Genomic DNA, 57,671 nt, shown 5'->3' with positions numbered 1-57,671 from the left:
GATAAAATAAACTCACTTTCACACCAGGATGTATATAGAACGAAGTCAAATCTAATGTCTGATAAAGATATCCCACTATTCGAAGAGATTTTCAGTAAGATAATTGAAAAATATCGATTTAAATATTAATTATAATGAGTAAGAAACAACAAGATAAATTAGGAAAAACCCTCTGGGGTATAGCAAATAAGTTACGTGGCGCGATGAATGCAGATGCTTTTCGAGACTATATGCTCTCTTTTCTGTTTTTACGATACTTATCTCACAACTATGAAGAGTCGGCAAAAAAAGAACTTGGTAAAGATTATCCAAAAAGTTCGTCAAAAGATACACGTCCAGACTTTGTAGTACCACCACCATTGGAAATTTGGTACGAGGATAATGAAGAGGATATTATTGAGTTTGAAAAGCAAATGCAAAGAAAAGTACATTATGTAATCAAACCCAAGTATTTGTGGAGCAATATTACTGAATTAGCGCGTACGCATCATCCTGATTTACTGAAAACCATAGAGAAAGGTTTTCGTCATATCGAGGAAGAATCATTTGAGAGTACGTTTCACGGACTGTTTTCTGAAATAAATTTGAATTCGGAAAAGCTAGGAAAATCGGAAAAAGAAAGAAATGATAAATTGTGTACTATCATTCAAAAAATTGCCGAAGGTATAGCCGAATTTTCCACCGACATCGATACGTTAGGTGATGCTTACGAATATTTGATTGGCAAGTTTGCAGCTGGTTCTGGTAAAAAAGCAGGGGAATTTTATACACCGCAAGAAGTTTCTTCTGTTCTCTCTCAAATTGTAACATTGGATGCTCAAAAACCAGACCATACAAGCGGTCCAAAAGACAAATTAAACAATGTGCTGGATTTTGCCTGTGGATCGGGTAGTTTATTATTAAATGTACGCAGACGTATTAAAGACAACGGTGGAAGAATCGGTAAAATTTATGGACAAGAGAATAATATCACTACCTACAATCTGGCGCGTATGAATATGCTCTTACACGGTATGAAAGATACCGAGTTTGAGATATTCCACGGTGACACCTTAAAAAACCAATGGGATATTTTAAATGAAATGAATCCTTCCAAGAAAGTAGAGTTTGATGCTATTGTGGCAAATCCACCTTTCAGTTTACGTTGGGAGCCTACCGAAACTTTAGGAGAAGATTTTAGGTTCAAGAGCTATGGTTTAGCACCAAAGAGCGCAGCTGATTTCGCTTTTTTACTTCACGGCTTCCATTTTTTAAGCCAGAATGGAACAATGGCAATCATCTTACCACACGGTGTATTATTCCGTAGTGGTGCAGAGGAGCGAATTCGTACCAAATTACTTAAAGATGGAAATGTTGATACCGTGATTGGGTTGCCTGCTAACCTATTCTATTCAACAGGAATTCCAGTATGTATTTTGGTCATAAAGAAATGCAAACGTGAAAGTGATGTATTATTCATAAACGCATCAGCAGAGGGCAACTACAAAAAATCAAAAAATCAAAATGAACTTCGTAAATCTGATATTAAAAATATCATTGAGACCTACAAATCACGACCAAAAAAAATAGAGCGTTATGCCCGTAGAGTTTCAATGGATGAAATTGAAGATAATGGCTACAACCTTAATATCTCGCGATACGTTAGCACAGCAGAAGCTGAAGAGCAAATAAACCTTGAAGAGGTTCACAAAGAATTAATGGATATAGAGGAGAGAATAGCCTTAAGTACAAAAGAACACAACAAATTTTTGAAAGAGCTAGGGCTTAAAGAAATATAGGATAACGTTCATCTTGAGAGATACAATAAAATCATTTGTCAAAAAAAATTCTCTAGAATTCCACCGTTATAATTCCTGGCAACATTGTTATGAGGCTTTTGGGAAGGATAATTTAGATACAGATACACTAGCACTTCATTTAGGTTTTTACCTAGCAAGTTGGGGTATGTATAGGGGCTCTAGCCAACTGCTTCAAAATGATTACAAGGTTCACTTAGAACCTGTAAATATTCTTAATAGCTATAAGCATTTGAGATGTAACCAAAATTATGAAATTACATTATTTAATTTACCTAAGATATTAGAATTAATTAAGGAGCTATCGATTTACTACGATAAAAAACACAATATTACCCCGACAGACACCCTTATAAGCAAAATAATTTTAGGAACGTTAGGATGCCTACCAGCTTATGATCGATTTTTTATCGATGGGGTCAAGCAATTAGAGCTAAAATCTACTACCCTAAAAGAAAAAAGTCTTAGAGAACTCTTTAAGTTTATTGAGTCCAATGAAGAGGAACTTAAAAACCTTAAAACTATATACCCACAATACACTCAGATGAAATTTATTGATATGTATTTCTGGCAGCTTGGATTTGATATTAGTAAGAGGAAAATAATTTAGAAACTTTTTATTGCCAAATAAACTATCAAACATATTATTATGAGCCGAATAGAATTCCTAATCGGCTCATAAAACCAAATTAGTATAGTAATTACAAACCGTTCCACCCCATTCCTCTGCATTTCGCAAAAGGCTTTATTCCGAGAAGAGAGGTTCACTACACCATCTTGAACCCTATCGCAGAAAAAACGATAGCGTTCGCCTGGCAAAAAGATTACCACAACCTCTTTCTACACAAAGTTTAAAATTCTGCCCGAGACGAACTGCATAACCGTTCGCTCACCCATTCGACTACGCTCAGGGCAGGCTTCACTTTTATAAGTTCTTACTCAGTCATAATTTTATTATTGGTTACCGAAAAGGTAACGGCGATGGCGCTATGGGAAGTAAGTGATTAAGATTGAATTGAACGCTAACCTGTATCATTTTGCCATAAATAAATTCGGTAATTATATAGTTACATAGAATTCAATATAAAAAGAAAAGGAAAACGCTCAAGATATAATAAGTATGTGTGTAAATGCCATTATGTCAACTAATTGAACCCAATTGACATCTTAAATTATTAGCTTAGCTTTTTGACGTAACGTATTTATAATCTGAATAAAAAAATCCGCAACGTTTCAAATTACTTTTTAATAATACAATAAAAGTGGAGAACATATTTCTTAAAAAAAGAGTTATTTATTAGGATTATCGTATACAAGCTTTTTAGATTTAGGAAAGAAGTTCGAAATCCCGAAATGAAATGAAGGTTGAAGAGCAAGAGGACAACACGCGTTGCGGTGTTGTGTGTCTAAATTCCATAGTAAATAACTGATAAACAGTGATTTAATTTAGTTTCGTTCTCCCTTTCGACCTTGGGTAAATGACAATGATAGGATAGTCCGCTTGGGAAGCCCCATAAACAGGTATGACCACTATCCTAGTGGCAACAGAAAAATGAAGTTTCTATACTAAACTAAGAATTGGTCCATTTCAGGAACGACCGGAAAAGAAGTAATTGACCAAAAAAAATGGAGCCGTTCAGTAACGGCTCCATTTTAATATATATTTTAGAATTTATTTTTCTTTCATCAGCTTTTCCAGATAAGTAATTTTTTCCTGTTCGGCCTTTAATAGGCGTTCGTATAGTTTTTTATTTTCTTCGTAAACCTCTACTAACTTTTCAATGGGATTGAAATTAGGCTGAAAACAAAGTAGGGAAGAGTTATCGTGATTCGTAACAGTATTGCCGATAATATTAAAGATGGCTTCATCGGAAAAACTCTCTATTCCTTCTTTGGTGACTCCGAGCACTTTTGCAATTTGATTTAATTTATCGTCCTCGACCTTCTCGGACTGCTCTATCTTTGATACGGCCTGTTGACTGATTCCCAGTTCCTCCGCCAAGGTTTCCTGCTTCATCCCCCGAAGTTCCCTGATGCGTCCAATCTTTCTACCGATATGGTTCGGTTTCACTGCTTTTTCCATATATCAAATATATGATTTTTCATACAATCCGTAACGGGTAAAAAACAATTAACATGCGGTAAAGTACAAACGGTGCTGGTTCGGTACTTGACAGCTTTGCTGTTTATTTATCTAAAACAGCATATCATGGAAACGGTGACACCCAAAAAATTCCCAAAGGGGGATAAAATCCTCGCACTGCTAAAGAAAGCGGTCCCCTTGCATTCGGTATACGTTATCGGTATCCTGACCGAGCGGAGCGAACGGAAGGTCTACCTGCCACCGTCATCCGAGGTGCCACGGAAATCGGTCACCTATACCCTCTTGGTCATCGGCCATAAGGCCCCGGCAAGAAACCTACAGGACTTTATGGACGGACTGAACGCTAAATTGAAAGGAAGTTGTAAGGTGTACGTCATTTTCCATACCCTTTCCAATCTCCTTAAAAGATTGAACATAGGGGACAATTTTTTGAACCGTATCGTTTCCGGGGCACCTTGTATGTTCGAGAAGGACGACATGGTATCCGAATCGGGCAAAATGAGCTTATACTTCCATGAAACACTATATGAGCAGTTCCGCAAAGCATGGCGAGATCGTATGGAACGGGCGGAGTATCTCCTTTCGACCGTCGGCATCATCGCTGTCAACTACGATGCCGTTTCCCAGATGGCGATAATGCATTTTGCGATGGAGCAGGTATGCCTTGGCCTTTTGAACATCTTTTGGGAATATTCCCCGAACCATTATACCCTGTCCTATCTGTTCCATTTATGTGGTCTCTTTACCGATTTGCCCCAAAGGGTATTTTCCCGGACAACGTTCGGGCTACAGCGCCAATTTTATATGCTCTGCAATGCGCACCATATCATGCGCTTCAAGGGCAAGATCGATTTTTCGTCCACCGACGTGGACAAGGCCCTTAACCGTTGTGAACGGTTCTACGATGAAGCCGTCAACTTGGGAGAGATACAGCTGGGGCATCTAAAGGAAGTCCATTGCAAGTTTTCCATTTAGGATTGTTCAGCGTCCCATATCCGGGACAGCCCTCGGTACGCATGCGTACCAAAAATTGACCAACAGCGTCCCGAGACCAGGCCAAAATTTGGTACCTTCTTATAAACTTAAAAGAAAAACAAAATAAACGGCCAAGCCCTTTTTACGAATTTTAAGTTTTATTTTTTTGAGGGAAAACAAACGTTCCGCTGGTGAAGGAAAAAATACGGGTACCACCGGTGAAAAATTCTCTACACTGAGCGGAGGGTTAAGATCAGGTTCGTTGGGAAGGGTCTTAAAATAAAACAGGAAGAAATCAGGCCAATTTCTGGCCAGTACGATAATCTGCTAAAATACAACCGTATAGGTAAATACTATGGGATGCCTCTCTAGTAGCTTATTTAAATTTTGATCGTAAAATTGCCATATCCTTACTCACTTTCATATCCAAAATCTTGGCATAATGCTGAGTCGTCTTAAGGTTGGTATGTCCCAGCATTTTACTTACAGATTCTATGGGAACTCCGTTCGTAAGGGTCACCGTGGTTGCAAAGGTATGTCTAGCAAGATGAAAGGTCAGGTTCTTGGAAATGCCAGCCAAGTTTGCAATCTCTTTGATATACGCATTCATTTTTTGATTACTTAGGACAGGTAACACCAAATCTTTTTCTTTCAGCAGCTCATTATCTTTATATTTCTCAATGATTGTTTTAGCAATGGGTAATATCGGGATATTACTTCTGGTATCGGTTTTGGAGCGTTTTGTTTTTACCCATTCCTCACCGTCTGCACCAACGCTAATATCACCTCTATTCAGTTTTTTAACATCGGCATACGCCAGACCGGTAAAGCAACAGAAAATAAAAATATCCCGAACTTGGTCTAAACGTTCCATTTTCAGATGGAGATCTATGATTTTTTGAATTTCTTCTTCCGTCAAAAACTCGCGCTCAACAATCTTAAGTTTACCTTTCCAATGTAAGAAGGGATCTTTATCGATCCAATCGTTTGCGTGTGCAATGCGAATTATCTTTTTGAAATTGGTGATATACTTGATGGCAGAGTTATGTGCGCACTTACGAGTTGTTTTAAGATAGTATTCAAGCCCTGTGATGAATTTATGGTCAACATCTTGAACAGGAATATCATTTTTATTGTATTTCTGCTTTACAAAAGCTGCTACGTGTTTTTTACAAGTGCGATAACGCTCGGCGGTTCCGGTGGCGAAATCTTTCCCGATGAGACTTTCCACTTTATCGTTGTGCTCCTGAAATATTTCTAAGAGCATTTTTTGAGTTTTATCTTTTCCTAAAAGTGCATCCCGAAGACTTGATGCTGAATAAGCTATATTTTCTCGTTCAAAATTCTGCTGAATGGAATAAATCTTATTCTTTACAACACTCAAATACTTATTGATTTCTTGAGCTTCGGGGGAATTACCAAGTGCAAGTTGGGTTCGGGAGTTCCACCAGCCTAACTTAATTTTGCGATGGACGCTGAATTCGCACCGACGTCCGTCAAGCGTTATTCTCAGGAAGATAGTGGTCTTTCCTGATGCGTTTACTTTACTTTTTTTAATAAAAAATAAGAGTGAAAGTGGGAGTGACATAATTTTTAGTGCATCGATGTCCACCAATATAATAAAAAATATTAACTTTAAAATTAAGTTAAGTTACTTAATTACAGTTGTTTATGTCTCTCTGGTGGACCTTTTAAAAAAGATACTACCTCCACCGAATTAGCCCCTTTTAGATTGCTATTATTTGATATAAAATGAAATCAACTAAAATGAAAAACCCTGTAAATCATTGATTTACAGGGTTTTTGGTGCCTATTGTAGGTCTTTCAGCGGAGAAAGAGGGATTCGAACCCCCGGAGGTGTGACCCTCAACAGTTTTCAAGACTGCCGCATTCGACCACTCTGCCATTTCTCCTGAGTGCCTCATCAGCTATTTGCTGAATGCGGGTGCAAATATAACAAGCTTTTTTAATTTATAACAACTAATTTTCCATCTTTTTTGAAGTAATTTTTATTGCTTTAGCAATCAGCAGGTTTCGGTTATTTAATTTCAGTATTCTCATTCTCCCTCAATATATCCACATCACAATTAAACCATTCCACATCTCTCTAGTCTATATTTATGAATCTCTTATAATTAATTAATATCAAAACCGCTATATTGGCGGGAGTTATTTAAAAACTAAATATTATTATGAAAAAAATTTTGCTTTTCGCCATTCCAGCCCTGCTTACGGCATGTGGTGCCCAAAATAAAAATATCGAAAATGCAGATCCTATGGAATATGCCAATACCATTACTGCAGATGAATTAAAAGAACACTTATATACTTTCGCCAGTGATGAGTATGAAGGAAGAAACACCGGGGAACCAGGTCAGAAAAAAGCGGCTGAATATATTGTAAATGAATATAAAAGTTTAGGTATTAAAGCACCTAAAGGTATGAACAATTACTTCCAAGTAATTCCTACCGAGTATTTCAAAGGAAAACTAAAAGCTTCTGAAAATGTACTGGGCTTTATAGAAGGAAGCGAAAAGCCTGAAGAGGTGATCGTAATTTCTTCGCATTATGATCACGTTGGGATAGGTAAAGAAGGTGATATTTACAATGGTGCAGATGACGGTGGTTCTGGCCCTATGGCTCTTCTGGAAATTGCAGAAGCATTCACCAAGGCTAAAAAAGCCGGTTATACTCCAAAAAGATCTATTCTGTTATTTCATATTACAGGAGAGGAAAAAGGTTTGTTAGGTTCTAAATATTATACTGAAAATCCTATTATTCCCCTGGAAAATACTGTTGCTAACCTCAATATGGATATGATTGGTCGTATAGATCCTGCACATGAAGGTAACGACAACTATGTTTACTTAATTGGAAGTGACATGTTGAGTACAGAACTTCATGAATTAAGCGAAGAAGTGAATAATAAGTATATGAATATGGATCTCGATTATAAATATAATGATGAAAATGATCCTAACAGATTTTATTATAGAAGTGACCATTATAACTTCGCAAAAAATAATATTCCTGTAATATTTTATTTCAACGGGGTGCATGCAGATTACCATAAGCCTACCGACACTGCTGAAAAAATCAGCTATTCAGCTTTGGAAAAAAGAGCTAAGCTTGCTTTTTTAACTGCCTGGGAAATCGCTAACCGTGATACCAGACTTGTAGTTGATAAAGCTGAAGATAATTCTGCAAAGTAAACTATACAATCTTTTAATAATTAAGAGCCTCGTTTTAAACGGGGCTTTTTTAGTTATTATTTCAGAGTATGTAGGTCAAGATTTATAGATAAAGAGAGATTTTTCAATCCCGGTGCTTCTTCGAAATGAACAAATCCAGTTTTGAAAGAAAGTTGAAATTTCATATTTCTACCTTAAAATTGACAGTCTTCAGAATTGTGCGGTTATCATTCAACTAAAAACAGAGTTCAATTTTACTTGTCATCTCGACCAAAGGGAGGTATCTCCTGGTAAATCGTATTACCCAATAGGTTTCTCCTCGGCTATGCTCCTTTTGAAATAACATAAATCATTCAAAATGATAATTTTCAATTATTCATTATCAATTATAAACTAATTTTTGTCTTCCAGCAAGGGCACAAATCTAAAAGCTCCAAACTCGTTTTTATCAAATTCCTTGGCAGATTTTCTAATGAATAAAGTCATCGTTTGCACATCGGTTCCTACGGGAATTACCAGCCTGCCCCCTACTTTTAACTGACTCAAAAGGTCTCTTGGAACTTCTGGCGCTCCCGCTGTGACTATAATTTTATCGTAAGGCGCATACTCGGGAATTCCCTTATAACCATCACCAAAACTCAGGTATTTAGGTCTGTAACCAAGTTTTGAAAGAAAACTTTTCGTTTTTTTATAGAGCTCACGCTGGCGCTCAATACTATATACTTTAGCACCTAGCAGACAGAGAACCGCGGTTTGATATCCGCTTCCGGTACCAACTTCCAAAACTTTTTCCCCTTTTTTAATCTCTAAAAGTTCAGACTGAAAAGCCACTGTATAGGGTTGGGAAATTGTTTGATCTGCTGCGATAGGAAAAGCTTTATCCTGATAGGCATGATCTTCAAAACTACTGTCCATAAAAAGATGTCGCGGGATATTTCCTATAGCGCCAAGCACCTTCTCATCGGTAATCCCCTTTTTTTTCACGGTTTTTACCAACTGCTGTCTTTTCCCCTGATGTCTGTAAGTATCCTTCAACTTTTCTGTGCTTTAATCAGGCATAAAATTAGGCAAAGCATGTGATTTATCCCAAGCAAATGCCGTCCGGGATTTGGCCTAATTTTATAAAGTATTTAATATCAAAATGCTATTTTTGTGAAAAATGCAAAAATATGCTGAAAGCAGGAGTCCTGGGTGCAGGTCATTTGGGAAAAATTCATCTAAAACTTTTAAAGCAGTCTGAAGAATATGAGCTTATCGGTTTTTACGACGCAGATAAAAAGAATGCTGAAAAAGTAGCTAAAGAATTTGGCTATAAGATGTATGAAAATCTGGATGAATTAATTGCTGAGGCAGATATGATAGATGTGGTCACTCCTACTCTGGCGCATTTTGACGTCGCAAAAAAGGTCATTTCTGCAGGCAAACATCTTTTTATTGAGAAACCTATCACCAATACTTACGAGGAGGCTGAAGAACTCATTAAACTTACTAAAGAACATGGTGTAAAAGGTCAGGTAGGTCATGTAGAAAGATTTAACCCGGCGTTTCAGGCGGTTGCAGATCGTATTGAAAACCCTATGTTCATCGAAGCACATAGACTTGCAGAATTTAACCCCCGTGGCACCGATGTTCCCGTTGTATTAGACCTGATGATCCACGATATAGATGCTGTACTGAGTGTGGTGAAATCAAAAGTGGTTAAGATCAATGCCAGCGGAGTTTCAGTAATTAGTGACACTCCAGATATTGCCAATGCGAGGATTGAATTTGAGAATGGTTGTGTTGCCAATTTAACAGCAAGCCGAATCTCTATGAAGAACATGAGAAAATCAAGGTTCTTTCAGCGTGACGCCTATATTTCAGTAGATTTTCTGGAGAAAAAATGCGAGGTGGTGAAGATGAAAGATGCGCCTGAAAATCCTGATGAGTATGCTATGGTGCTTCAAAATGCTGAAGGAATTAAAAAACAAATCTATTTTGACAATCCTGATGTTTCTGCAAATAATGCCATTCTAGAGGAATTGGAAAGTTTTGCCGATGCTATCAATAATGATAAAGAACCTGTAGTAACGATGCAGCAGGCTGCGAATGCCCTCAAAGTTGCGAACCGGGTAATTGCTAATTTTAATGTATAATTCGAATTCTAAGGCTTTCATTAAATAGTTTGTCAAGCTGAACTTGTTTCAGCTTCTAAGAGATCCTGAAACAAGTTCAGGATGACGGCTCAGGAAAGTCTTCCTAAAAAAAATACAAAATGAAGAATATTTCAGTTATAGGTGCCGGGACCATGGGGAACGGTATAGCTCATACATTCGCTCAAAGCGGATTCAAAGTTCAATTGATCGATATTTCAGAAGAAAGTCTGAAAAAAGGGATCGATACCATTTCTAAGAATCTTGATCGTATGGTGTCTAAAGAAAAGATCAGCGAAGATCAGAAAAAATCTACCTTGGATAATATCTCTACCCATACCGATATTTCTGAAGCAGTTGGAAATGCAGATCTTGTGGTAGAAGCGGCTACTGAAAACACAGAATTAAAACTGAAGATCTTTAGACACCTGGATCAGCAAACATCAGCAGATACAATCTTAGCTTCAAACACCTCCTCTATTTCTATTACCCAGATTGCTTCTGTAGTTTCAAATCCAGAGCGAGTGATCGGGATGCATTTCATGAATCCTGTACCAATCATGAAATTGGTGGAGATTATTCGTGGTTATAACACCACAGATGAAGTGACCAATAAAATTATGGAGCTTTCAGAAAAGCTGAATAAAGTTCCGGTAGAAGTGAACGATTACCCGGGGTTTGTTGCCAACAGGATTTTAATGCCGATGATCAACGAGGCTATAGAAACACTTTACAATGGCGTGGCAGGGGTTTATGAAATAGATACCGTTATGAAACTGGGAATGGCCCATCCAATGGGACCTCTTCAACTTGCAGATTTTATTGGGCTGGACGTTTGTCATTCCATTCTTGAAGTCATGTACAACGGATTTAAAAATCCGAAGTATGCGCCTTGCCCGCTATTAACAAATATGGTTAGAGCCGGAAAGATTGGCGTTAAGTCTGGAGAAGGTTTTTATGACTATTCTGAAAGTAGAAAAGCAGAGAAGGTTTCTGCTCAGTTTAGTAGTAAATAGTATTGAGTAGTTAATATTGAGATTTCTCTCTTCGGCCGAAACGACTGAGAAATCTCATCCTTTTGAGATCCATAAAAATTTGACAAAAATACTTCCATTTAAAGCCGTAAGACCTACCCGTGAATATGCAGGCCTGGTTGCTTCACGTTCGTATGAAGATTATGGCGATGATGAATTAAAGGCACAATTAGAATATAATCCTTATTCATTCTTACATATCATAAATCCCGGATACAAATTTCAGCATGAAATTGGCGGAGAAAAACGCTTTGGGATGGTTAAGAACCGATATCTGGAATTTAAGGAAGATCATATTTTTAAACAGGACGATGAGCCCTGTTATTATATCTATAAAATCCAGACAAGGGAAGCTTCCTGTTGCGGGATTATTGCCGCTGCAAGTGCAGAAGATTATGGAAGGGATGTGATTCGCCGTCATGAAGATACTATTGCGCACCGGGAGGAGCTTTTCAAGGATTACCTGAAGGTGGTAGGTTTTAATACAGAACCTGTATTGCTTACCTATCCAGATGATACTACCATCAATGAATTACTGAATGAAAGAATGAAATCCAGACCGGAATATGAGTTTGCGACTTCAAATAAAGAAACTCATTCCCTGTGGCTTATTGATGACAATGAAAATATTAAAAAGATAAAAGCCCGGTTTGAAACGATGGAAAAGATCTATATCGCAGATGGCCATCATAGAAGTGCTTCTTCGTGGTTGCTGGCCAAGGAAAGCAAAGAGAGTAATCCCAGGCATACCGGTAAAGAAGCATATAACTTTTTTATGAGTTATCTAATTTCTGAAAGTAACTTGAGAATATTTGAGTTTAGCAGGCTTATTAAAGACCTGAACGGGCATTCTAAAGAAGAATTTTTAATCCTGCTAGATGAATGGTTTCGAATTGAAAACCGTGGTTTCGAAATTTACAGACCTTCCAAAAAGCATCATTTCAATATGTACCTGGATGGGGAGTTCTATTCTCTTTACCTGAGAAAGACCAACTATAAATTTACCAATTCCCTGAGCGAACTGGATTCATATATTTTGTATGAAAAGATCTTAAAACCAGTCCTTGGTATCGAAGATCTCAGGAATGATAATCGCATCTCGTACATTCATGGCCGTAATGATCTTATTGAATTGAAAACCCGGGTAGATAATGGAGAATTTGAAGTTGGCTTTGGAATGTTACCTGCAGAAATTGAAGAAATAAAACAAATTGCAGATGAAAATTTAACTATGCCGCCAAAAAGTACTTATATTGAACCTAAATTGCGAAGCGGTCTTACTATTTATGAATTCTGAACTTTGCAATTCTAACCACCGTTACCCTACTGTTATTTTTAATCCTTAATTTAAAATCAAAATAAAGGATGAGTATTTCTAAGAATATTGAAAAATATATCAATGAGCTGCCTGAAAGTGTAAAGCTCGTTGCCATTTCTAAAACCAAACCTAACGAAGATCTTATGGAGGCTTATAATGCCGGCCAAAGAATTTTTGGGGAGAACAAGATCCAGGAAATGACCGATAAATGGGAAGAACTTCCCAAGGATATTCAATGGCATATGGTTGGCCATACCCAAAGAAACAAGGTGAAGTACATGGCGCCTTATGTAAATCTTATACACGCGGTAGATAGCTTAAAGCTTCTGAAGGAGATCAACAAAAGAGCCAGGCAAAACGAGCGGACTATAGACTGCCTGCTTCAGATAAAGATCGCTGAGGAAGATTCTAAATTTGGGTTAGATTCTGAAGAAGCAAATGAAATTCTGAAATCGGAAGCTTATTCAAAAATGGAACATGTAAACATCATCGGGCTTATGGGGATGGCAACCTTTACAGATGATGAAGAACAGGTAAAATCAGAATTTAACTATCTGAAGTCAGTTTTTGATAAATTCAAAGAACAATATCCAGAACTTAAAGAGCTTTCTATGGGCATGAGCGGTGATTATCAAGTTGCTGTCGCCTGCGGAACAACCATGGTGCGAATTGGAAGTAGTATATTTGGCGCAAGAAATTATAATTAACGAAGTAAAGCGAATTTGTACGCAATATTAGACATAGAGACTACGGGTGGCAAATACAATGAAGAAGGGATCACCGAAATTGCAATTTATAAGTTTGATGGTCAGAAAGTTGTAGACCAGTTTATAAGTCTTGTAAATCCTGAACAACCTATCCAGCCGTTCGTTGTGAATTTAACCGGGATCAACAACGATATGCTTAAAAATGCACCTAAATTTTACGAGGTGGCAAAACGCATTGTAGAGATCACCGAAGACTGCATCCTTGTAGCCCATAACGCCAAATTTGATTATCGAATTCTGCGTACGGAATTCCGCCGACTAGGTTTTGAATATGAAAGAAAGAGCCTTTGCACGGTAGAACTTTCCAAAAAATTAATTCCAGGACTGCCCTCTTATAGTTTAGGAAAACTGGTGAGGTCACTGGGAATTCCATTAAGTGATCGTCATCGTGCTGCCGGAGATGCGCAGGCAACCATCAAACTATTTAAAATGTTGCTGGCCAAAGATGTTGAAAAAGACATCATGAAAGAGCATGTAAGAAAAGAACCCAAACGTAATCTCGATACCAAGCTCGTTTTTATACTCGAGGAACTACCTTCTGAAACTGGAGTCTATTATTTTCATGATGAGAATAGCGAAATCATCTATGTAGGAAAATCCAGGAATATTAGGAAAAGGGTTAATCAACATTTTACCAATGACAATCCTAAATCCAGGGAAATGCAGAAGAAGGTTGCTTCGGTTTCTTATGAGCTTACGGGCAACGAACTCATTGCGTTGTTAAAAGAAAATCAGGAAATAAAAGAACTAAAACCTCGTTATAATCGAGCTCTGAAAAGAGATATCTTTAGCCATGCACTTTATCAGTTCACCGATGATGATGGATATATCAATCTTAAAATTGGTCGTGCCAACAAAACGAAGAAAAACATTACCACGTTTAGCTCGTTAAGATCAGCTAAAAATTCTCTCGAAAAGTGGGTTACCGAATTTGAACTCTGCGAACGCCTGGCCGGTTTACATGGCGGAACCGGGAATTGTTTTGCCTATACTATAAAAAGTTGCCACGGTGCCTGTATTGGAGAAGAGCCGCCTATATCATATAATGAAAGAGTGAATAAATTAATAGATCGTCACTCTTACAACAATCAAAATATGTTGCTTATCGGGCGCGGGCGTGAAGTAGACGAAAAAAGTGCTTTGCTAATTGAAGATGGAGATTTTAAAGGTACCGGCTATTTTAATCTTAACCACCAAATTAACAACCTGGATATAATACGTTCTATTATCACTCCCATGGATAATAACAGGGACGCCCAGCATATTATTCAGAGTTTTTTACGCAAAAAACATCACTTTAAAATTATTCAATTATCTATTCATGAATAAGCTTACCTGCACCATCTTTCTCCTATTTTCTTTTTTATTAAACGCGCAGAAACCAGTTTTTTACACAAAGGCAATTATTCCTTCTAATAGCGATCTCGAGACCACTTTTTACACCAAAGATTCCCTGGCCAATGCGGCCTATCTTTTTGAAGAAGGATTTAGTGAAATTGACGAAAAACGAAATTATGACCTTGTAACCAGGTATACGGCTAAAATTAAGATTTATAATAAAGAAGGACTCGATGAAGCCAATATCACAATTCCATTAAGAAAAAGTGAGCGTGATAAGGAACGGGTGCTCAATTTAAAAGCTTCCACCTATAATCTGGAAAATGGCAAAAAGGTAAAGCAAAACCTGAATCCTGATAATGTATATACAGAGGAATTTGAAAATTATAATCTGAAAAAGTTCACATTCCCAGATGTTAAACCGGGATCTGTTTTGGTTTATTCTTACGAATTGGTTTCTCCTTTCATATTTGATTTTACAACTTGGGAATTTCAGGCCTATATTCCTAAGGCATATTCAAAATTCACAGCCAAAATTCCTGCTAATTATGAATATTATACTACCAAACGAGGTTCTTTAAAATTAAAAACCAATGATGCCAGGGTTATTAAAGAATGTTTTCAGTTTGGTTCCAGTACTACCCCTGCAGATTGTGTTGAGACGGTATTTGAAATGGAGGATATCCCCGCTTTTAAACCAGAAAAATTTTTAACTGCTGAAAGGAATTATATAAGCAGGATCGAGTATGAACTAAAACAAATCACACGCCTTGATGGATATGTAGAAAAATACACAAAAGACTGGGAAGATGTAGATAAGGAACTGGAATTAGACAGAAATATAGGACGACAGTTAAAAAAAGATCGCCTGGTAGACGACTTGTTACCTGAAGCGATTAGTTCTTTACCTAATAATATTGAAAAGGCACAGCAGATCTACAAGTACGTTCAGGATGAATTCAACTGGAATGAAGAATATAATCTTTACAAAGACATGAACATAAGGGATGTTCTTGATGAGAAAACAGGAAGTGTTCTGGAAATTAATAGCGTTTTACATAACCTTTTTACTTCTGAAGGCTTTGAGGTTTTACCTGTCATGTCTGCCACGAGGAATAAAGGATTTCCTTCGAAGGTTCATCCGGTACTGAGTGATTTCAATTATTTCTTTATTCAGCTAAACCTGAATGGCGACAAATACGTATTGGATGCTACCGAGAAAAATCTCGATTTTGGTCGTTTACCGTACAGAGCTTTAAACGGATATGCCAGGCTCATCGATTTTGATAAGGGCAGTTCCTGGATAGATATTGAACCGAAAGACTACTCAAGATTTATATATAAAGATTCTATAAACATCAAACCAGATGGAAGTTCTGATGGTTTCTCCCTCCAGATCGCCGATGGTTACCATGCCCTGAGCTACAGAAACAATATTGACGATCTTGATAATAATGAAGTCTTCAATAAATTGTCTAACCCCATAGAATCAACACATTTAGACAACACCAGCATTTTTAACAAGCATGATCACTCTAAAAATCTAGAGATAAAATATTCATTAAATAATGGCAGTCAGAAAATAAATGATAAGATCTACTTCAATCCATTTAGTTTTAAATTTTTTGATGAAAATCCATTTAAGCAGGAAAATCGTTCCTACCCAATAGACTTTGGATATAAAGACGCATATGTTTACTCTGCAATAATTGAAATTCCCGAAGGATTTAAAGTTACCGAATTACCTGAAACAAGAAATCTAAAAATTCAGGGGAATGCTGCTAACCTGATGCTTTCAGCAGGACAAACCGGGGACAGAACCATCAGTGTACAATGCAGGTTGACTTTCAAACACGCTGTTTATCCACCAGAATATTATGAAGCACTAAAACAGTTTTTTGATAAAATCATTGAAGTTCAAACACAATCTTTAATAGTACTCGAAGAAAATAGTTAAATTTGATAATCCCATTTATTTCAATTTGAAGGAGAACGACAAACCAATCCCGACCTGGAAACACAAACTTCATGAAGTAATTTATGAAGCAGATACGCCTGCTGGTAAATTCTTTGATATCGCTATTCTGGTGGTTATCATTATTAGTGTGGCCCTGGTAATGATGGAAAGTGTTTCCTGGATGTTGCTAAAATATTCCTGGGAATTTTATGTAGCTGAATGGATTATTACCGGAATATTTACTGTGGAATATATTCTAAGGCTCATTGCGATTAACAAACCTAAACGATATATTTTTAGTTTTTATGGAATTGTTGACCTTCTTTCTACTTTACCAAGCTATATAGGTTTCATTTTTGGGGGTGCCAACCTACTTTTTGCAATCAGGGCTTTAAGACTTCTCAGGGTTTTCCGAATTTTGAAAGTCACAAGATATATTGGGGAATCACGAAAATTGATTTCTGCACTAAAAAATAGCAAAGCCAAAATTCTGGTTTTTCTCTTCGCTGTTCTAATTATCTGTGTTATTGCCGGCACCCTAATGCATCTTGTTGAAGGTAGCGGTGCGGGATTTGATAATATCCCTCTAAGCATCTACTGGTGCATCGTAACACTCACTACCGTTGGTTTTGGCGATATTGCACCTGTTACCCCTTTGGGACGCCTTATAGCCTCTCTAATCATGATTACGGGTTATGGAATTATCGCAGTACCTACCGGAATTGTAAGTGCAGAATTTAGCAAGGCTGTAGATAAACCTATTAATAATACTCAGGCCTGCCCAAATTGCAATGAAGGAAGACATCTTGATGATGCCGAATTCTGTCATAACTGCGGATACAAATTAAATGTCTAATTATCTTATTAATATAATTGGACCCACCGCCATTGGAAAAACATCGCTTTCCATAAAAGTAGCCAGGCATTTTATTACTGAAATTATTTCAGCCGATTCCAGACAGTTTTTTAAGGAAATGAAGATTGGTACGGCAGTTCCGGATAAAGATGAACTAGCAGCCGCCACCCATCATTTTATTCAGCATATCTCTATAGCAGATGCGTACTCTGTAGGAGATTTTGAAAAAGACGCCATTCTGAAGCTAAAAGAGCTTTTTAACAAGCATAAAGTAGCGGTAATGGTTGGTGGCAGCGGACTCTATATAAAAGCAATTACTGAAGGTCTTGACGATTTTCCAAAGGTGGATCCTGAAATTAGAAGAAACCTCAACCAACATCTGGAAGAAGATGGAATTGACTGGTTGCAGAAAAAACTTTATGTCCTGGATCCAGAGTATTATAAAACTGCCGATGTCATGAATCCGCATCGTCTTATCAGAGCTTTAGAAATTTGTATCGAAACAGGAAAACCTTTCTCTTCGTTTCTAAACCAGAAAAAACCTGAACGTAACTTTAAAAATATCACTATAGGCTTGATGGCAGATAGGGAAATGATCTATGATCGCATTAATAAGCGGGTAGATCTAATGATCCGGAATGGGTTGATCGAAGAAGCCAGGGAACTTTATCCACAAAAAGAATTAAACGCATTGAATACGGTTGGTTATAAAGAATTATTCAGCTTTTTTGATGGAAAGACAGATCTGGAAACGGCAATTTCAGAAATTAAAAAGAATACCCGCAGATTTGCCAAAAGACAACTCACCTGGTTTAGAAAAGATCCTGAAATTAAATGGTTTGAGTTTGATGAAAATTCAAAAAATATCTTTGATTATATTGAATCAAAGATTAATACTTAAAGATAAATCTTTTAGTCAGCGTTTCTTCGTTGGTCACAATTTTCAGAATATATACACCTTCCTGTAAAGGCCTAATATTCATGGCGTATTCTAAAATAGTACTCTCAAAATCTTTCGCTGCGATAAATCTACCGCGATTATCAAAAACTTCTATTCTTGAAATGCTAATATCTGCAGGTGTTGCAATTTTGAAATTTCCGTTGTTTGGATTAGGGTAAATAAAGATATATTCCGATCCTTCTAGAATAGGATCCTCACAAACACCCGTAGTATCAATCACCGTAATTGTCGCGGTTGCCGAAGAGGTATTTCCACTGCTATCTTCAGCCAGAACCTGCACTATATTAGAACCTAATTCTTTACAGGAAAAAGTAGATTTACTCAGCGTATAAGAAACCTCGGAATCACAATTATCAAAAGACCCGCTGTCTATATCCTCAAAATCAATGGATGCGGTAGCCTGATTATTAAGCTCTATACTAATATCGTTTAATTGGAGTACCGGTGCGATTTTATCTTGAATGATCACCTGGATATCGCAAAAGCCTTCTTCCCCATCCTTCTCATAACTCAATCTCACGGCGTTCACCCCTATATCGTCACAGGTAAATTCCTCTTTTGAAATACTGAAAGTGACTCCGGCTGTATTTCCACTATAAAGTTCACTGGCCTGTATACCCACCACCGCATTTTCATCCAGCCCTATGGTTAGAGTCTCTAAACATTCAAAGTTAAAACCATTTTTAGGCAAAATATTTACAATTACGGTAGCAGGTTCAGACTCAAATACTCCATCGCTTGCAGTATAAGTAAAACTGGCAGTCCCCACAAATCCAGGTTCTGGCACATAGGTAAAAGAACCATCAGGATCAAAAACAAACTCGCCCTGACCAGGAGTACCGCTGGTCACTCTGGAAGTGAGCGAATCTCCATTTACATCAAAATCATTTTCAAGGATTCCTGGTGCTGATACAATCAGCTCTTCACCTTGTAAGATAGTATATTCATCATCTACAGCAACAGGACGAACATTTCCCTGTGTTTCTTCTATCACATTAATAGTCACGGTGGCCACTCCTTCACCCTCACCGTCAGTAGCATAATAGGTGAATGTATCCTGCCCCTCAAAATCAGGATTAGGAATATAGACAAAAGATCCATCCTGATTTAAAGTCAGGGTTCCGTTTGAAGGTTCCTGTTCTACAATTGCACTCAGCGAATCACCGTTAGGATCTGAATCGTTTGCTAAAACCCCTGGAGCATCGACACTAAGCGTAGTGTTTATAAGGGTAATATACATGTCGTCCAGCACCACTGGTGGCTGATATTCTTCGGTATGAGTAAGGTTAATGGTAAAAGAGCAAACTGTTTCATTCCCATTATTATCGGTCACTTTTAGTGTTACCGGAACTTCGTCTTCTTCAATATAAGTAGTACCAGGTTCTGGGGTTTGTTCAAATTCAAGTTCTGAAGATGGGGTGCAATTATCACTAATATCGAAAATACTCGAATAATCTGGCAGCTTATATTCTCCCGGAAATTGGTAAAAAACCTGAAGTGTCTCCTGCGGACAATTAATCACAGGTTTTACCTGTTCGTTAATATCCACATTCACGGTGCACGAACCATTTACTGGTCCCGTATAGGTTACTATAACGGGAATCTGACCGGTTATATCTTCACAACCAAAAGTTCCCCTGCTTAATGTAAAAGCATAGTTGTTCAGTTCTGAAGCGTCCCCGGTAATATTCAATAAGTCTTCAGGTTCTATGGTTCTTATATCATCTGCACCCAGCCTAAAACTAATGGAATTTTTACATTCAAAAGGTTTTTCTGGGATATCTTCAAAATTTACCATGAAACTACAACTGGTCTCATTGTTAGAACTATCTGTAACCGTAATTGTTACTTGGGTGCTTTCGGTTTCAATAGATCCTACATTTGGAAATTGATCAATTTTAGCGATAAAACAATTATCATCATATATTGCCTGCAGTGCATAATTTGGAAGACTAAACTCCCCATTTTCATCTGGAGTAACAAACTGATCTCCGGGACAGATAATTGTGGGCGCCATATTATCCTGAGCGATTAATCGAACTTCACAGGTATCTATTTGATCTTCAAATTTTGCAGTAATTGTTAATATTGTGGAACCGTTTATTTCAAATCCTGGTGCAATACTTTGGCTAATTTCAGCACCTTCAATATTTGTTTCTATTATTGATTCAATATCAGGAGTGAGATAACTGCAATTAGTATCTACTTCAATAGTTTGCTCTCCCGGACAGTTAAGAATTTGAAGTTCGGTTTCTTTATAAAATTCTATATTGAAACTACATCCACTTTGATTTTCATTTTCGTCTGTTACTGTAAATTCAACAATGGTATCGTTATTAATTACGGTACCCGGTGTTGGTTCCTGACTATATTCAAAAATAGTAGAGCAGTTATCTGAAATTTGTAATTCTGAATAATAGTCTTCCACCACATATTCCTTTGTATCAGTATAAGGAACGCTAATCGTGGGCGGACAATTAACGCTCGGCGGTGTTTGATCTTCAAGGTTTACGGGAAAATTACATGCTCCAACTTCTTCCGCTCCATCAAAAACAGTAATAGTTATATTAAGAATATTTCCATTTCTAACCGAGCTTTGCTCCAAAACCGGTTCATTTTTAAAAGCTTGAAAATTAGTGACTCTTTCCCGATAATCGGGATCCTCAAATTCGCAGTTTTCATCAAGTTCTATAACCGTTCTTTGCTCTGGATCTGGACAGGTAAAAGTAGGTTCCTGCTCTTCCTGAAGAGTTAACTGAAAATCACAGTTAGTAGCATTCTGTTCAGCATCTTCAACTGTTAAAATTATTGTCTGGCTGCTAAATATAATCTCACCTTCTGCAGGATTTTGAGTAATTAACAAATTTCCAGTAGTAGTACAATTATCGCTAGCTTGGATCTGGTTAGTGAAATCTGGGACTTCATAACCTTCTTCGGGATCGTAAGTTTCGGTTATATCTTGCGGACAATCGACAATTTCAGGATCTTCGGTATCTTCTACAGTTATCGTAAAACTACAGGTAACAGGATCGTTGACCCTATCATCTGCCTGAAAAATAATAGTGGTTACTCCTACCGGAAATTCATCTCCTGAATTCAAATCTGTTTCATCTATTCTTTCTACGGAAACATCTCTATTTTCATCGGTAGCAGTTGGAGTGGCAAAAGTGACCACCGCACCACATTCACCGGGATCATTATTTTCCACAATATTTGAAGGGCAATTCTCAAAAACAGGGGGAATATCTTCTTCTTGGTCGATAATAACCTGAAAGATACAAGCTTCTGATTCATTACCACTGTCGTCTATTGCGATAATTGAAACTTCTGTGGTTTCTGTTATTGATGTATTTTCTGGTGGATCCTGAATAAATTCAAGATCATCATCACAATTATCTGTAAACTCAGGTAAGTTGGTATAATCTTGTAATATAAAAGCACCATTGCTTATACTTTCTTCTTGATCTTCTGTACAAGAAACTAGGACGGGCACTTCCGTATCATAACCTGGAGAACGTTGATATGCTTCCAAATCAAAATCAATGCTAATATCAGGGATTCTTTGACCAAAAAAACTAGTAATCCTTCCCTCAAAAATAGTATTGTTTACATATAAAGTTCCGCAATTTGAAATAGCAAGGTCTACTGGAAAATCAATTCGTGATGAAATTTTTGATCGAAAAGTATTATTGGGATTATAAACATTAATATTGAATATATTGTTTTCAATTCCCTCTTTAATAATTTCAAAAACTTCATAAAATTCATCAACATCATCGGTGGCTTCCAAAACTCTTGCTAAATTTATATCATCACCGAAATCTGCAACAAAAATATTATCAAACTTATCAATAACAATACTTCCCGGTGATCCAATTTCATTTCCATTAATTTCTCCAATTTGAGTAGGATTAAAACTATCATCAAATTCTAAAATCTTAATACTTGCGTTGTTGTTTTGCCCCAGTTCTGCCATATACAGATTACCCTGGCTATCAACAGCTAATCTGTAAGGGGAATTTAAGAGAGTTCCCTGAACATTGTCAAATTCATTTATTAGATTGTTCTTATAACTTCCTACTGCATCCTTTCTAAAAATTTTTATCGAACTTGGTCTTGGAGGATCAGCATTTCCGATATAATGATCTGCCACATAAAGATTATCTTCTTTATCAAAAGTTAGTCCAGTGGGGCCTTTAAAGCGATTTGCTCCAGATGAACCATAATCGCCATTACCTAATTCCTCATTAGGTAGATAAACTCCTTGTGGAGAATAGACTCTAATAAACCTCCTATTACTTTCATTGGTTGCAACAAAAAATTTTCCTTCGCTATTAATAGCAAAATCTAAGGGATTACTTAAACGATTATTTTGGTTTGGAATAAAATCAATTAAGCCATCATTATCTCCAACTCTTTTAATTCCGTTACCAAAAGTCAAAACAAATCGTTCTCCTTCTGGATTTGTATCTACAGAAATTATTAATCTATCAAGTTTAGCTTGAGGATTAAATGCATCTGCTATAGTTACTGTAAAGAAATCTAAATTTCTAGAATTAGGGGCATCATGTGTGTAGTTGGGTTCCTGCCCAAAACCATTTAGAAAAAAAAAGAGAAACAGGAATAAAAAAGCGCAGGTCTTCTTAAGAGAAGAAGTCCTCAAATTACATATTTCGGCTGCACTTATCAAATTTGGGCATTTTATGGAATGCCGTAAAGATAGGTATTGTAAGAAAACCGATCTTAATATTATGCTAAGATTACGGTTTTTGACTCTCAAAGAGTCTGGAAAGTAAGTTTAACCGGGAAAATTATACGAGATAGGCTACCGCATCATGGAGAGAACCATGATGCAGTAAATCCCGGAAACTGAAAAATTTACTATGCTCCGCTTTCTTCCTTGTTCTTCACTACAAGTCTGAAACCTTCACCGTGGATATTCAAGATCTCCACATTTTCGTCTTTTTTCAGGTATTTTCTAAGTTTAGCGATATACACGTCCATACTTCTGGAAGTGAAATAATTATCATCTCTCCAGATCTTGGTAAGCGCCAATTCTCTTGGCATTAGATCATTCTCGTGTAATGCCAGTAATCTCAATAATTCATTCTCTTTAGGAGATAGTTTTTGCGGCTCCTCATCTCTAAAAGTAAGAAACCTCAGTTTTGAATTCAGGTGGAAATCACCAATCTCAAATTCAAATTGTTTAGAGTCTGCCACGCTATCTGTAGCTTTACGCTGCATGATCGCCTTGATCTTCATTAAAAGAACTTCACTATCAAAAGGTTTATTAAGGTAATCATCTGCACCCACCTTGTATCCTTTCAATACGTCTTCTTTCATCGCTTTCGCTGTAAGGAAGATGATCGGGATTTCTTCGTTCTTTTCACGAATTTCTTTGGCTAATGTAAATCCATCCTTATAAGGCATCATTACATCAAGAATACAAAGATCAAAATCGTCTTTTTTAAACTTTTCAAATCCTTCCATTCCGTTCTTGGCGTGTGTTACCTCGTAATCATTCATTGCCAGGTAATCTTTTAGGACCGTTCCAAAGTTTGGATCATCCTCTACTAATAAAATTTTCTTGTTTTCAGTTTCCATATGTTTAAGATATTAGTGGTAGTTTAATTATAAAAGTACTTCCTTTTGCCTTTTCGCTAGTAACAGTGATTTCAGCATGATGGTCTTCTACTATCTGGCGTGCATACGCCAAACCTAGTCCATGACCTTTTACATTATGAATATCGCCTGTATGCTCACGATAAAATTTTTCAAATATTTTTTTCTGAACCAGTTTAGTCATTCCAACTCCCTGATCCCTTATTTCACAAATAATATAATTCTTTACATTCGTGGTGTAAATATCAATTTTAGGAGCCTCTTCAGAATATTTTACAGCATTATCAAGAATATTTACGATCACATTGGTAAAATGATCCTGATTCGCCAATACTGAAGAGCGCAATGCTCCAAAATGTGTTTGCACATACCCGCCACGATCTTCCACAATTAATTCAACATGCGAAACAGCATCATTAATAATATCATGTAACTGATGTCTTTCCTTCTTAAGATCCAGTTCATTTTTTTCCAATTTAGAGATTCTTAAAACGTTCTCTACCTGGGCGTGCATTCTTTTATTTTCATCCCTTATCATCTGCAGATAACGAGAAACTTTAGACCTGTCTTCTATGACCTTTGGGTTCTTAATCGCATCCAGTGCCAGATTAATGGTTGCAATGGGAGTTTTAAACTCATGCGTCATATTATTAATAAAGTCTGTTTTTATCTGTGATATCTGTCTTTGTTTGATTAGTTGCGAAAGTGCACTTGAATATGCGATCACAATGATCAAAGTAAAAATGATAGACAGTGAAGCCATTAAAATTACAGATGACAAAACTTCCTCTTTCTTATCTGTAAAATTAACCAGCAACTGGTAACCACTATTTCCTGCGTTATTCATAAACAAAGGAACAGCATAGGTAGCCGGATGGTTCAGGCTAAAATTATCAGAATATACATTTGTGGCTATAGAATTATGATATACCCCAAACTCAAAAGCTGACTCAAGATTTCTTTCTTCCAGCTCCTTACCTATCAGTTCATTTATAACCTCTTCAGAAACCCTTTTATGAAGCGGTAGTCGCACTACTAATTCTGAAATGGCAGAACGCAGAATATCTTTTTCTACCTCTTCCATTCTTGAAAGCCTCTCAATATGCTCTATTCGTTGTCTCGCACTTAAATTATCACCGTCCAGTTGATTGTTCCTAACAATATCTGTAACCCGCTTATTAATCATTTTAGTAAACTGAATACTATCCTGGGCGAATTGCAAGAATCCCGAAGAAACTTTATAATCTTCTTCTAAAATTGTTTCAGAATTGAAATAGGTTTCATTCCTGTTTTCATCTCTACTGGTATAAAAATATTCGGTTAATGTTCTGTCGCTAAGTTTACTATTTAGACTATCAGTATTCTTGAATTGAAAATAATAATTTTCAAATTCCTGATTCTCAATTTCCTGAGAAACACTTAATAAAACCTGCTTTGCATTATAAGAAAATTGCTCCTCTCTATCGTCAATAGTGCTCTTAATCCAATATCCCTGCACGAAAATAATGCCGATTAACGACAAGCTCATTAGCGCAACGAGAAGGACAAAAAGCTTCTTATTCATGCGGTCAAAAGTAAGATTTTAACATTTAGAGCTTAAAGTGTTTAACCAAATGTTAACAAAACTTCTAGCAATTTTTGCCTGCTTTTAAGATTTCATCATGAATATGCTCAACCTGTAGTTTTGTTTCAGCTAATTCTTCATTATTTATTAGGAAGTCGGCCATTTGAGATTTTCTTTCATCGCTCCATTGATTGTCCATACGCTCCTCAATTTCCTTTACAGAACTATCATCACGTTTTTGAAGTCTTTGAATTCTTATCTCTTTTGGAGCAGTTACCAGAATATTAAAATCGCACTTCTCGTAACCTCCTGTTTCAAATAAAATCGCGGCTTCATAGATTACATATTCTGAAGATTGCGTTTCAAGCCAATTCTTAAAATCTGCTTCCACGGCGGGATGTATAATATTATTCAGTTTTGAAAGTTGTTCTTTATCGTTGAAGACTTTCGAAGCGATAAATTTTCGATCAGGATGATCACCCCTGTAGGCACTCTCTCCAAAAAAGGCGATGATTTTCTTACGAATTTCAGAAGAGGTATTCATTAATCTTTTCCCTGCTTCGTCAGCGATATATACGGGAATATTCAATTCTTTAAAAAAACCGGCAACCGTAGTTTTACCGCTACCTATTCCTCCTGTAAGACCTACTATTTTCATCGCTTGATAACAAATTGGATCCTACGTTCATTTAATCTAATGCTATTAATAAACCCGGGTTTTTCAACAATCTGCGCGATCATATAATCATCTCCTTTCTTAATATCCTGATAATTGCAAATAACTCTAAAGTCTGCGGCGCTGACATTTTCAAACTGTTTCAAATTTACCTGATAATAAACAATTACGGTTTTTGGAAAATAGGCAAGATTTAAATTATTGGGTACGTTTTCCACTTCAATGGCAATCTCTACGCTACCTTCAGTAAACTTCTCTACCTCCTGGGTGAATTTCACACTGTTTTCGTAAAAGCTTAACTGGCCGTAGCCAGAAGTATCAATCCCTATGTTGCCATCAAGATTCGTATTAACCTTATTAAGCCTGATAGATTGCGTTGGCACACTCACCAAACTATCAATTATTTTTTCCGGACCGCTCACTTTAACGGAATCGGGGGTTAACTTTACCGCCTTATCAGCAGAATAACCTACGGCATAATTCACTTCTATATTAGGAATCACCTTTAGCATTTTCTCCTTTTTGAATTGAAATGGCACCACGATCTCTTCCTGGATAATTCTGGAATTTTCAAAATCTATCTTTAGTTGCTCCTCTATTTCTGAAAGGTGATTTTGCAGGGTATATACTAACTCTTTATCGGTTTCCTTGGCTTTAGAAAGATCTACCTTTAACTGCGGATTGAATATTTTGTAATAATAAATATTGAATCCATTATCCTGCAATTGCAGATCAACATGCTTTGGACGTTCATCTGAAATACTTTTATCTAAAGGGGTATTAATATAATTTACGGGGATTTCAATTAGCTGCGTATAGGTTTTAGAGAATTGCACCAGCACCCACACTATGGCAGAGAAAATCAGAAAAAAACTGAATGTTTTTACACTGGATTTTTTAAATCTTGGTTTTCTACGCACCGACATCTTTTTTAAAAAATAATTGTGGAAACTCTTTTTCTGGCTGCCTGTTCATAATTTCTGTTTTTATTGTAGAAATTAAAAATCCAATTCCATAACCAGAAAACTGAACAAATACAGCTCTTATTGCGAGTAACCCAATATAAATACTTTTATTTTTTATCGCAGCATCTATGCCAATAATTAAAAAATAAATTAAATAACAGCTAATAAAGAACCAGGTTCCCGTAAACGTCATGAGGCTGGAAAATAAGAATCCCAGCATAAAAAGTGTGGGAAACCAGTAAGTGATCTTTCCAGAACCTGGATGCCATTTATTTAAAATAGGTCTCACTAAGCCAAATTTATTAACCTGCGTGTAGAATTTATCCCAGTCTATTCTGCGTTTATGAAATACTTTAGCTTCAGGAATTAAGCATATTTTAAACCCGGCGTCTTTCAGCCGGAGGCTTAGATCAGGATCTTCACCGGGATGTATCTGTCCAAAACCTTTACTGGCCTCAAAAGCCTCTTTGCTAATTCCCATATTAAAACTGCGAGGTTGAAACCCCTTACTCGATCCGCCTCTTATTCCACCGGTGGTAAAAAATGAAGTCATGGTATAATCTATAGCTTTCTGAATATCGCTAAAGGAAGAGTGGGCCGCATCCGGGCCTCCAAAGCAGTCACAGTAGTCGTTCGCAAGGAAATTATGGACTTCTTTCAGATAATTTTCCGGCAGGATCACATCAGAATCCAGGATAAGATAATAATCGGCTTTTGCCTTTTTCATCCCGTAATTCCGGGAATCGCCGGGTCCTGAATTAGACTTATAATAATAACTGATATTGAGATCTTCAGAAAACTGCCTTACCACTTCATTAGATCTTATACTAGAACCGTCTTCTACAATTACGATTTCAAAAGATCTAATTGAAATTAGCTTCCTCATACTTTCCAGCAACTCCCTGATCTCATCGGGACGGTTATAAACCGGAACTATAAAGGAATACTCTGGTTTCATGGAATAAGGTTATCAAAGAAACTGTTGAAATCTATTTAATCGAAGTCGATAGTCACATACCGCAAAATGTCAGATTGAGCTTGTCGAAAGCTATTCGTATAGATAAAAAAACTTCGACAGGCTCAGTTTGACAGATAAAAGGCATAAGAACTAGAATTTCTCAATGCCTATGAATTCAAATAATTACTCTTCGTCTTTTGTAAATGCTTCCATCACTTCCTGGCTCACTCCCGTATTCGAGAATCCACCATCATGGAAAAGATTTTGCAAAGTCACTTTTTTAGTAAGATCTGAGAATAATGTAAGGGTATAGTTCGCACATTCTTCAGCGGTAGCATTTCCAAGTGGAGACATCTTTTCAGCGAAAGCGATAAAACCATCAAAACCTTTAACCCCCTGCCCTGCAGTAGTAGGTGTTGGCGACTGGGAAATGGTATTTACTCTTACTTTTTTATCTTTTCCGAAGAAATATCCGAAACTACGTGCAATGGACTCCAAATATGCTTTATTATCTGCCATATCGTTGTAGTCTGGAAAAACTCTCTGAGCAGCCATATAACTTAGTGCTACAATACTTCCCCACTCATTCATCGCGTCCTTTTTGTAAAGAACCTGCATGGTTTTGTGAAAAGAAACGGCAGAAACATCCCAGCCTTTTGTAGTGTAATCGTAGTTCATATCTGTATAATGATTTCCTTTTCTCACGTTTACAGACATCCCAATAGAATGAAGTACGAAGTCAATTTTTCCTCCAAGGATCTCCACTGCCTTTTCTACAAGGTTTTCAAGATCTTCAACCTTGGTTGCATCAGCCGGAATGATTTCAGATCCGGTCTTTTCAGCCAGGTTTTTGATACTTCCCATTCTCATGGCGATAGGTGCATTTGTTAGAACAAATGTTCCTCCTTCTTCATGAACTTTTTCAGCAGTTTTCCAGGCGATCGAATTTTCATCCAATGCTCCGAAAATTATTCCTCTTTTACCTTTAAGCAGGTTATATGACATGTAATTTATATTTTGTGGTTGTTAAGCTTGTAAATATAATAAAGTTGTTGGAATTCAGTTGGCAGTATTCAGTATTCAGTATTCAGTATTCAGTATTCAGTATTCAGTATTCAGTATTCAGAAAATAAAATTTAAATCGTAAATTAGAAAGTTTTCTTTAAAACTTCTCACTTCTCACTTCTCACTTCTCACTTCTCACTTCTCACTTCTCACTTCTCACTAATTAAGCAAAGCCTTCGCATGAGCCCTCGCCGAATCGCTTTTCGTGTTCCCGCCCAGCATAAGCGCTAACTCTTCTATTCGCTCATTTTCTTCAAGCTTTACAATTTTAGTTTGAGTAGCAACCTCATTATCTTCTTTAAAGATCTTGAAATGAGTGGCTCCTTTTCCAGCTATCTGAGGCAGGTGGGTTATTGCAATTACCTGCATATTATTCCCCATTTTATTAAGGATCTCTCCCATCTTCTTGGCAATCTCTCCGGAAACCCCTGTATCTATCTCATCAAAAATAATCGTGGGCAAATTACTCTGAGCAGCAAGTATACTTTTTACAGCAAGCATAATCCGTGATAATTCTCCTCCTGAGGCAGCCTTTTTTATTTCTTTAAAGCTTCCTCCTTTGTTGGCTGCCAGGTACCATTCCAATTTATCGCGACCATTAGAAAGAAATTCGGTTCCCTGCGCCAATTCTATATTTAATCGTGCATTTGGCATACCCAGATCTTTTAAAATCTGCTCGGTTTGTTCAATAAATGCAGGAATTATCTTTTCTCTATTTTGATGAAGCTTATCGGCGGTTTCGCCAAGAATCTCCTCATGTTCTTTAATAACCGACTGAATTTCAGTTAGGGCAGATTCAGCATTTTCGGTGACCGAAACTTTTTGCTGAAGTGAACTGGTGATCTCCAGAAGTTCAGCAACATTTTCAGCATTATGTTTCTTCTGTAAATTATAGATTACCTGAAGTTTTTGATTTACAATTTCTAATTCTTCAGGATTAGCTTCCAGACTTTCGAGAGCATCGGTCATTTCAGCTTCAAGATCATCTAATTCTATGATCACACTCTGAATTCGCTCATGGAAATTTTCATAACTGGCAGAAAACTTAGTGATCTTGGATAAATTTGCTTTCATAGCCTTTAAACTCTCCAGACTACCGATTTCTTCTTGTTGCAGTAAATTGATCGTTGAGCTTAAATTTTCAGTAAGTTCTTCTACATTGTTTAATTCTTCATACCGCTGTTCCAATTCTTCCAGCATTCCATCTTTTAAATTGGCTTCTTCAAGTTCATTCAGCAAAAATAAATTGTAATCGTATTCTTTCGCTGCCTGGGACTGTTCTTCTTTAAGTTCTTCAAACCGATTCAGCAGCTGCTTATACTCTTTTAATTCTTTATGATACTGAAGAATAATAGCTTCATTTTTAGCAATGGTATCTATCACATTAAACTGATAATCGGCATTTCCAAGGCTCAGGGTTTCATGCTGACTATGAATATCTATAAGATAGGTTCCCAGTTTTTGAAGCGCGTTAATCTTAACCGGGGTATCATTAATAAAAGCTCGCGATTTTCCGGAAGGTAAGATCTCCCTTCTTATAATACTTTGCTGCTCATAATCCAGATCTTCCTTTTTAAAAAAACTCTCCAGTTTATAATTTGAAATACCAAAAGTTCCTTCAATTACGCATTTTTTATCGGTGTCCCGAATAGAACTAAAATCGGCCCTATCTCCCAGCAGAAGTCCTAAAGCACCTAGCATTATAGATTTACCTGCACCGGTCTCACCTGTTATAATTGTAAATCCCGGCTGAAGACCAATATTGATGTCCTCAATGAGTGCGTAATTTTTTATGGATAGAGATGTAAGCAAATTGGTTAAAATTTGTGCTAAATATACGTGAGAAAAAAATTGAAATCAACCTAAATACCTACTGAATATTTCTCCAGTTCCTGGCATATCTTGGCGCGATGTTATTTAAGGTTTCTATAAGCTCTGCGCTATCTTCTACAGGCGGTCCTCCGGAATAGATCGATGAAATTTCTTCTGCCTTGGAATCCAGGAATGTTCTTAACAGCAATGAATTGTTACGCCGATTATTCATCACTTCCAGGTCATTCAATGCTTCCAGAACCGTATTTTTTCCGGTCAGGACATCTTCGTGCATCACATCAAGACCTAAACGGTGATATTTATAAAGCGTAGTTCTATATTCTGCATACGTATTGGCAAGAAGATCGGTATTAAGCCTAAATCTTGAACGTTGGCCATCAGATCCTCTCCAGCCCTGGGAATTTCCTTGTTGCGCATTGGTTACTATCCTATTCGCTTCTTCATAATATTCAGTTCCACCTTCCGGAGAAAAAGTATCTGCATCCATCCCTAAAATGGTATAGACATAAAAGGATATTACTGAAACGAGATTAGACGTATATGTATTCTGGCTATAATTAAGAGGCTGATACTCCCTATAGCTAAAGCTAAGTTGTTCATCGTTGAAATTAAAAACGGGAGTGATCATAGAAGTGCCATAAACAGGTCTTGAAGATTGAACCTGAATGGTCCCATTAAAATTTTCTCCTTCAAAGCTATTAATGGTAATAAACATACTACAGCTAATACGCTCCTGATTTTGAAAATTTTGATCTGTCCAGGTAGTCTGATTCACAAACTCATTTAAAGCGCGCTCGAGGGTTTTAAAAACAGAAAGGTTCGTTTGTCCTGTCTGTTCAGCATTTACAATAATCTCACAATTAATTTGCTGTGCAGTACTTAGCTGCAATGCGGCAAAAATCATTATAAATGTAAATAGCTTACGCATCGAGTATTTCTATAATTTCCTTTAAAATATCTTCGGCAACTTCTTTCTTAGATTTAAGTTTAAAATCTTTCTGCCTATCAGGGTAAATAATACTAATTTTATTAGTATCGCTTTTAAAACCAGCTCCCTTATCGTTTAGTGAATTTAAAACAATAAAGTCAAGATTCTTCTTTTTTAGCTTTTTTCTGGCGTTTTCAATTTCATTGTTCGTCTCCAATGCAAAACCAACCAGCTTTTGATTTATCTTCTTTTCACCTAAACTTGCAAGAATATCCTCCGTTTTGGTCAATTCCAAAGTTAGGGAATCAGCATTCTTTTTAATCTTCTGATTTGCTACCGTTTTCGGTTTATAGTCGGCAACCGCAGCAGCAGAAATAAAAACATCAGCATTATCAAAATTTGAATGAGCTGCCTCGTACATTTCTTTTGTACTGGTCACCCTAATCAATTTTATCCCTTTTTCATCAATACTTAAATGAGTGGGACCGGATATTAAAGTAACTTCAGCACCGAGTTTCATTGCACTTTCAGCTATTTCATAACCCATTTTTCCACTGGAATGATTTCCTATAAAACGAACAGGATCTATAGCTTCGTATGTGGGTCCGGCCGTAATAAGGATCTTTTTTCCCCTTAATGGCAGATTTTCAGAATAAAAATTTTCAATAAATCGGATGATGCTTTCCGGCTCGGCCATTCTTCCTTCTCCATGCAAACCACTGGCAAGCTCTCCTTCTCCTGCAGGAATCATAATATTTTTATATTCCTGAAGTTTCTGAAAACTGTTTTTAGTGGAAGGATGCTTATACATATCCAGATCCATTGCCGGAGCAAAGAATACAGGACATTTAGCAGAAAGATACGTAGCCAGTAAAAAATTATCGCTATTACCCGACGCCATTTTAGAAAGTGTACTGGCGGTAGCAGGGGCTATAAGCATGAACTCGGCCCAAAGGCCGAGTTCAACATGATTATTCCATTTTGCATTTTCATCTTCCTCATCTGTAAATGAAGAAAAAACCTCATTCTTAGAAAGTGTGGAAAGTGTAAGCGGAGTGATAAATTCTTTAGCAGCAGGCGTCATAACAACTTTTACGCTGGCTCCTGCTTTTACAAATAAACGTACTAACGCGGCAGTTTTAAAAGCGGCAATACCACCGGTAATACCCAATAAAACATTCTTGCCTTTAAGTACAGACATATTTGAATTCAGATTCTATTCTTCGATATCTTCTTTTGTATTACGGTAGTAGATCTTGTCTTCTAACCACTCCTGGATTGCAAGCGACTGTGGCTTTGGCAATCTTTCGTAAAATTTAGAAACTTCGATCTGCTCCTTGTTCTCAAAGATCTCATCTAGAGAATCATTGTAAGTAGCAAATTCATCAAGCTTCTCCAGTAATTCTTTTTTTATCTCACCATTTATCTGGCCTGCCCTCTTAGCAACTATTGAGATCGCTTCATAAATATTTCCGGTTGGAGCGTCTACTCTATTCTTGTTAATAGTAGTAGTGTTTACCGGTGCATCAATTTTCTTAAAATCCATCATTCCTAAAATTAAAAATTCTGTAAGCTTTTATCAATCTCTGATAGAGCATCTTCCAATTGTGGAGTGTATTCCCCTTCAGGATAATATTTTTTGTACGATTTATAAAACTCCCTGGCTTCGTTCAGTCGTTCTTCCATTAAAACTTCAAAACTGTTAATGGCAAGTCTGTATGCTGAATCAAACCTGTAAAAATAAGCAGCTTCTCTAAACGGAGAGCCTGGATGATCTGCTATAAAGTTATTAAATGAAGCGATAGCCGCCTTGTAATATTCTGTATGATGATATTGCTTCGCAATCTCGTAATCTTTCTTTTCAAGCTTTACAAGCAATTCAGTTGCCATTTTATTAGCTTCTTCATTAAATTCTCCTTCCGGATATGTATTTAAATAAACCTGAAGTTCTTCAATCGCCTTATGTGTATCGGTTTGATCTAGATTATACTTTGGTGAACGATAAAAGTATGAGGATGCAGATTTATACCCGGCCTCTTCAGCTTTCTGGCTTTTTGGGTACAACTGCAAAAATCTATCAAATTGAAAAGGAGCATTAAAATAATCCCCTAACTGGTAATACGTATCTGCAAGTATAAAAACAATTCTTTCTCCCTGGGGCTTACCACGATATTCAGGCTCAATTTGCTCCAGTAATTTTAAAGCTTTTCTAAGCTTCTTATTACTATCCTCTTCCTTGCCTTCGTTATATAATTGCTCTGCCGCAGTATATTTTGGAGCAGTTTCTTCATTTTTAAGCAGCTTTTGATATTCACTACAGGATAGCGTCACCATAAGCAGACCTAAAACAAGAATTCCTTTTTTCATGATTCGTAAAAACATCTGGCAAAAATACATTTTTTGTTACTATAAAAAAAACTTTCCTAAACTACTCAAATAACCCTGTAATCAAGAGTTTATTGCAATCAAATACTACTTTTAGAAAATTTTCAATTAGAAATTATCTACAAAGCTGTTTATTTTACTTTGTAAAGTTTCGGTGGCTTCTACCAGAGGAAGTCTTAAAGTATTGCTGATGATTCCTTTTTTAGCAAGCAAGGTCTTAATTCCGGCAGGGTTTCCTTCGGCAAAGATAAATTCTATGGAAGGTGCTATTTTATAATGTAACTGGTAAGCTTCAGAAACTTTTCCTTCAAGGCCGGCTCTTACCATATTAGAAAACTCTTTTGGCAGGCCCTGGCCAATTACCGAAATCACGCCTTTTCCGCCGGCAAGCGTCATTGGCAAAGTGATCATATCATCGCCCGAAATCACCTTGAAATCATCCGGAACCAGGCTAATCATTTTCATCGCCTGTACAATATCCCCGGCAGCTTCCTTTACCCCTATCACATTTTTTAAATTTCTTGCGATCCTGTTTATAGTTTCAGGCAGCACATTTGAAGAAGTTCTACCAGGAACATTATAAAGAATTATAGGTAACGGAGATGCTTTAGAAATCGCTTCAAAATGACGATAAATACCTTCCTGTGTAGGTTTATTATAATATGGCGACACTGAAAGTATAGCGTCAAAACCATCAAGATCTGCTATTTGCAGCTCTTCAACCACGCCGGCTGTATTATTTCCTCCAACTCCAAGAACCAAAGGCAACTCCCCTGCATTTGCTTCCTTTACAACTTTCTTTATCAATTCTTTTTCATCTTGTGTAAGCGTTGCACTCTCGGCGGTTGTACCCAGTACCACAAGATATTCTATGCCATTTTCTATCTGATATTTCACCAGATTACTAAGGGCTTCTGTATCTATAGACAAATCCTCTTTAAATGGAGTAATAAGAGCTACTCCGGTTCCAACAAAGGCTTCCATCAATTATTCTTTTTTAAGATTTTTAAATATTTCAATACTTCCTGCTGAAAGACATTCATAGTATTTGCTTTAACCTCAACATCATAAATTCCATATTCATCGGGAGAATTTCCAATTTTGAATTTGACTTGGCTCTCAGCAGCCAGAAGTGATCCAACTCTATTCTTTTTTGAGAAATAGCAGATCAAAAAATCAAAGGGTTCTTTTGAAAAACTTCTTATTTCTTCCGCCTTGAAATTACCCGAAACAGAAACTTCTTTTGGGTCCAGGATTACCGCATCTATATCTTCTGAAATTTTATCAGGAGTTCCACAAACCACAATTTTAGGACATCCTTCTTTTGTTCCTATAAAATTATAAAGTGTTGTAAGCTCTTGATTAGAAGCAAAACTTTCAGCATCGATGATGATACCAGTCTTTCCCAAATTTCCTTCAAAAGAAAAAGCACTTTCAGCTAAAGATTTTCTAATCTTTTTCGAATAGATTATATTTTTCAAGTTTCCGGAGATCATCATCTAAATTAAGTGGCGCAAATGTAACTAATTTCTATCAGGAACAAAGAAGTTTACACGGCACTAAACATAGATGTATATTGGAATTTAACAGCTTTATTCTTTTTGTTAAATGTTGTAATTTTAAACAAGATTTATTAATCTGAGTTTCTTTTCTTCAGTAGCAAAAAACAGGAATGATAAAATTACCGCACTCATACCAAGAAAGTTATTCATAAGCAACACGCTGGTATCTGGAAAGTAAAACAGTGCCATGTCCCTTAAAATATCTGAGACCACGATTGCCATAACCAGGGTAATAAAGAAAACTGATTTTCTGGAATATGAATTCAAATAATATATGAGAGCTACAATTGCCAGGACTAACAGGTTGATATAATAGATAGAGTAAACACCAAATTCTATTATTCCAGCCATATAAATTTCTAACTCCTGTATATGTTGAACCACAAAATAAACGTTCAATCCTATTAATAGAAAAAAGAAAATCAGCATAAACTTATTTCCAGTTTCCCTTTTTGTATAATTTAAAGCTTCTCGTATGAGGAAAGAATAAGATAGCATACTGAAGAGATTCGAGATAAGATAAACAGAAGCCTCCTTTTCAAAAAACTTCAGCAATACTGCTAATACACTCAAGACTAAAAATCCGAATAGATTAATGTTTTTGAAATCGAGTTTACTGAAAAAAGCAAATACCGGTGGAACAAAAATTAAGATTTCAGATAAATGGATGAGCCATGAGATATTATTCAATACCGCAAACAGGTTAATAAAAATAAGAGGCAGACAGATTAAAAGGTATAACTGGCTATGCTTCATAAATTAGAAATGGGGCCGTAAATATATAAAAATTCACATATAATTATGATTTACTTAACTTATTACCATTTTAGCGTTAATAAAAACACTAAAAAGAGTAATTCACTTCGACATTTTTATATTTCAGTAAAACATTTACTGTATATCTATAAAGTATTCTGAATTGATAAAAGACGTTATCCTGATATGTTTCAGAATCTTTGAACACTCATAATCAAAATAATAACTTGTGATCCTGAAATAAATTCAGAGTGACGAAATACCTAGGAGGACAAAAATGGATATGCAGAAACATTTCTCTTTACAGACCTTCTGTAAACATACTGCGACTGCAATATTTAAACATAAAGAAGATTAGTTTTTTATATTTGCGGCATATTTCCAGACTATGAAATTTTCCAAATTGCTAATAATTGCACTTTCTGCAGTTATTCTCTCCTGCAAATCTGAACCTAAAGAAGTTGGAGAGATTAATACTGAACGTATTCCGGTAGATACAAATCTCAAAGAAGATGCTGAATTTTCAGAATTTATAAAACCTTATAAAGAACACCTCAACGCTACACTGGATTCAACGCTCGCATATAATCCTGATTTACTATCTAAAAATGATGGTGACCTCAACACAGCGATTGGAAACCTAATGGCAGACGCGGTTTTAATTCAGTCGAACCCGGTATTCAAGAAACGAACAGGAAAAAATATTCATATGGTACTGCTTAATCACGGCGGAATTCGTGCTGCGATCCCAGCCGGAAATGTGACCTCAAGAACGGCCTACCAGATAATGCCTTTTGAGAATGAAATTGTAATCGCCGAACTCACCGGTAAGAAAGTAAAAGAGATGTTGAAATATCTGGAAAAAGCTAAATCAGCTCATCCGGTAAGCGGAATCAAGATCCTTGCAAACAAAAATTACAAAACTATAAATGCCACTATTAACGAAAAAGAGATAGAAGATGATAACACCTATTTTATTGCTACTTCAGACTATCTCGTAAATGGTGGGGATAATATGGCTTTTTTCAATAATCCCGTGAATCTCTACAGAATAGATTATAAGATTAGAAATGCCATGATAGATTACTTCAAGAAAATAGATACAGTTCAAGCAAAAATAGACGACCGCTATATAAGAGATTAGATCATGAAAAGAAGAGACTTTATTCATAATACCGCAGCGGCTACAGCATTTTTAGGATTGGGCGGAGTTTCTGCCATGTCTTTTAAAGCTGAAACAAGAAAGCATATTACCATTCTGCATACCAACGATGTTCATAGTCATATTGAGCCTTTTGGGCCTGATGCCGGCAGAAATGCAAATCTTGGAGGAGTTGCCAGGCGAGCTACCTTGGTTGAAAGAATTAGAAAAGAAAACCCAAATACGCTCCTTTTGGATGCCGGGGATATCTTTCAAGGCACCCCGTATTTCAATTTTTATGGGGGTGAGCTGGAATTCAAATTAATGAGCATGCTGAAATATGACGCGGCTACCATTGGGAACCATGATTTTGATAATGGTACCAACGGACTTTATGCGCAACTACCACACGCTAAATTTCCATTTATAAGCTCCAATTATGATTTTAGTGATACCATCATGGACGGGCAGGTGAAAGATTACAAGACTTTTCAAAAAGACGGGGTGAAAATTGGAATTTTTGGTCTTGGTATTAAACTGGAAGGCCTGGTTGGAAAAAATCTCTATAAGGAAACCAAATACCTGGATCCTATTGAAATCGCTACCGATAAAGCCCGAATTTTAAAGGATGAAGAAAATTGTGATCTTGTGATATGTCTTTCCCATTTAGGCTATGAATATTCCAATAGCAACGAGGTTTCTGATGTTAAATTGGCGAAAACCACAGAAAATATCGATCTTATTATAGGTGGTCATACGCATACTTTTCTGAAGAAACCTCGCGTTGAAAAAAATAAAGTCGGAAAGAAGGTTCTCGTAAACCAGGTTGGTTGTTACGGACTTTATCTAGGCCGAATTGATTTCTATCTGGATTCAGAAAATAATATAGAAGCTGACGGAGTGAAAATTGCTATAAATTAGTGGTATCTTAAGCTGTTATCATATGGTTCTTGAGAAAGATATTTCTTAACATTTTGAAAAATTTTAATTAGAAGAAATCATCTTTTAATGTTTTATCATCTTGCTTTTTTGTCGGCCTACCGAAAATTTATCGATAAATTTAAAGCGAAAGAACCGTGAAATTTTAGGCTGTTTGAGCTATAAGAATCTATCTTTTAAATTAAATACCTATAGCGAGTTCCTAAAATTTAGGTTTCGAGTGAAAAATTTAGATCAATTTTCGTGAGCCTAGATTTTTTTGGTTACTTTTTTCATCGATGGAAAAAAATAACAAGGCGAGTTCTTTAGGACGATGCTGACTATAAACTTAAAAACTACTTTACCAGAAAATCAAAATAAGTAGCTGGATAAGGTTCCATATCATACGTATAATGCCACCATTCTTCAGAATAGGACCTGAAGCCATATTTTCGCATAGTAAGCCGTAAAATTTCTCGATTCTTCTTCTGTTGTTCTGAAATCTGCGAAGCATTATGATGAGAAATCTCTCCGAAGAAATCATAGGTTCCACCCATATCCACATTTTCACAATCACTCACCCCAATCATCGTTAAATCTATCGTACTTCCCCGGGAATGACCAGATTTAGTCGCTATATAGCCCAACTGAAAAAGATTCTTTTTGGCAATATCTGGATAAAAATCCTGTTTCATTAAGGTATCATCCTTATCCCTCGCCCACTCCATAAAATGGTTCACGGCACGTTGCGGTCTATAAGCATCAAAAACTTTCAACATAAAGTCTTTTTGAATAAGCTCTTTTTGAACTTTTGCCAGAGCCTTTGCAGCCGGTTTACTAATAATGGCTTGCTTAGCTTCATAACCGTCAATTGGTTTTCCCACAAAATTATGGCTCCCCGCATATCTAATCTCATATATGATGTCTGGGATCACCTCATCTATATAAACAAAACCTTCGGGTATTTCCTGGGCCTTTAAAGGACCAAATAATAAAAAAAGAAAGCTTATAGAAAATGACCATTTAAGATTATGCATATTTTAATATTATTCCAGCATTTTTAAAAAGTCCTCTTCGCTTATAATTGAAGTCCCTAGCTTTTCTGCTTTCGCCAGCTTACTAGGCCCCATATTATCCCCTGCGACGAGGTAATTGGTTTTTGAAGAAATAGAGCTAGATAATTTTCCCCCATTATCTTCAATCATTTTCTTCAGGTCATTTCTAGAAACTTTTTCAAAGACTCCCGAAATCACAAAAGTATTTCCTTCCAGAATATTGGTTTGATTCGCCAGCTTTTCCGCAGAAATCTCTAACTGAATCCCATATTCTTTGAGTCTTTCAACATTTTCACGATTGGCTTCGATATTAAAGAACTCTACCACGCTCCAGGCAATACGCTCTCCAATTTCATCAATGTTTACAAGCTCTTCTTCAGAAGCTGCCATTAATGCCTCTATACTCTTAAAATGTTTTGCCAGTTTTTTAGCAACCGTTTCCCCAACATATCGTATTCCCAGCGCGAACAAGACTCTTTCAAACGGAATCTCTTTAGATCTTTCAATTCCGTTAATCAAATTTTCAGCAGATTTCTCTGCCATTCTTTCCAAAGGAAGTACCTCTTCTTTTTGAAGCTTATAAAGATCGGCATAGCTTTCTATCAAATCGGCATTTACCAGAAGTGCTACTGTTTCCCCGCCAAGCCCTTCAATATCCATCGCTTTTCGGGAAATATAATGCTGTATCCGGCCTATGATTTGCGGCGGACAACCATTTACATTCGGGCAATAATGTTGCGCTTCTCCATCCTTGCGTATTAATTCTGAATCACATTCGGGACAATTAGTAGCGTATTGGGTTGGGTTAGAATCGGGATCTCTTTTAGTAAAATCTACCCCCACGATTTTAGGGATGATCTCCCCTCCTTTTTCAACAAAAACGGTATCGCCTTCACGAACATCCAGCTTTTCAATTTGATCGGCATTATGCAAAGAAGCTCTTCTTACCACTGTTCCCGCCAGCTGTACCGCATCAAGATTTGCCACCGGGGTGATCGCCCCCGTTCTCCCAACCTGATAAGTAATCTTATTTAATTTTGTAGATTCCTGCTCTGCCTTAAATTTATAAGCAATCGCCCAACGCGGAGATTTGGCAGTATGTCCCAGTTCTTCCTGCTGATGAAAATTATTCACTTTCACCACGACCCCGTCAGTTTCATAAGGCAAATCGTGTCGATGCTCATCCCAGTAATTAATATAGTGCAGCACCTCTTCTATAGAATCTTTCAGTTCAGATTCGGCCGGAACTTTAAACCCCCATTTTCTTGCTTTTTCAAGGCCTTCAAACTGGGAAGCGACACCGGTATTCTCTCCGGTGATACTATATAAAAGACATTCTAAAGGTCTCCTGGCAACTTCAGCACTATCCTGCAATTTCAAACTTCCGGAAGCTGTATTTCTGGGATTTGCATAAGGCTCCTCTCCCATTTCCACTCTTTCCGCATTCATCTTCGCAAATCCTTCATAAGGCAGGACAATCTCCCCCCTGATGTCAAACTTATGAGGGAATTCATCTTTTAACTTTAACGGGACAGACCTTATAGTTTTTATATTGTTAGTAACATCATCTCCCTGAAATCCGTCTCCACGTGTAACTGCCCGTTTCAAAATTCCATTTTCATAGGTAAGACTAATAGATGCGCCATCATACTTTAACTCGCATACATATTGAATTTTTCCTTCTACGATCTTTTTAAGCCTGGCTTCCCATTCTTCCAGTTCTTCTTTTGAATAAGAATTTGAAAGCGAATACATCCTGTTTTCATGAACTACGGTTTCAAAATTCTTAGTAACCGCACCACCCACTCTTCGCGTTGGAGAGTTGTCATCTTCAAACTCAGGATATTTTTCTTCCAGCTCCTGAAGTTCCTTCAGTTTTATATCAAATTCATAATCACTAATCTGAGGTTTATCCAGTACATAATAATTATAATTATGTTGCTGGAGTTCCTCTCGAAGTCCCCGAATTTTCTTTTCAACTTCCATGTAGTCTACTGGTATTTATATTTCTGAAATTTTCAGCTCATCGTTGCTGAATGTCAACTGAAATGTTTTAGAATCATGTTCAAATTCCATTTCAAAATCTGAAGCATAGGCCTCGTCCCCGGTAGGAAACCAGTCTTTTTCCTCTTTATTGATAGTGATAATTAGTCCAGAATCCTCCCCGATGGCACAAAATTTTTCAAAGTCCCCATCAAACTGGTTCAACCCACAATCAAATTTCAGTTTTTCAAATTTCTCCTTAATATTATTAGTGGCAAGTCCTATTTCTGCAAGTCCCACTATATTTGAAGAATCAAAAATGGCAGATTCTGGCTTGCTAAAATTCCTTCTGGAAATAAATTCCATAATATTTTGATCTTCATCATAGAAATAAACCGACATCGCCTGCCAGTTACTAAAATCTATAATCTTCTTATCATTGAATTTCTGAATAGCTCTTTTCCCATCAAACCAGGCCAAGGCTTCCTCTTCCTGCCTATCTGGGATATGAAAGGCTATATGATAAGGAGTCGCGTTTTCTTTATACTGAAATTTTAAAATGGAATATCCCGCCTGAATTTCGAAACTATCTTTAGAAGAACTTTTAACCTCAAAATTAAGCTGATCCCTATAGAATTTTAATTGTGCTTCTATATTGCAACTGTATACGGTAAGCCTGTTAATTTTCATGATCAGGTTTGGTTTTTAATCATCCATTTTGGAACCGGTTTTGACTCAAAACTTCTCATTTTTTCCAAAAGATCTTCAAAATTATCTGAAATCAGTAAAATATCGAGGTTATCCTGTTTCAAAAGACCTTTTGCTGTCATTTTATTTAGCATATTTATTAGATCATCATAAAATCCATTGATATTCAATAATCCAATTGGCTTTCTATGCAATCCCAGCTGCGCCCAGGTCACGATCTCAAAAAGCTCTTCAAAAGTACCGAAACCGCCCGGTAGCGAAATAAACGCATCGCTCAATTCATTCATGGTGAGCTTTCGTTCATGCATATCTTGAGTTGTAATTAGTTTATCCAGTCCCGTATGCACTACTTCCTTGGTCTTAAGAAAATCAGGAATAACACCTGTTGCTTTTCCTCCATGCTCCATCGCTCCTTTAGCCACCTGTCCCATCAAGCCAAGTTTACTTCCTCCGTAGACCAACCTGATGTCATTTTCAGCCATTTTCTTACCCACGGTATAAGCATTATCAAATATCTCCCTATCATTCCCATCACTACTGGCGCAGAAAACGGCCAGATTCTTAATAGGCTTTAGTTTTTTACTCATCATTTATTGCTTCGTTGCTTTTAACATGCGGTAATGTCCAAAAATATCCTTTTTGAGTTCCGTTTCAAAACCGAATTGCTGCACCAAAGATTTTGTTTCTTCTGCCAGGTATTGATTGATCTCAAAGTATAAACAACCAGCAGGATTCAGCGATTTCACAGCAAGTTCAGCAATTTTTTTATAAAATATCAGCGCATTCTCATCCTCCACATACAAGGCCAATTTTGGCTCATGATCCAGTACATTTTGATGCATTTCCTTTTTCTCCAACTCCCTAACATAGGGCGGATTTGAAACAATAATATCGAACTGCCCTTCTAATTCTTCTGCTTCCAGAATATTTAGTTTCCTGAATAATACATCGGCAGCATTCAATTTCGCATTTCTTTTAGCAATTAATAAAGCTTCAGAAGAAATATCAAAAGAAGAAACTTTTGCATCTTCCAATTCTTTAGCTAAACTTATGGGAATACAACCGCTACCGGTACCAATATCAAGGATCTTAAGTTCTTGCCCGGTACTTCTATGATCTGAAATTATCCATTCTACCAGTTCCTCAGTTTCCGGCCGTGGAATCAGCACACTTTTGTTAACCAGAAATTTTCTTGTGAAAAACTCTGTATTCCCCGTTATATATTGAATAGGCTCATGCTTTTTCAATCTATTTAATGCAGATTCGAACTTTGTTTGCTCTTCCTTAGAAATTTCCTGAGTAGGATTTAAAGCAATATCAACTTTTTGCATTCCGAGATATTCTTCAGTCAGAATATAAAAGAATGACATGATCTCGGTGGAAGGAAACTCCCCCTCCAATTGCACACTAAATTGTTTTTTTAACTGAGAAATTCGCATTGAAATTGTTGTGGTTCCTCTAAGGTTTAAAGATCTCTTACCATAAAAACCGTGCAATTGTAATGCCCGGTATTACCAAGTGGTTTTTCAATGACCTCAAAGTTATTTTTATGATATAGTTTTCTGGCATTTTCCATATAAGGCAGGGTCTCTATATAGCATTTTTTGAATCCCTGTTCCCTGCCAAAATCCATACACTGGTTAATCATTTTCATACCAATCCCCCTGCCCCGAGCTTCCGGAAGAAAATACATCTTCTGAAGTTCACAGATGGTTTCTTCTTCTCCGGTTAAAGGTGCTATTCCCGCACTACCGATGATTTTTGAATTTTCTTCAACTACATAGTAAACTTTTTTTTCACCTTCATAGGTTCTGGTCATATCATCCAGGGCCTTGTCTTCATACGCGGTTCCTACTTTGGGAACCCCCATTTCAACAAGGACGCTTCTAACTAATTCTTTAACCTGCTGATTGTCTTCGGGTTTAATCTCCCGAATTTTCCATGTGTTCATTCTGCCTAATTAATTCTATTTTTGTGCTGTGAATATACACGAAAAATACATAAAACGCTGTATAGAATTGGCGCAAAACGGGCTTGGAACTACCTATCCCAACCCAATGGTGGGCAGTGTGATTGTATATAAAAATAAGATAATTGGCGAAGGCTGGCACAAAAAAGCCGGAGAGCCTCATGCAGAGGTAAATGCGATTAATTCGGTAAAAGACCAATCGCTTCTAAAACACGCCATTATTTATGTAAGCCTTGAACCCTGTAGCCATTTTGGAAAAACCCCTCCCTGCAGCGATCTAATTATTGCTAAAGGCATTAAAAAAGTGATTATAGGCACAATGGACCCGTTCGCTAAAGTTGCCGGCCGCGGAATTAAAAAACTAATGGATGCCGGGTGTGAAGTAAATGTTGGGATCCTGGAAGAAGAATGCCTGGAACTAAACAAGCGTTTTTTTACTTTTCAGAAGAAACAACGTCCTTATATTATTCTTAAATGGGCTCAAACCCAGGATGGTTTTATCGCTCCGGAGAAAAAAGATAAGAAGAGACCCGTGTGGATCACCAATAAATATTCGGGACAGCTGGTTCATAAATGGCGCAGTGAAGAAACCGCTATTTTGGTTGGAACCAATACCGTTATTGAAGATAACCCTTCTTTGAATGTTAGAAAATGGACCGGCAGTAATCCTGTTAGAATCATTATAGATCAGAACTTAAAAATCTCCAAGGATCATTCAGTTCTCGACGAAAAACAAAAAACAGTAGTTCTTTGTAAAAAGAAAACTACCGGTTCAGAAGATGGAAATATAATCTTTGAGGAAATCGAATTTTCAGAAAATATTTCACAGGAGATCTGCGATGTATTGCACAAATACGACTTACAGTCGGTTATTATTGAAGGTGGTAGTAACACCCTTCAGCAATTTATAAAAGCTGGTCTTTGGGATGAAGCCAGGGTCCTTACCGGAAGCTCTTATTTTCAGTCAGGAGTAAAAGCTCCCGAAATTTCCGGAATCCCGGTGGCTGAAAAGAATATTTCCGGCGACCTTTTAAAAATTTACAAAAATGATTAAAGCGATACTATTTGATTTTGGTGATGTCTTTATAAATCTTGATAAAGAAGGCACCAATAAAAAATTAAAGGAAATGAATATTAAGGATTTTCCGGAATCTCTTGTTGCAAAAAATCGTGATTATGAGCAGGGATTTGTTACCTCAGATGAGATCTCAGACCATTATCGCACAGAATTTCCAGCCTTAGAAAAAGAAGATTTTATCCGGTCCTGGAATGCTATGCTACTCGATTTTCCCGAATATCGATTTAAATTCATTCAAAAGCTGGCTGAAGAAAAGGATTATGAACTCATATTATTAAGCAACACGAATGAGAATCATATAAAACACATCCAAAGTCAGGTTCCCTTTTTTGAAGATTTCAAAAAGTGTTTTGACGCGTTTTATCTTTCCCATGAGATGGGAATGCGCAAACCCAACGTGGAAATTTTTGAATATATCCTTAATCAACACAACCTAAAAGCTGAAAACTGCCTGTTTATAGATGATACTTTAGAAAATACCGAAGCTGCCAACAAACTTGGTTTTCATACCTGGAATATTGAACCTACACGAGAAGATGTGATAGATCTTTTTACTACTAAAAAAGAGCTATTTTGATCTACCTGCTGCTTAGTGTATTATCGTCTACAATCATTTTTGTTGTTTTTAGATTGTACAAAAAATTCGGTGTCAACACTCTGCAGGCCATTGTGGTAAATTATTTTATAGCCTGTACTGTTGGATTTTTCGGTTATATAGAGGGTTCAGATTTCACAGAGGTCCCAGGTGAAAGTTGGTTTCCGGGAGCTTTGATGCTAGGCTTTCTATTTATCGCGGTATTTAATCTTGCGGCTATTACCACCCAAAAAAGCGGACTCTCTGTAGTTGCTGTAGCCACCAAAATGTCTGTAGCCATACCCGTGCTCTTCGGAATATTTTTATATAATGAAAATACCGGCGTACTTAAAATTATTGGGATTTTCCTGGCGCTTGTTGCTGTTTATCTGACTTCGATTAAAACCGAACAAGGAATCAGTATCAAAACAGAAAACCTAATCTTTCCGCTACTTGTTTTCCTGGGAAGCGGAATTATAGATACCAGTTTAAAATACCTTGAAACAAGTTATGTTTCCGAAACCGACGTGGGCCTCTTTTCATCAACAATCTTTGCCACTGCCGGGGCGATTGGTATCCTGGTTTTGCTTTACCAGGCAATTAAGGGAACACTAAAATTTAGTTACAAAAATATTCTCGGTGGGATCGCCCTGGGAATTCCCAATTATTATTCCATCTATTTTTTAGTCATGGCGCTAAGGAGTAATGGTTTTGACAGCTCTACGATCTTTACCATGAATCATGTAGCTATTGTAACCCTATCAACCCTGGTTGGTATTCTACTGTTCAAAGAAAAATTAATTAAGAAGAACTGGATAGGGCTGGCCCTGGCAGTGATTAGTATAATTCTTGTAGCAAATTCGGCCATATGAAAGATACCTATCAAAGTATAACTAAACCATCTCCCGAGGTTCTTTTTAAAGACAGAAATTCAAAATTTTTCGGCTATGCGTTTCCAATTAAAACGGAAGAAGAGGCTAATACGCATTTAGAAGAGTTAAGGGCTAAACATCATAAAGCAAGGCATTGGTGTTATGCCTGGCAAATAGGCAAAGAAGACTTTCAATATCGAGCCAATGATGACGGTGAACCCTCAAATTCTGCCGGAATGCCTATTTATGGACAAATACAATCTTTTGATGTTACCAATATTCTCATTGTGGTGGTTAGATATTTTGGTGGGGTAAAACTAGGCGTTGGCGGACTTATAAACGCCTATAAAACTGCCGCGCAAATGGCACTGGAATCCTCTGATATTCTAAAAAGAACAATCGACGAGATTTTTATTGTGAAATTTGATTACCCTGAAATGAATAAGGTAATGCAGGTAATTAAAAAAAACAACCTGAATGTAATTGATCAAAAACTGGAAATAGATTGTAAGATTTTTATTGCAGTAAGAAAAAAAGATGCCGATGACATCTATTCCAAATTTGATAACACCTATAAAGTAGAAATTTCTAAACTCGAAGATTAATCTTTCAATTTATCCAGAACATACTTAGGGCAACGTATAGGTTTCCTCGTTTTAGAATCCATAAAAACCAGTGTAGAAGATGCTGAAGTCACCTTTTCACCACGTTCATTGAAGATCAAATAGTCAAATATAATTTTAACATTTGGCGTATTCCGTAATCGCGTTTCGATCTTCAGATTTTCATCAAAAGTAATAGGTCTGTGATATTTTAAATTTAATTCGAATACCGGCAACATTATCCCTTCCTCTTCCATATTTTTGTAGGAGATCCCTAAAGATTCAAGCCAGTCAATTCGGGCTATTTCCAGGTATTGCGGGTAATTTCCGTGATACACTACGCCCATCTGGTCGGTTTCGGCATATCGGACTTTAACAAAAGTTTCGTGTGATTTCATAGCAAAAAAATAGCCTTTCTGGGAAAGGTTTTTTATATTCAGGCTCGGAAGTAAGTATGCATAAATTTTTCTTAAAATTCAACCCCTAAATGGTTTTTTTTTTACATTTTTTGTTCACATATTTGTTCCGCTCAAGTTGGAGAACTAAGTTTTTCTGGCTGCCAATAGAACTTACTACTAATCAAAATTAACGTTTAACTAATAATGTCAAAAACTGCGCAATCGGTTTGGAATAACTGTCTGTCATTTATTCAGGATAACATTACACCTCAAGCATACAAAACATGGTTTGAACCTATCCAAGCAGTGAAACTTACAGATTGTGCCCTAAGCATACAGGTGCCATCTAAGTTTTTCTATGAGTGGTTGGAAGAACATTATGTTAAACTATTAAAAGTATCACTTACCCGTGAACTTGGTGAAAAAGCTAAGTTGGTATATGTGATCAAAATGGAGAATACTTACGGCAACAAACTTCCTTTTACTGAAAAGATCCCTAGTACCCAAAGAGCACAAATGACTTCTCAGGAGGTAGACGTTCCCATTAAGAATAAAAGTCCGGAGCTGAAAAATCCTTTTATCATTCCTGGTATCAGAAATGTAAAAATTGAATCTCAGCTAAACCCCAATTATAATTTTGACAATTTCCTTGAAGGAGAATCAAATAGATTAGCGAGATCGGCAGGATTAGCAGTAGCTAACAAGCCCGGAGGAACGTCATTTAACCCACTTTTAATATTCGGAGGCGTTGGACTTGGAAAAACACATCTTGCTCACGCTATTGGGGTTGAAATTAAAGATAAGTATCCGGAAAAAACAGTTTTATACATTTCCGCAGAAAAATTTACTCAACAATATATCGAGTCTGTAAAGAAGAATAATAGGAATGACTTTATTCATTTCTACCAGATTATTGATGTATTGGTAGTAGATGACATCCAGTTACTATCTGGCAAGGCAGGAACACAGGATGTATTTTTCCACATCTTTAACCACCTGCATCAAAACGGAAAACAGGTTATATTAACCAGTGATAAAGCTCCTGTAGATATGCAGGACATTGAACAACGTCTACTTTCAAGATTTAAATGGGGACTTTCTGCTGAATTACAGCATCCTGATTTTGAAACTCGGGTTTCAATAATAAAAAGTAAACTGTATCGCGATGGCGTTGAAATGCCTGAAGATATTGTAGAATTCCTTGCTAATAACATCAAAACAAACATCAGGGAACTGGAAGGAGCCATTATTTCTCTTATCGCCCACTCCTCTTTCAACAAGAAAGATATTACTTTGGATCTTGCTAAAAAGATCGTTGATAACTACGTGAAAAATACCAAACGCGAGGTTTCCATAGATTATATCCAGAAAGTGGTGAGTGATTATTTCCAGATGGATGTAGACACACTACAGTCTAAAACTAGGAAAAGGCATATTGTACAGGCAAGACAACTGGCGATGTTCTTTGCTAAGAAATTTACCAAGGCATCTCTGGCAAGCATTGGCTCTCAAATTGGAAGCCGTGATCACGCCACTGTATTACATGCCTGCAAGACGGTAGATAATTTAGCCTCTACAGATAAGCAATTCAAAAAATTTGTTGAAGACCTCAGCAAGAAGCTCACCTTATAAATTACACTTTATGAAAACCAGGGTATTGATGGTGTGCCTCGGCAATATTTGCAGATCACCACTGGCCGAAGGTATTCTAAAATCTAAGGTAGATTCCAATAAAGTATTTGTAGATTCTGCAGGTACTGGAAGCTGGCATATTGGATCGGAACCTGATAAAAGATCTATCGCAACCGCAAAGAGATATGATTTAAACATTACCGATCAGCGTGGTAGACAATTTTCAAAAAAAGATTTTAAGGATTTCGATTATATCTTCACCATGGATAATTCCAATTTTAAAGATGTAATGTCCCTGGCTGAAACTGATGAAGATCGTCATAAAGTTCATTTAATCCTTGAGGAAATTTTTCCTGCGGAAAATGTTGATGTCCCAGACCCTTACCACGGAGGAGAACAGGGATTTGAAAATGTATATCAGATGCTTAATGAAGCCTGTGAACAGATTGCAGAAAAACTGGAAAACGGAACTCTATGACATCCGGCAATAAAGATTACGGCAAACTTTATCTTATTCCGGTTAGTTTAGGTGATTCAAATCCTGAAAAAGTTTTCCCTCCCATGAATTCCAGAATTATAGATGGAATTGAAGATTTTATTGTGGAAAATGAAAAATCTGCCAGAAGATTTATAAAGCAAATACTTCCAGAAAAATCACAACAAAGTTTAAAATTAAAGACTTTAAATAAATTCACAGAAGAATCTGAGATTCCAACATTCCTGAATGCAGCCAAAGACGGGAAAAATATTGGGCTGCTAAGTGAAGCCGGCTGTCCCGGAGTAGCAGATCCCGGTGCCGAAATTGTAAAGCTCGCACATCGATACAATATACAGGTAGTGCCACTAATAGGTCCATCTTCTATTTTACTAGCAATGATGGCTAGCGGGATGAATGGTCAAAGTTTTACTTTTCACGGATATTTACCTATAGATAAAAAGGATAGAAAGCACGAAATAAAACAGTTGGAAAGAATTTCTACGGAAAAGAATCAGGCGCAAATATTTATTGAAACTCCGTATAGAAATATGAAGTTTTTAGAAGATCTTATCCAAAACCTTCATCCTACTACCAGGATCTGTGTGGCCTGTGACCTGACTTTAGAATCTGAATTCATTAAAACAGCCACTGCTTCAGAATGGAAAAATATAAAAGCCGACCTTCATAAAAGACCGGCTATATTTATTATTCAGAGAGATCTTTAAACTGAAAGTTTATCAAAATCTACCCTGGAATTCTTTTCTGTCTTAACAAAAGAAACATCATAACCTCCAAAACGTTTCATATAAGTCTTGATGGTAGTCCCAAATGCATCGCTAAATGCCTGGGCTCCCCAACTTCGAAGATATTTCTTAACACTCCCCGGTCCCGCCAGATGTGCCGCTGCCAAAATTCCCGATTCGGTAATTTCAACTCCATTAATAGTTTTCCCAACAAAGCGCTTAATATCTCTTTGAAGGATCCACTTATTTCTTGAAGCATTCGCATAAAATGCGGCTTCCTGCAGCGCAGGTGAATTAAGAAATCCCATGGAATCATAAACCCCAACGAGCTTTAAGGTTCCCTTACCAAACTGGTATTTTCCAAGATAACCATACTCATTGATCGACTTGTAATCTCCTCTTGATTCTTTAAAAGCAAGTGCTTCTTTAAAACCAACATAAGATTTACCTAGAAAAGGTGATGTATGTGAAATTTCAAAATCTGGAATTAATTCATCCCTTAAATCTGCAACCGTATAATTCAGGTCCAGATCGTAAGTGGAATATTCTTCCAGATCTAAATTTGCAGCTTTCTTAGTTGAAAAACTAAAAAAAATAGAGCCCGCTGCAAGAGGCAAGATTGAAAATTTTGCAATTTTCTTTCTCATCGTTTTGGTTTTTGAAAGGTTACTGGCAGACCTATTTTATAAATCAAACCCCTTTCATATTCGCGGCGCAAATGTATAACAATTTTTAATAATTTGACTTACAGGCTGTTAAACCTTTTTTAAAGTTATTGCTCTTTTAACTTAATAATAACTTCCTGATAATCAAAATATTAAATATTCTTAAAATTTTTTTGTTTGTCCGTTAGTATCCTAAACTGAAAAATAGCGTCCTTCTGTCCCGATAACTATCGGGATTATTTCAGAATCTCAGTTTAATGTAAATCAATGTAAAATTTAGACCCTGAAATAAATTCAGGATGACGAAAGAACGATTAAAAAGGAAGACGGATATACATGAAAAAAAAGTGTACTTATCTTTTAATTCCCTGCTTGTTGATCCAGCGTACATATTCCTGCTTATTTCGGTTATGCTGAGCAAGGGTTTTAGCAAATTTGTGATATCCGAAATTTTGCACATCAGCTACGAAATAATAAAAATCATGATCCTCATAATTTAATACCGCATCGATAGAAGAAATGTCCGGCATCGCAATTGGTCCCGGAGGAAGTTGTTTATACTTATACGTATTATATGGAGAGTCTAGTTCAAGATCTTTATAAAGCACTCTTTTTATGATCGTATCAAAATTACCGGTTTTCTCCTTGATAGCATAGATTACCGTAGGATCTGCATCCAGTTTCCATCCATTTTTGTGACGATTCATATAAACTCCCGCAACCTTTGGCCGCTCATCAACCTTAGCGGTCTCCTTCTGAACAATTGAAGCCACAGTAATTACTTCTTTGGGAGTTAAACCTATCTCTTCTGCTTTTTTACGTCTGTTCTCATTCCAGAATCTGTCATATTCCGTTTTCATTCTTGCACGGAATTCTTCGGCAGAGGTATTCCAGTAAAATTCATACTGGTTTGGAATATATAGATTTAAAGCATTTTTTCCATCCAAACCATTCGCTGCAAGAAAATCTACATTATTAAAAGATTCTAATAATTGAACACTATCGGCTTCTATTTGCGTAGAAATTCTCCCTGCAAGATCCTCAAGTCTCTCCTGATTATTAAAAACTACCTTAACCGGAGTATTGCCGCTTCTAAGACGATCTACCAGTTCGTTATTGTTCATTCCACTCTTCAGAATATATCTTCCTGCTTTCACCCTATTCGCATAACCTTTCTTTTCAGCTACCAGAGAAAAAGACTCCAGGTCTTTTACCAGTGGTCGCAAGGAATCTATAACAGTTTGAAAGTTTGCTCCTGTTGGGATATACACAATTTCCTCTTTTGCATCAAAATCTGTATTTGAGGAGAATATGCTGTTATAAACGTAATAACCAAATATTCCAAAGGCTATCAAGCCAATAATTACGATTGCTATAAGTATTTTTCTAATGTACATTGCTAACTAATTGATAAAGCCATTCATCCTTAAATTCACCATTAAACAGCGTCCAGTCCTTTTTTAGACCTACTTTTCTAAATCCGTTGTTTTCAAAAACCTTTTTACTATCCTCATTATTCGCGGTTACATTAGCATATACCTGGTGCAGACCTAAATGGGTAAAACAATAATCGCAAAGCAAGGATAAACTTTCTGAACCGAAACCTTTTTTTCTATCTTTTTTATTTGCGATCAAAATTCCGATAGCCGCACGTTTATCGCGAGGCTCCAGATCATACACGTCAATTAAACCCACCTGCCTGCCTCTTTTGGTACAGATCACTAATCTTAATTGCTTAATATCATAAATATCACGGTGAGCATTTTCGATATATTGCCTTATTAAGAACTTTGAATATGGAGATTGCGTAGAGCTTATTTCCCAGAAATCTTCGTTATTTTCAATTTCATGAACAAAGTCTAAATCTTCAGGCTCCAGGGCACGTAGATATACTTTATCGCCTTTTAAAGTTAACATACAATTTCTCCTTTAAAAACGAATTCAGCTGGTCCTGATAGCCAAACATCAGAAAAGCCCTTTTCGGTTTCCTTAAAACTTACCGATAGTTTTCCCCCGGGTGTTACTAGTTTTACCTTATTAGAATTCGTTTTAGAAGATTTAAATGCAGCCAAAGCAACTGCAGTCACTCCTGTTCCGCAGGAAAGCGTCTCATCTTCTACCCCTCTTTCATAGGTCCTTACTGAGAAAGTATCTTTAGCAATGGCTTCTACAAAATTTACATTAGTACCGTTATTAGCTTTATATCTCTCGGAATATCTAATTGCTGAACCTTCCTTTTTAATATCAACCTTATTTACATTTTCAGTAAATAAAATATGATGAGGAGAACCGGTATCAAGGAAAATAAAATCTTCATTTTCTGAAATACTTTCCACATTCTGCATTTTCAGACTTACTACATCTCCTTCTATAGATGCTTTATGAACACCATCTATTGCTGTAAATCTTGCAGAATCCTTTATAATGCCCAAAAAATTAGCAAAAGCGACCAGACATCTGCCTCCATTCCCGCACATACTACTTTCGTTCCCATCAGCATTGAAATAAACCATTTTAAAGTCGTCTTCGGGATCTTCTGAATTCTCCAGAAGTATCAGTCCGTCAGCACCTATGCCAAATTTACGATCACACAGGTGGTTTATTAATTTGGTATCATTTTTGGATACTTCCTTATCCCGATTATCGATCATTACAAAGTCATTCCCGGTACCCTGATATTTATAAAATTTCAGTTTCATAGGTCGTTTTAAAGTGGCACAAATATACAATTTTGAAGAGGAATTTCGAGGTGTTAAATGGTCGTTAATTTATGTAATCAGCATAATAATATGGTGATTAGAAATGTTTATTAATTAAATAATATCCGAAAATGAAAAAAATAGCGACTTTACTATTTGTTTCTGTCCTTGGTGGAGCAATAACACTAGGGAGCTACAAATTGTTCCTTGAAGAAGAATCTAACCAATTCTTACCTCAGGATAATACCGAAAATTCATTTATTCCTGTGAACAAGTCCCATTCATACGGAACCAATGTTGATTTTACCGAAGCTGCTGAAAAAACAGTGCACGCTGTAGTCCATGTTAAAAATGTGGCAGTTTTTAAGGGTGGCCCACGTAGTATATGGGAGCAAACTCCTTATGGAAATAATGGCGGAAGAGCCCTACAGGGAGCCGGTTCCGGAGTTATTATCACACCAGACGGCTATATAGTCACCAACAACCATGTAATAGATGGCGCCAGTGAAATTGAAGTGACGCTTAATGATAACAAGAACTACAAAGCTGAAGTAATTGGTAGTGACCCTATCTCAGATATTGCCCTTATTAAGATTGATACCGAAGAAGAATTGGAATACATTCCTTTCGGGAATTCAGACAATATGGAATTAGGGGAATGGGTGTTGGCTGTAGGAAATCCATTTAATTTAAAATCGACAGTTACTGCCGGAATTATCAGTGCCAAAGCGAGAGACCTTAATGTTCGTGATAATTCACCGCAATCTTTCATTCAAACCGATGCTGCCATCAACCCTGGCAACAGTGGGGGTGCATTGGTGAACATCAATGGTGAGCTTATAGGTATTAATACTGCAATTAGTTCTCCCAGCGGAAGCTATATTGGCTATGCATTTGCGGTCCCTTCTAATAACGCCCGTAAAATTGTTGAAGATATCATGGAGTTTGGAGATGTACAACAGGGAATTCTGGGAATTAGAGGTGGAAGCATTAATAATGACCTCATAAAAGAATTTGACCTTAATACCTCCCAGGGAGTGATGGTAGGCCAGGTTACCCCTGGAAGTGGTGCCGAAAAATCCGGAATTCGTCAAAATGATATCATTAAAAAAATTGATAATATTGACATTAATAAGTTTTCAGATCTAACGGGATATATCAATTCAAAAAGACCCGGCGACGAGGTAAATGTAAAATTGCTTCGTAACGGAAAAGAAAAAGAAGTAAGTGTAAAGCTTACGAAATTAGATACCCTCGAAGTATCAGTGCTCGGTCTTGAAGTTGCGAATGCTTCTGCTGAAGAACTGGAAGCTTATAAAGCCCCAAACGGAGTAAGGATTAACCGGACTTTAAATAAAGACCTCCCTTCTTCTGAACTTGTTGGAGGTATTATTGCTGAAATAAACAATCAGAAAGTTTCTTCAATTCGTGATGTTGAAGAGATCATGCAAAGTAGAACAAAATCTAATTCTATTGTAATTACTTATTACAACCAGAAAGGTGAAAAGCAGCGTATGATCTGGAGATAATTTATGTTATACCCAATAAAACTGAACCCTCCCGTTAAGGAGGGTTTTTTTATGCATAAAACTTTTACGAAAACGTTTGAAATCTATACTTTTGCCGAAAATTTATAACAACACAACTTAACATGGACTTTAATAAAGTTTACGAAAAAGAGCTTTCTTTTCAGGCAGATCGTCGAAAGGCAACCGTAGAATTCATCAATATCGTTAGTGATCTATGGTACGACAAATCTATTGAGCTGGTACTTTTTAGAAATCAGATGATTAATAGAAATGTAAGTGACATTTTAGATCTTCATGAATATGCGGGAGAATTTGTTGGAAAACCAATTTCGATCTTTGACTCTGTAGAAATTGCAAAAGCAATTCAGGATCTAAATTTACCTCCTGCAAAACTTGACATAGGAAAACTAACCTATGAATATCATTTAGATGGCCAGCCTCACAGTAATGCCATGGCTTTTGTTTCAAATAAACTTAGCGACGCTAAAGAAACTGAAGCTGTTACTCCAAAAGACGTAATTCTTTATGGTTTTGGTCGTATTGGGAGACTGGTTGCTCGTGAACTTATGACTAGAACCGGAAAAGGAAATCAGCTCAGACTTCGTGCTGTAGTTACAAGAGGTAAAGTAGACCAGAGTGTTTTAGAAAAAAGAGCATCCCTTTTAAAGAGCGATTCAGTTCATGGTCCATTTAGCGGTACAGTAACTATAGACGAGAAAAATTCGGCCTTGATCATAAATGGAACTACCGTCCATATGATTTCTGCTAATCAGCCGGAAGATATTGATTATACTAAATACGGGATTAATAATGCACTGGTTATAGATAATACCGGAGCTTTTAGAGATAAGGAAGCTCTAAGCAGGCACCTTTCCTCTAAAGGGGCAGCTAAGGTGTTGCTTACCGCTCCCGGAAAAGGAGTTCCCAATATCGTTCATGGAGTTAATCAAAAAGAACACAATCCTGATGAGATTGATATTTTTTCTGCCGCTTCCTGCACCACTAATGCTATTACCCCGGTTCTAAAAGCTGTTCAGGATTCTTTAGGTGTTGTACATGGACACCTGGAAACTATTCATGCATATACCAATGACCAGAACCTGGTTGATAACATGCATAACAAATACAGAAGAGGTCGTGCTGCTGCTTTAAATATGGTTATTACTGAAACTGGAGCTGGAAAGGCAGTTTCAAAAGCACTTCCTGTTTTTGAAGGAAAATTGACTTCTAACGCTATTAGAGTCCCGGTACCAAACGGTTCTCTGGCAATTTTGAATCTGGAAGTTGAAAAAGAGACAAGTCTTGAAGATGTGAATACGCTTCTTAAGAAATATGCTCTGGAAGGAGAATTGGTAGAACAAATTCAATATTCTATAGACAATGAGTTGGTATCATCAGATATCATTGGCTCTTCAGCACCTGCTATTTATGATAGTAACGCTACGATAGTATCTGCCGACGGAAAAAATGTAATACTATATATATGGTATGATAATGAATATGGATATAGTCACCAGGTAATAAGACTTGCAAAGTATATTGCCAAAGTAAGAAGGTACACCTATTACTAGGATCATATTTTTTTTTAATAAAAAGACCTGTCCAATCCGGCAGGTTTTTTTATTTTTGCACCACTTTAAAAATAGAAGAAACTGATTCAAAACTATTTGAAATTTACAATTAGCGAAATTCTTTCCCGAAAATCTGAAATATACTAACACCAACATTCGCTCGTTGTTTTTAATGAACCAAACAAAATCAATCCCCAGGAAAATGAGTAACAAAATTTACATTGTCGCTGTATTTGTTGTTGTAAGTGTATTTCAGATGAATGCCCAAACAGACAGCCTTAAGACGGAAAGCCCTATTCAGGATGAGTTTTCA

Annotated in this window: 54 protein-coding genes and 1 tRNA gene (2 of these 55 cut by a window edge); 25 read left to right on the top strand and 30 right to left on the bottom strand. The window is 36.8% G+C overall.

Features of this window, described 5'->3' with window-relative positions; translation table 11 throughout:
- The 3 genes in view from GFO_RS03225 to GFO_RS03215 are tightly spaced (at most 13 nt apart) and all read left to right on the top strand, a layout consistent with a single transcriptional unit that may run on beyond the window.
- Positions 1-129, top strand: partial view of an AAA family ATPase gene (locus GFO_RS03225; protein WP_011708592.1) — the 3' portion only. 951 nt of this gene lie to the left of the window's left edge; only the last 129 of its 1,080 coding nucleotides appear in the window; its start codon lies beyond the left edge, outside the window; the stop codon is at positions 127-129.
- A 5-nt stretch (positions 130-134) separates the two neighbouring features.
- On the top strand, positions 135-1,778 hold the full coding sequence (locus tag GFO_RS03220; protein ID WP_011708591.1) for a type I restriction-modification system subunit M: 1,644 nt from the start codon (positions 135-137) through the stop codon (positions 1,776-1,778).
- Between the two features lie 13 nt (positions 1,779-1,791).
- Positions 1,792-2,406 carry a hypothetical protein gene (locus tag GFO_RS03215; RefSeq protein WP_011708590.1) on the top strand — a complete coding sequence of 205 codons (615 nt, stop codon included), beginning with the start codon at positions 1,792-1,794 and terminating at the stop codon, positions 2,404-2,406.
- Positions 2,407-3,468: 1,062 nt separating this feature from the next.
- Here GFO_RS03215 and GFO_RS03210 read toward each other — a convergent pair.
- Positions 3,469-3,879, bottom strand: coding sequence for a helix-turn-helix domain-containing protein (locus GFO_RS03210; RefSeq protein ID WP_011708588.1), 411 nt, complete (start codon positions 3,877-3,879; stop codon positions 3,469-3,471).
- 126 nt (positions 3,880-4,005) lie between these two features.
- Between GFO_RS03210 and GFO_RS03205 the strand changes: the two genes are divergently transcribed.
- Positions 4,006-4,875, top strand: a complete 870-nt coding sequence (locus GFO_RS03205; RefSeq protein ID WP_041249990.1) for a hypothetical protein — start codon at positions 4,006-4,008, stop codon at positions 4,873-4,875.
- A 376-nt stretch (positions 4,876-5,251) separates the two neighbouring features.
- Here the strand turns inward: GFO_RS03205 and GFO_RS03200 are convergent, their stop codons facing one another.
- Both GFO_RS03200 and GFO_RS03195 read right to left on the bottom strand, forming a co-directional pair.
- The gene (locus GFO_RS03200) at positions 5,252-6,463 is read right to left on the bottom strand and encodes a site-specific integrase (protein WP_041249989.1); all 1,212 of its coding nucleotides are present in this window, start codon (positions 6,461-6,463) and stop codon (positions 5,252-5,254) included.
- A gap of 240 nt (positions 6,464-6,703) precedes the next feature.
- Positions 6,704-6,788: transfer RNA gene (locus GFO_RS03195), tRNA-Ser, on the bottom strand.
- A gap of 279 nt (positions 6,789-7,067) precedes the next feature.
- On the opposite strand from GFO_RS03195, the gene GFO_RS03190 reads away from it, so the two are divergent.
- Positions 7,068-8,087, top strand: a complete 1,020-nt coding sequence (locus tag GFO_RS03190) for a M28 family metallopeptidase (RefSeq protein ID WP_011708584.1) — start codon at positions 7,068-7,070, stop codon at positions 8,085-8,087.
- A 372-nt stretch (positions 8,088-8,459) separates the two neighbouring features.
- Here GFO_RS03190 and GFO_RS03185 read toward each other — a convergent pair whose 3' ends face one another.
- Positions 8,460-9,101: a protein-L-isoaspartate(D-aspartate) O-methyltransferase gene (locus tag GFO_RS03185; RefSeq protein WP_011708583.1), complete on the bottom strand. Its 642-nt coding sequence runs from the start codon at positions 9,099-9,101 to the stop codon at positions 8,460-8,462.
- A 134-nt stretch (positions 9,102-9,235) separates the two neighbouring features.
- On the opposite strand from GFO_RS03185, the gene GFO_RS03180 reads away from it, so the two are divergent.
- The 8 genes from GFO_RS03180 (at position 9,236) to miaA (ending at position 18,369) form a co-directional block, all read left to right on the top strand.
- Positions 9,236-10,201: a Gfo/Idh/MocA family protein gene (locus tag GFO_RS03180; protein ID WP_041249988.1), complete on the top strand. Its 966-nt coding sequence runs from the start codon at positions 9,236-9,238 to the stop codon at positions 10,199-10,201.
- Between the two features lie 119 nt (positions 10,202-10,320).
- Positions 10,321-11,214, top strand: coding sequence for a 3-hydroxyacyl-CoA dehydrogenase family protein (locus GFO_RS03175; protein WP_011708581.1), 894 nt, complete (start codon positions 10,321-10,323; stop codon positions 11,212-11,214).
- Positions 11,215-11,293: 79 nt separating this feature from the next.
- The gene (locus GFO_RS03170) at positions 11,294-12,529 is read left to right on the top strand and encodes a DUF1015 domain-containing protein (protein WP_041250225.1); all 1,236 of its coding nucleotides are present in this window, start codon (positions 11,294-11,296) and stop codon (positions 12,527-12,529) included.
- A 68-nt stretch (positions 12,530-12,597) separates the two neighbouring features.
- Positions 12,598-13,257: a YggS family pyridoxal phosphate-dependent enzyme gene (locus GFO_RS03165; RefSeq protein WP_011708579.1), complete on the top strand. Its 660-nt coding sequence runs from the start codon at positions 12,598-12,600 to the stop codon at positions 13,255-13,257.
- 15 nt (positions 13,258-13,272) lie between these two features.
- Positions 13,273-14,646: an exonuclease domain-containing protein gene (locus tag GFO_RS03160; protein WP_011708578.1), complete on the top strand. Its 1,374-nt coding sequence runs from the start codon at positions 13,273-13,275 to the stop codon at positions 14,644-14,646.
- Positions 14,639-16,612, top strand: coding sequence for a DUF3857 domain-containing protein (locus GFO_RS03155; RefSeq protein WP_011708577.1), 1,974 nt, complete (start codon positions 14,639-14,641; stop codon positions 16,610-16,612). The genes GFO_RS03160 and GFO_RS03155 overlap by 8 nt, the downstream gene beginning before the upstream one ends.
- A gap of 25 nt (positions 16,613-16,637) precedes the next feature.
- Positions 16,638-17,468, top strand: coding sequence for an ion transporter (locus GFO_RS03150; protein ID WP_011708576.1), 831 nt, complete (start codon positions 16,638-16,640; stop codon positions 17,466-17,468).
- Positions 17,461-18,369 carry a tRNA (adenosine(37)-N6)-dimethylallyltransferase MiaA gene (gene miaA / locus GFO_RS03145; protein WP_011708575.1) on the top strand — a complete coding sequence of 303 codons (909 nt, stop codon included), beginning with the start codon at positions 17,461-17,463 and terminating at the stop codon, positions 18,367-18,369. Before GFO_RS03150 ends, miaA begins: the two co-directional genes overlap by 8 nt.
- Here the strand turns inward: miaA and GFO_RS03140 are convergent.
- The 15 genes from GFO_RS03140 to GFO_RS03070 all read right to left on the bottom strand — a co-directional run bounded on the left by GFO_RS03140 (position 18,359) and on the right by GFO_RS03070 (position 36,743).
- A complete protein-coding gene (locus GFO_RS03140) occupies positions 18,359-23,092 on the bottom strand; it encodes an Ig-like domain-containing protein (protein WP_229664761.1) in 4,734 nt (1,577 codons plus the stop codon). The genes miaA and GFO_RS03140 overlap by 11 nt on opposite strands.
- 218 nt (positions 23,093-23,310) lie before the next feature.
- Positions 23,311-24,033, bottom strand: coding sequence for a response regulator transcription factor (locus GFO_RS03135; protein WP_011708573.1), 723 nt, complete (start codon positions 24,031-24,033; stop codon positions 23,311-23,313).
- A 4-nt stretch (positions 24,034-24,037) separates the two neighbouring features.
- On the bottom strand, positions 24,038-25,615 hold the full coding sequence (locus GFO_RS03130) for a sensor histidine kinase (protein WP_011708572.1): 1,578 nt from the start codon (positions 25,613-25,615) through the stop codon (positions 24,038-24,040).
- A gap of 64 nt (positions 25,616-25,679) precedes the next feature.
- On the bottom strand, positions 25,680-26,273 hold the full coding sequence (gene coaE, locus GFO_RS03125; RefSeq protein ID WP_011708571.1) for a dephospho-CoA kinase: 594 nt from the start codon (positions 26,271-26,273) through the stop codon (positions 25,680-25,682).
- Complete coding sequence (locus GFO_RS03120; protein ID WP_011708570.1) at positions 26,270-27,217, bottom strand: YbbR-like domain-containing protein; 948 nt, start codon at positions 27,215-27,217, stop codon at positions 26,270-26,272. Before GFO_RS03120 ends, coaE begins: the two co-directional genes overlap by 4 nt.
- A complete protein-coding gene (locus GFO_RS03115; RefSeq protein ID WP_011708569.1) occupies positions 27,204-28,214 on the bottom strand; it encodes a glycosyltransferase family 2 protein in 1,011 nt (336 codons plus the stop codon). Before GFO_RS03115 ends, GFO_RS03120 begins: the two co-directional genes overlap by 14 nt.
- 183 nt (positions 28,215-28,397) lie before the next feature.
- On the bottom strand, positions 28,398-29,219 hold the full coding sequence (locus GFO_RS03110; RefSeq protein ID WP_011708568.1) for an enoyl-ACP reductase FabI: 822 nt from the start codon (positions 29,217-29,219) through the stop codon (positions 28,398-28,400).
- 219 nt (positions 29,220-29,438) lie between these two features.
- On the bottom strand, positions 29,439-31,091 hold the full coding sequence (recN, locus tag GFO_RS03105) for a DNA repair protein RecN (protein ID WP_011708567.1): 1,653 nt from the start codon (positions 31,089-31,091) through the stop codon (positions 29,439-29,441).
- Between the two features lie 58 nt (positions 31,092-31,149).
- Positions 31,150-32,040, bottom strand: a complete 891-nt coding sequence (gene porD / locus GFO_RS03100) for a type IX secretion system protein PorD (protein ID WP_011708566.1) — start codon at positions 32,038-32,040, stop codon at positions 31,150-31,152.
- A complete protein-coding gene (coaBC, locus tag GFO_RS03095) occupies positions 32,033-33,241 on the bottom strand; it encodes a bifunctional phosphopantothenoylcysteine decarboxylase/phosphopantothenate--cysteine ligase CoaBC (protein WP_011708565.1) in 1,209 nt (402 codons plus the stop codon). The genes porD and coaBC overlap by 8 nt, the downstream gene beginning before the upstream one ends.
- Before the next feature lie 15 nt (positions 33,242-33,256).
- Positions 33,257-33,586: a DNA-directed RNA polymerase subunit omega gene (locus GFO_RS03090; RefSeq protein ID WP_041249986.1), complete on the bottom strand. Its 330-nt coding sequence runs from the start codon at positions 33,584-33,586 to the stop codon at positions 33,257-33,259.
- 11 nt (positions 33,587-33,597) lie between these two features.
- Entirely contained in the window at positions 33,598-34,407 is an 810-nt protein-coding gene (locus GFO_RS03085) for an outer membrane protein assembly factor BamD (RefSeq protein WP_041249985.1), read from the bottom strand.
- Between the two features lie 126 nt (positions 34,408-34,533).
- Positions 34,534-35,409: a 4-hydroxy-tetrahydrodipicolinate synthase gene (gene dapA / locus GFO_RS03080; protein WP_011708562.1), complete on the bottom strand. Its 876-nt coding sequence runs from the start codon at positions 35,407-35,409 to the stop codon at positions 34,534-34,536.
- Positions 35,409-35,906, bottom strand: a complete 498-nt coding sequence (locus tag GFO_RS03075; protein ID WP_148264586.1) for a DUF6913 domain-containing protein — start codon at positions 35,904-35,906, stop codon at positions 35,409-35,411. Before GFO_RS03075 ends, dapA begins: the two co-directional genes overlap by 1 nt.
- Before the next feature lie 138 nt (positions 35,907-36,044).
- A complete protein-coding gene (locus GFO_RS03070; RefSeq protein ID WP_011708560.1) occupies positions 36,045-36,743 on the bottom strand; it encodes a hypothetical protein in 699 nt (232 codons plus the stop codon).
- Positions 36,744-37,131: 388 nt separating this feature from the next.
- On the opposite strand from GFO_RS03070, the gene GFO_RS03065 reads away from it, so the two are divergent.
- Positions 37,132-37,887: a 5'-nucleotidase C-terminal domain-containing protein gene (locus tag GFO_RS03065; RefSeq protein ID WP_011708559.1), complete on the top strand. Its 756-nt coding sequence runs from the start codon at positions 37,132-37,134 to the stop codon at positions 37,885-37,887.
- Positions 37,888-37,890: 3 nt separating this feature from the next.
- Entirely contained in the window at positions 37,891-38,805 is a 915-nt protein-coding gene (locus GFO_RS03060) for a metallophosphatase (protein ID WP_011708558.1), read from the top strand.
- Positions 38,806-39,158: 353 nt separating this feature from the next.
- On the opposite strand, the gene GFO_RS03055 is transcribed toward GFO_RS03060, so the two are convergent.
- From GFO_RS03055 to GFO_RS03030, 6 genes are read right to left on the bottom strand one after another with little or no spacing between them, the layout of a single operon-like run.
- Positions 39,159-39,839 (bottom strand): M15 family metallopeptidase, encoded by a 681-nt coding sequence (locus GFO_RS03055; protein ID WP_011708556.1) that lies wholly within the window; start codon positions 39,837-39,839, stop codon positions 39,159-39,161.
- 9 nt (positions 39,840-39,848) lie between these two features.
- Positions 39,849-41,843 (bottom strand): NAD-dependent DNA ligase LigA, encoded by a 1,995-nt coding sequence (gene ligA / locus GFO_RS03050; protein ID WP_011708555.1) that lies wholly within the window; start codon positions 41,841-41,843, stop codon positions 39,849-39,851.
- Between the two features lie 15 nt (positions 41,844-41,858).
- The gene (locus tag GFO_RS03045) at positions 41,859-42,530 is read right to left on the bottom strand and encodes a VOC family protein (RefSeq protein WP_011708554.1); all 672 of its coding nucleotides are present in this window, start codon (positions 42,528-42,530) and stop codon (positions 41,859-41,861) included.
- 2 nt (positions 42,531-42,532) lie between these two features.
- Entirely contained in the window at positions 42,533-43,138 is a 606-nt protein-coding gene (locus tag GFO_RS03040; RefSeq protein WP_011708553.1) for an LOG family protein, read from the bottom strand.
- Positions 43,139-43,987, bottom strand: coding sequence for a peptide chain release factor N(5)-glutamine methyltransferase (gene prmC / locus GFO_RS03035; protein WP_011708552.1), 849 nt, complete (start codon positions 43,985-43,987; stop codon positions 43,139-43,141).
- A gap of 26 nt (positions 43,988-44,013) precedes the next feature.
- A complete protein-coding gene (locus GFO_RS03030; protein WP_011708551.1) occupies positions 44,014-44,499 on the bottom strand; it encodes a GNAT family N-acetyltransferase in 486 nt (161 codons plus the stop codon).
- 28 nt (positions 44,500-44,527) lie between these two features.
- On the opposite strand from GFO_RS03030, the gene ribD reads away from it, so the two are divergent.
- The 4 genes from ribD to GFO_RS03010 are packed head-to-tail and all read left to right on the top strand — an operon-like array spanning position 44,528 to position 47,646.
- Positions 44,528-45,571, top strand: coding sequence for a bifunctional diaminohydroxyphosphoribosylaminopyrimidine deaminase/5-amino-6-(5-phosphoribosylamino)uracil reductase RibD (gene ribD, locus GFO_RS03025; protein ID WP_011708550.1), 1,044 nt, complete (start codon positions 44,528-44,530; stop codon positions 45,569-45,571).
- Positions 45,564-46,172: an HAD family hydrolase gene (locus tag GFO_RS03020; protein WP_011708549.1), complete on the top strand. Its 609-nt coding sequence runs from the start codon at positions 45,564-45,566 to the stop codon at positions 46,170-46,172. The genes ribD and GFO_RS03020 overlap by 8 nt, the downstream gene beginning before the upstream one ends.
- The gene (locus GFO_RS03015; protein ID WP_011708548.1) at positions 46,169-47,041 is read left to right on the top strand and encodes an EamA family transporter; all 873 of its coding nucleotides are present in this window, start codon (positions 46,169-46,171) and stop codon (positions 47,039-47,041) included. The genes GFO_RS03020 and GFO_RS03015 overlap by 4 nt, the downstream gene beginning before the upstream one ends.
- Positions 47,038-47,646: an IMPACT family protein gene (locus tag GFO_RS03010; RefSeq protein WP_011708547.1), complete on the top strand. Its 609-nt coding sequence runs from the start codon at positions 47,038-47,040 to the stop codon at positions 47,644-47,646. Before GFO_RS03015 ends, GFO_RS03010 begins: the two co-directional genes overlap by 4 nt.
- Here GFO_RS03010 and GFO_RS03005 read toward each other — a convergent pair.
- Complete coding sequence (locus GFO_RS03005) at positions 47,643-48,041, bottom strand: acyl-CoA thioesterase (RefSeq protein ID WP_011708546.1); 399 nt, start codon at positions 48,039-48,041, stop codon at positions 47,643-47,645. The genes GFO_RS03010 and GFO_RS03005 overlap by 4 nt on opposite strands.
- Before the next feature lie 204 nt (positions 48,042-48,245).
- Between GFO_RS03005 and dnaA the strand changes: the two genes are divergently transcribed.
- The 3 genes from dnaA to GFO_RS02990 are packed head-to-tail and all read left to right on the top strand — an operon-like array spanning position 48,246 to position 50,876.
- Positions 48,246-49,673, top strand: coding sequence for a chromosomal replication initiator protein DnaA (gene dnaA, locus GFO_RS03000; protein WP_011708545.1), 1,428 nt, complete (start codon positions 48,246-48,248; stop codon positions 49,671-49,673).
- Positions 49,674-49,683: 10 nt separating this feature from the next.
- Complete coding sequence (locus GFO_RS02995) at positions 49,684-50,151, top strand: low molecular weight protein-tyrosine-phosphatase (RefSeq protein ID WP_041249984.1); 468 nt, start codon at positions 49,684-49,686, stop codon at positions 50,149-50,151.
- Positions 50,148-50,876 (top strand): SAM-dependent methyltransferase, encoded by a 729-nt coding sequence (locus GFO_RS02990; RefSeq protein ID WP_011708543.1) that lies wholly within the window; start codon positions 50,148-50,150, stop codon positions 50,874-50,876. The genes GFO_RS02995 and GFO_RS02990 overlap by 4 nt, the downstream gene beginning before the upstream one ends.
- On the opposite strand, the gene GFO_RS02985 is transcribed toward GFO_RS02990, so the two are convergent.
- The 4 genes from GFO_RS02985 to dapF form a co-directional block, all read right to left on the bottom strand.
- The gene (locus tag GFO_RS02985) at positions 50,873-51,541 is read right to left on the bottom strand and encodes a hypothetical protein (protein WP_011708542.1); all 669 of its coding nucleotides are present in this window, start codon (positions 51,539-51,541) and stop codon (positions 50,873-50,875) included. The genes GFO_RS02990 and GFO_RS02985 overlap by 4 nt on opposite strands.
- 371 nt (positions 51,542-51,912) lie before the next feature.
- The gene (mltG, locus tag GFO_RS02980; protein WP_011708541.1) at positions 51,913-52,956 is read right to left on the bottom strand and encodes an endolytic transglycosylase MltG; all 1,044 of its coding nucleotides are present in this window, start codon (positions 52,954-52,956) and stop codon (positions 51,913-51,915) included.
- Positions 52,946-53,476: a GNAT family N-acetyltransferase gene (locus tag GFO_RS02975; RefSeq protein ID WP_011708540.1), complete on the bottom strand. Its 531-nt coding sequence runs from the start codon at positions 53,474-53,476 to the stop codon at positions 52,946-52,948. Before GFO_RS02975 ends, mltG begins: the two co-directional genes overlap by 11 nt.
- Positions 53,470-54,258, bottom strand: coding sequence for a diaminopimelate epimerase (gene dapF, locus GFO_RS02970; protein WP_011708539.1), 789 nt, complete (start codon positions 54,256-54,258; stop codon positions 53,470-53,472). Before dapF ends, GFO_RS02975 begins: the two co-directional genes overlap by 7 nt.
- A 131-nt stretch (positions 54,259-54,389) precedes the next feature.
- Here dapF and GFO_RS02965 point away from each other — a divergent pair, with 131 nt between their 5' ends.
- The 3 genes from GFO_RS02965 to GFO_RS02955 form a co-directional block, all read left to right on the top strand.
- Entirely contained in the window at positions 54,390-55,787 is a 1,398-nt protein-coding gene (locus GFO_RS02965; RefSeq protein WP_011708538.1) for a trypsin-like peptidase domain-containing protein, read from the top strand.
- Between the two features lie 122 nt (positions 55,788-55,909).
- On the top strand, positions 55,910-57,358 hold the full coding sequence (locus tag GFO_RS02960) for a glyceraldehyde-3-phosphate dehydrogenase (RefSeq protein ID WP_011708537.1): 1,449 nt from the start codon (positions 55,910-55,912) through the stop codon (positions 57,356-57,358).
- A 202-nt stretch (positions 57,359-57,560) separates the two neighbouring features.
- Positions 57,561-57,671, top strand: the start of a protein-coding gene (locus tag GFO_RS02955; protein ID WP_148264585.1) for a hypothetical protein. It continues 489 nt past the right edge of the window; the window shows 111 of its 600 coding nt (coding positions 1-111); it begins with the start codon at positions 57,561-57,563; its stop codon lies beyond the right edge, outside the window.

This window comes from Christiangramia forsetii KT0803, from assembly GCF_000060345.1.
In the GTDB taxonomy this organism is placed as follows: domain Bacteria; phylum Bacteroidota; class Bacteroidia; order Flavobacteriales; family Flavobacteriaceae; genus Christiangramia; species Christiangramia forsetii.
The sequence above is the reverse complement of the archived record's forward strand: the minus strand, read 5'-3'. Positions and strand labels throughout refer to the sequence as shown.

Bases quoted from the DNA above. Each gene is read 5' to 3' on its own strand.
- dapF (WP_011708539.1), bottom strand. From the start codon at position 54,258: ATGAAACTGAAATTTTATAAATATCAGGGTACCGGGAATGACTTTGTA.
- GFO_RS03045 (WP_011708554.1), bottom strand. From the start codon at position 42,530: ATGAAAATTAACAGGCTTACCGTATACAGTTGCAATATAGAAGCACAA.
- GFO_RS03155 (WP_011708577.1), top strand. From the start codon at position 14,639: ATGAATAAGCTTACCTGCACCATCTTTCTCCTATTTTCTTTTTTATTA.
- ligA (WP_011708555.1), bottom strand. From the start codon at position 41,843: ATGGAAGTTGAAAAGAAAATTCGGGGACTTCGAGAGGAACTCCAGCAA.
- coaE (WP_011708571.1), bottom strand. From the start codon at position 26,273: ATGAAAATAGTAGGTCTTACAGGAGGAATAGGTAGCGGTAAAACTACG.
- GFO_RS03020 (WP_011708549.1), top strand. From the start codon at position 45,564: ATGATTAAAGCGATACTATTTGATTTTGGTGATGTCTTTATAAATCTT.
- GFO_RS03190 (WP_011708584.1), top strand. From the start codon at position 7,068: ATGAAAAAAATTTTGCTTTTCGCCATTCCAGCCCTGCTTACGGCATGT.
- GFO_RS03030 (WP_011708551.1), bottom strand. From the start codon at position 44,499: ATGAACACATGGAAAATTCGGGAGATTAAACCCGAAGACAATCAGCAG.
- GFO_RS03130 (WP_011708572.1), bottom strand. From the start codon at position 25,615: ATGAATAAGAAGCTTTTTGTCCTTCTCGTTGCGCTAATGAGCTTGTCG.
- GFO_RS03115 (WP_011708569.1), bottom strand. From the start codon at position 28,214: ATGAAACCAGAGTATTCCTTTATAGTTCCGGTTTATAACCGTCCCGAT.
- GFO_RS02990 (WP_011708543.1), top strand. From the start codon at position 50,148: ATGACATCCGGCAATAAAGATTACGGCAAACTTTATCTTATTCCGGTT.
- GFO_RS03135 (WP_011708573.1), bottom strand. From the start codon at position 24,033: ATGGAAACTGAAAACAAGAAAATTTTATTAGTAGAGGATGATCCAAAC.
- GFO_RS03180 (WP_041249988.1), top strand. From the start codon at position 9,236: ATGCTGAAAGCAGGAGTCCTGGGTGCAGGTCATTTGGGAAAAATTCAT.
- GFO_RS02995 (WP_041249984.1), top strand. From the start codon at position 49,684: ATGAAAACCAGGGTATTGATGGTGTGCCTCGGCAATATTTGCAGATCA.
- GFO_RS03205 (WP_041249990.1), top strand. From the start codon at position 4,006: ATGGAAACGGTGACACCCAAAAAATTCCCAAAGGGGGATAAAATCCTC.
- prmC (WP_011708552.1), bottom strand. From the start codon at position 43,987: ATGCGAATTTCTCAGTTAAAAAAACAATTTAGTGTGCAATTGGAGGGG.
- GFO_RS03085 (WP_041249985.1), bottom strand. From the start codon at position 34,407: ATGAAAAAAGGAATTCTTGTTTTAGGTCTGCTTATGGTGACGCTATCC.
- dnaA (WP_011708545.1), top strand. From the start codon at position 48,246: ATGTCAAAAACTGCGCAATCGGTTTGGAATAACTGTCTGTCATTTATT.
- GFO_RS03200 (WP_041249989.1), bottom strand. From the start codon at position 6,463: ATGTCACTCCCACTTTCACTCTTATTTTTTATTAAAAAAAGTAAAGTA.
- GFO_RS03010 (WP_011708547.1), top strand. From the start codon at position 47,038: ATGAAAGATACCTATCAAAGTATAACTAAACCATCTCCCGAGGTTCTT.
- GFO_RS02985 (WP_011708542.1), bottom strand. From the start codon at position 51,541: ATGAGAAAGAAAATTGCAAAATTTTCAATCTTGCCTCTTGCAGCGGGC.
- GFO_RS03090 (WP_041249986.1), bottom strand. From the start codon at position 33,586: ATGGATTTTAAGAAAATTGATGCACCGGTAAACACTACTACTATTAAC.
- GFO_RS02975 (WP_011708540.1), bottom strand. From the start codon at position 53,476: ATGTTAACTTTAAAAGGCGATAAAGTATATCTACGTGCCCTGGAGCCT.
- GFO_RS03055 (WP_011708556.1), bottom strand. From the start codon at position 39,839: ATGCATAATCTTAAATGGTCATTTTCTATAAGCTTTCTTTTTTTATTA.
- porD (WP_011708566.1), bottom strand. From the start codon at position 32,040: ATGCGTAAGCTATTTACATTTATAATGATTTTTGCCGCATTGCAGCTA.
- GFO_RS03065 (WP_011708559.1), top strand. From the start codon at position 37,132: ATGAAATTTTCCAAATTGCTAATAATTGCACTTTCTGCAGTTATTCTC.
- GFO_RS03165 (WP_011708579.1), top strand. From the start codon at position 12,598: ATGAGTATTTCTAAGAATATTGAAAAATATATCAATGAGCTGCCTGAA.
- GFO_RS03070 (WP_011708560.1), bottom strand. From the start codon at position 36,743: ATGAAGCATAGCCAGTTATACCTTTTAATCTGTCTGCCTCTTATTTTT.
- GFO_RS03040 (WP_011708553.1), bottom strand. From the start codon at position 43,138: ATGATGAGTAAAAAACTAAAGCCTATTAAGAATCTGGCCGTTTTCTGC.
- GFO_RS03220 (WP_011708591.1), top strand. From the start codon at position 135: ATGAGTAAGAAACAACAAGATAAATTAGGAAAAACCCTCTGGGGTATA.
- GFO_RS03210 (WP_011708588.1), bottom strand. From the start codon at position 3,879: ATGGAAAAAGCAGTGAAACCGAACCATATCGGTAGAAAGATTGGACGC.
- GFO_RS03005 (WP_011708546.1), bottom strand. From the start codon at position 48,041: ATGAAATCACACGAAACTTTTGTTAAAGTCCGATATGCCGAAACCGAC.
- GFO_RS03110 (WP_011708568.1), bottom strand. From the start codon at position 29,219: ATGTCATATAACCTGCTTAAAGGTAAAAGAGGAATAATTTTCGGAGCA.
- mltG (WP_011708541.1), bottom strand. From the start codon at position 52,956: ATGTACATTAGAAAAATACTTATAGCAATCGTAATTATTGGCTTGATA.
- coaBC (WP_011708565.1), bottom strand. From the start codon at position 33,241: ATGTCTGTACTTAAAGGCAAGAATGTTTTATTGGGTATTACCGGTGGT.
- GFO_RS02960 (WP_011708537.1), top strand. From the start codon at position 55,910: ATGGACTTTAATAAAGTTTACGAAAAAGAGCTTTCTTTTCAGGCAGAT.
- miaA (WP_011708575.1), top strand. From the start codon at position 17,461: ATGTCTAATTATCTTATTAATATAATTGGACCCACCGCCATTGGAAAA.
- dapA (WP_011708562.1), bottom strand. From the start codon at position 35,409: ATGGAAGCCTTTGTTGGAACCGGAGTAGCTCTTATTACTCCATTTAAA.
- GFO_RS03175 (WP_011708581.1), top strand. From the start codon at position 10,321: ATGAAGAATATTTCAGTTATAGGTGCCGGGACCATGGGGAACGGTATA.
- GFO_RS03060 (WP_011708558.1), top strand. From the start codon at position 37,891: ATGAAAAGAAGAGACTTTATTCATAATACCGCAGCGGCTACAGCATTT.
- GFO_RS03120 (WP_011708570.1), bottom strand. From the start codon at position 27,217: ATGTCGGTGCGTAGAAAACCAAGATTTAAAAAATCCAGTGTAAAAACA.
- GFO_RS02965 (WP_011708538.1), top strand. From the start codon at position 54,390: ATGAAAAAAATAGCGACTTTACTATTTGTTTCTGTCCTTGGTGGAGCA.